The 46,632-nt window shown below is 38.9% G+C and carries 43 protein-coding genes and 1 other RNA gene; 37 read left to right on the top strand and 7 right to left on the bottom strand.

Going from position 1 to position 46,632, the window contains the following annotated elements:
- Nucleotides 1-745 precede the first annotated feature (745 nt).
- The gene (locus ACEN4L_RS10770; protein ID WP_407097342.1) at nt 746-880 is read right to left on the bottom strand and encodes a hypothetical protein; all 135 of its coding nucleotides are present in this window, start codon (nt 878-880) and stop codon (nt 746-748) included.
- Nucleotides 881-1,059: 179 nt separating this feature from the next.
- Nucleotides 1,060-1,464 carry a hypothetical protein gene (locus ACEN4L_RS10775; protein ID WP_407097341.1) on the bottom strand — a complete coding sequence of 135 codons (405 nt, stop codon included), beginning with the start codon at nt 1,462-1,464 and terminating at the stop codon, nt 1,060-1,062.
- A gap of 168 nt (nt 1,465-1,632) precedes the next feature.
- Between ACEN4L_RS10775 and ACEN4L_RS10780 the strand changes: the two genes are divergently transcribed.
- The 8 genes from ACEN4L_RS10780 (at nt 1,633) to nth (ending at nt 10,503) form a co-directional block, all read left to right on the top strand.
- Nucleotides 1,633-1,977: a nucleotide pyrophosphohydrolase gene (locus tag ACEN4L_RS10780; RefSeq protein ID WP_407097340.1), complete on the top strand. Its 345-nt coding sequence runs from the start codon at nt 1,633-1,635 to the stop codon at nt 1,975-1,977.
- A 1-nt stretch (nt 1,978) separates the two neighbouring features.
- Nucleotides 1,979-2,770 (top strand): 4-hydroxy-tetrahydrodipicolinate reductase, encoded by a 792-nt coding sequence (gene dapB / locus ACEN4L_RS10785; protein ID WP_407097339.1) that lies wholly within the window; start codon nt 1,979-1,981, stop codon nt 2,768-2,770.
- A complete protein-coding gene (locus ACEN4L_RS10790; protein WP_407097338.1) occupies nt 2,713-3,984 on the top strand; it encodes a CCA tRNA nucleotidyltransferase in 1,272 nt (423 codons plus the stop codon). The genes dapB and ACEN4L_RS10790 overlap by 58 nt, the downstream gene beginning before the upstream one ends.
- 289 nt (nt 3,985-4,273) lie before the next feature.
- Nucleotides 4,274-7,075, top strand: coding sequence for an ATP-dependent DNA helicase DinG (dinG, locus tag ACEN4L_RS10795; RefSeq protein ID WP_407097337.1), 2,802 nt, complete (start codon nt 4,274-4,276; stop codon nt 7,073-7,075).
- An 80-nt stretch (nt 7,076-7,155) separates the two neighbouring features.
- Complete coding sequence (locus tag ACEN4L_RS10800) at nt 7,156-7,632, top strand: DUF5590 domain-containing protein (RefSeq protein ID WP_407097336.1); 477 nt, start codon at nt 7,156-7,158, stop codon at nt 7,630-7,632.
- A 97-nt stretch (nt 7,633-7,729) separates the two neighbouring features.
- Nucleotides 7,730-9,028 carry an asparagine--tRNA ligase gene (asnS, locus tag ACEN4L_RS10805; RefSeq protein ID WP_407097335.1) on the top strand — a complete coding sequence of 433 codons (1,299 nt, stop codon included), beginning with the start codon at nt 7,730-7,732 and terminating at the stop codon, nt 9,026-9,028.
- Between the two features lie 108 nt (nt 9,029-9,136).
- A complete protein-coding gene (locus ACEN4L_RS10810; protein ID WP_407097334.1) occupies nt 9,137-9,859 on the top strand; it encodes a DnaD domain protein in 723 nt (240 codons plus the stop codon).
- Nucleotides 9,860-9,870: 11 nt separating this feature from the next.
- Nucleotides 9,871-10,503 (top strand): endonuclease III, encoded by a 633-nt coding sequence (gene nth / locus ACEN4L_RS10815; RefSeq protein ID WP_407097333.1) that lies wholly within the window; start codon nt 9,871-9,873, stop codon nt 10,501-10,503.
- 142 nt (nt 10,504-10,645) lie between these two features.
- Here the strand turns inward: nth and ACEN4L_RS10820 are convergent, their stop codons facing one another.
- Both ACEN4L_RS10820 and recU read right to left on the bottom strand, forming a co-directional pair.
- Nucleotides 10,646-13,252 carry a PBP1A family penicillin-binding protein gene (locus ACEN4L_RS10820; RefSeq protein WP_407097332.1) on the bottom strand — a complete coding sequence of 869 codons (2,607 nt, stop codon included), beginning with the start codon at nt 13,250-13,252 and terminating at the stop codon, nt 10,646-10,648.
- A gap of 170 nt (nt 13,253-13,422) precedes the next feature.
- Nucleotides 13,423-14,046: a Holliday junction resolvase RecU gene (gene recU, locus ACEN4L_RS10825; protein WP_407097331.1), complete on the bottom strand. Its 624-nt coding sequence runs from the start codon at nt 14,044-14,046 to the stop codon at nt 13,423-13,425.
- 68 nt (nt 14,047-14,114) lie between these two features.
- On the opposite strand from recU, the gene ACEN4L_RS10830 reads away from it, so the two are divergent.
- The 4 genes from ACEN4L_RS10830 to ACEN4L_RS10845 all read left to right on the top strand — a co-directional run bounded on the left by ACEN4L_RS10830 (nt 14,115) and on the right by ACEN4L_RS10845 (nt 16,796).
- Nucleotides 14,115-14,657, top strand: a complete 543-nt coding sequence (locus tag ACEN4L_RS10830; protein WP_407097330.1) for a DUF1273 domain-containing protein — start codon at nt 14,115-14,117, stop codon at nt 14,655-14,657.
- A 137-nt stretch (nt 14,658-14,794) separates the two neighbouring features.
- Nucleotides 14,795-15,133 carry a cell division regulator GpsB gene (gene gpsB, locus ACEN4L_RS10835; protein WP_407097329.1) on the top strand — a complete coding sequence of 113 codons (339 nt, stop codon included), beginning with the start codon at nt 14,795-14,797 and terminating at the stop codon, nt 15,131-15,133.
- Between the two features lie 26 nt (nt 15,134-15,159).
- Nucleotides 15,160-15,534, top strand: an RNA gene (gene rnpB / locus ACEN4L_RS10840) — RNase P RNA component class B.
- Nucleotides 15,535-15,641: 107 nt separating this feature from the next.
- Nucleotides 15,642-16,796, top strand: coding sequence for a class I SAM-dependent RNA methyltransferase (locus ACEN4L_RS10845; protein ID WP_407097328.1), 1,155 nt, complete (start codon nt 15,642-15,644; stop codon nt 16,794-16,796).
- Nucleotides 16,797-16,958: 162 nt separating this feature from the next.
- On the opposite strand, the gene ACEN4L_RS10850 is transcribed toward ACEN4L_RS10845, so the two are convergent.
- Nucleotides 16,959-17,381 carry a ribonuclease HI family protein gene (locus ACEN4L_RS10850; protein WP_407097327.1) on the bottom strand — a complete coding sequence of 141 codons (423 nt, stop codon included), beginning with the start codon at nt 17,379-17,381 and terminating at the stop codon, nt 16,959-16,961.
- A 119-nt stretch (nt 17,382-17,500) separates the two neighbouring features.
- Between ACEN4L_RS10850 and ACEN4L_RS10855 the strand changes: the two genes are divergently transcribed.
- Nucleotides 17,501-17,941, top strand: coding sequence for an EbsA family protein (locus ACEN4L_RS10855; protein WP_407097326.1), 441 nt, complete (start codon nt 17,501-17,503; stop codon nt 17,939-17,941).
- A gap of 147 nt (nt 17,942-18,088) precedes the next feature.
- Here the strand turns inward: ACEN4L_RS10855 and ACEN4L_RS10860 are convergent, their stop codons facing one another.
- Nucleotides 18,089-18,292: a cold-shock protein gene (locus ACEN4L_RS10860; RefSeq protein WP_079650851.1), complete on the bottom strand. Its 204-nt coding sequence runs from the start codon at nt 18,290-18,292 to the stop codon at nt 18,089-18,091.
- 255 nt (nt 18,293-18,547) lie between these two features.
- On the opposite strand from ACEN4L_RS10860, the gene ACEN4L_RS10865 reads away from it, so the two are divergent.
- The 21 genes from ACEN4L_RS10865 to ACEN4L_RS10965 all read left to right on the top strand — a co-directional run bounded on the left by ACEN4L_RS10865 (nt 18,548) and on the right by ACEN4L_RS10965 (nt 40,051).
- Complete coding sequence (locus ACEN4L_RS10865) at nt 18,548-20,218, top strand: formate--tetrahydrofolate ligase (protein ID WP_407097325.1); 1,671 nt, start codon at nt 18,548-18,550, stop codon at nt 20,216-20,218.
- A gap of 200 nt (nt 20,219-20,418) precedes the next feature.
- Nucleotides 20,419-22,311, top strand: coding sequence for an ABC-F family ATP-binding cassette domain-containing protein (locus tag ACEN4L_RS10870; protein ID WP_407097324.1), 1,893 nt, complete (start codon nt 20,419-20,421; stop codon nt 22,309-22,311).
- Between the two features lie 56 nt (nt 22,312-22,367).
- Nucleotides 22,368-23,315 (top strand): thymidylate synthase, encoded by a 948-nt coding sequence (locus ACEN4L_RS10875; protein WP_407097323.1) that lies wholly within the window; start codon nt 22,368-22,370, stop codon nt 23,313-23,315.
- A gap of 27 nt (nt 23,316-23,342) precedes the next feature.
- Nucleotides 23,343-23,843, top strand: coding sequence for a dihydrofolate reductase (locus ACEN4L_RS10880; protein ID WP_407097322.1), 501 nt, complete (start codon nt 23,343-23,345; stop codon nt 23,841-23,843).
- A gap of 163 nt (nt 23,844-24,006) precedes the next feature.
- Nucleotides 24,007-24,840 (top strand): GDSL-type esterase/lipase family protein, encoded by an 834-nt coding sequence (locus tag ACEN4L_RS10885; RefSeq protein WP_407097321.1) that lies wholly within the window; start codon nt 24,007-24,009, stop codon nt 24,838-24,840.
- Nucleotides 24,841-24,878: 38 nt separating this feature from the next.
- Nucleotides 24,879-25,499 (top strand): YpmS family protein, encoded by a 621-nt coding sequence (locus ACEN4L_RS10890; protein WP_407097320.1) that lies wholly within the window; start codon nt 24,879-24,881, stop codon nt 25,497-25,499.
- Between the two features lie 20 nt (nt 25,500-25,519).
- Nucleotides 25,520-26,044 carry a peptide-methionine (S)-S-oxide reductase MsrA gene (gene msrA / locus ACEN4L_RS10895; RefSeq protein WP_407097319.1) on the top strand — a complete coding sequence of 175 codons (525 nt, stop codon included), beginning with the start codon at nt 25,520-25,522 and terminating at the stop codon, nt 26,042-26,044.
- Nucleotides 26,041-26,262 (top strand): YozE family protein, encoded by a 222-nt coding sequence (locus tag ACEN4L_RS10900; RefSeq protein WP_407097318.1) that lies wholly within the window; start codon nt 26,041-26,043, stop codon nt 26,260-26,262. The genes msrA and ACEN4L_RS10900 overlap by 4 nt, the downstream gene beginning before the upstream one ends.
- Before the next feature lie 30 nt (nt 26,263-26,292).
- Nucleotides 26,293-27,006: a purine-nucleoside phosphorylase gene (gene deoD, locus ACEN4L_RS10905; protein WP_407097317.1), complete on the top strand. Its 714-nt coding sequence runs from the start codon at nt 26,293-26,295 to the stop codon at nt 27,004-27,006.
- A 78-nt stretch (nt 27,007-27,084) separates the two neighbouring features.
- A complete protein-coding gene (locus tag ACEN4L_RS10910; RefSeq protein ID WP_407097316.1) occupies nt 27,085-28,584 on the top strand; it encodes a S41 family peptidase in 1,500 nt (499 codons plus the stop codon).
- A 118-nt stretch (nt 28,585-28,702) separates the two neighbouring features.
- On the top strand, nt 28,703-29,245 hold the full coding sequence (gene lepB, locus ACEN4L_RS10915) for a signal peptidase I (RefSeq protein ID WP_407097315.1): 543 nt from the start codon (nt 28,703-28,705) through the stop codon (nt 29,243-29,245).
- A 22-nt stretch (nt 29,246-29,267) separates the two neighbouring features.
- On the top strand, nt 29,268-29,936 hold the full coding sequence (gene lepB / locus ACEN4L_RS10920) for a signal peptidase I (protein WP_407097314.1): 669 nt from the start codon (nt 29,268-29,270) through the stop codon (nt 29,934-29,936).
- 121 nt (nt 29,937-30,057) lie between these two features.
- Nucleotides 30,058-30,930 carry a ribosome biogenesis GTPase YlqF gene (gene ylqF / locus ACEN4L_RS10925; protein WP_407097313.1) on the top strand — a complete coding sequence of 291 codons (873 nt, stop codon included), beginning with the start codon at nt 30,058-30,060 and terminating at the stop codon, nt 30,928-30,930.
- Complete coding sequence (locus ACEN4L_RS10930; RefSeq protein ID WP_407097312.1) at nt 30,923-31,723, top strand: ribonuclease HII; 801 nt, start codon at nt 30,923-30,925, stop codon at nt 31,721-31,723. The genes ylqF and ACEN4L_RS10930 overlap by 8 nt, the downstream gene beginning before the upstream one ends.
- Before the next feature lie 120 nt (nt 31,724-31,843).
- Entirely contained in the window at nt 31,844-32,716 is an 873-nt protein-coding gene (dprA, locus tag ACEN4L_RS10935) for a DNA-processing protein DprA (RefSeq protein WP_407097311.1), read from the top strand.
- 252 nt (nt 32,717-32,968) lie between these two features.
- A complete protein-coding gene (topA, locus tag ACEN4L_RS10940) occupies nt 32,969-35,047 on the top strand; it encodes a type I DNA topoisomerase (protein ID WP_407097310.1) in 2,079 nt (692 codons plus the stop codon).
- A 228-nt stretch (nt 35,048-35,275) separates the two neighbouring features.
- On the top strand, nt 35,276-36,175 hold the full coding sequence (xerC, locus tag ACEN4L_RS10945) for a tyrosine recombinase XerC (protein WP_407097309.1): 900 nt from the start codon (nt 35,276-35,278) through the stop codon (nt 36,173-36,175).
- A 34-nt stretch (nt 36,176-36,209) separates the two neighbouring features.
- The gene (hslV, locus tag ACEN4L_RS10950) at nt 36,210-36,752 is read left to right on the top strand and encodes an ATP-dependent protease subunit HslV (RefSeq protein WP_407097308.1); all 543 of its coding nucleotides are present in this window, start codon (nt 36,210-36,212) and stop codon (nt 36,750-36,752) included.
- A gap of 53 nt (nt 36,753-36,805) precedes the next feature.
- Nucleotides 36,806-38,230: an ATP-dependent protease ATPase subunit HslU gene (gene hslU / locus ACEN4L_RS10955; RefSeq protein ID WP_407097307.1), complete on the top strand. Its 1,425-nt coding sequence runs from the start codon at nt 36,806-36,808 to the stop codon at nt 38,228-38,230.
- A gap of 18 nt (nt 38,231-38,248) precedes the next feature.
- Nucleotides 38,249-39,046 carry a GTP-sensing pleiotropic transcriptional regulator CodY gene (gene codY / locus ACEN4L_RS10960; RefSeq protein ID WP_407097306.1) on the top strand — a complete coding sequence of 266 codons (798 nt, stop codon included), beginning with the start codon at nt 38,249-38,251 and terminating at the stop codon, nt 39,044-39,046.
- Nucleotides 39,047-39,172: 126 nt separating this feature from the next.
- Nucleotides 39,173-40,051, top strand: a complete 879-nt coding sequence (locus tag ACEN4L_RS10965) for an aldose 1-epimerase family protein (RefSeq protein WP_407097305.1) — start codon at nt 39,173-39,175, stop codon at nt 40,049-40,051.
- A 245-nt stretch (nt 40,052-40,296) separates the two neighbouring features.
- Here ACEN4L_RS10965 and plsY read toward each other — a convergent pair whose 3' ends face one another.
- A complete protein-coding gene (plsY, locus tag ACEN4L_RS10970) occupies nt 40,297-40,899 on the bottom strand; it encodes a glycerol-3-phosphate 1-O-acyltransferase PlsY (RefSeq protein ID WP_407097304.1) in 603 nt (200 codons plus the stop codon).
- A 412-nt stretch (nt 40,900-41,311) separates the two neighbouring features.
- On the opposite strand from plsY, the gene parE reads away from it, so the two are divergent.
- From parE to ACEN4L_RS10985, 3 genes are all read left to right on the top strand, one after another.
- Nucleotides 41,312-43,306 (top strand): DNA topoisomerase IV subunit B, encoded by a 1,995-nt coding sequence (gene parE / locus ACEN4L_RS10975; protein WP_407097303.1) that lies wholly within the window; start codon nt 41,312-41,314, stop codon nt 43,304-43,306.
- Nucleotides 43,296-45,770: a DNA topoisomerase IV subunit A gene (gene parC / locus ACEN4L_RS10980; RefSeq protein ID WP_407097302.1), complete on the top strand. Its 2,475-nt coding sequence runs from the start codon at nt 43,296-43,298 to the stop codon at nt 45,768-45,770. The genes parE and parC overlap by 11 nt, the downstream gene beginning before the upstream one ends.
- 176 nt (nt 45,771-45,946) lie before the next feature.
- Nucleotides 45,947-46,489 (top strand): cysteine hydrolase family protein, encoded by a 543-nt coding sequence (locus ACEN4L_RS10985; protein WP_407097301.1) that lies wholly within the window; start codon nt 45,947-45,949, stop codon nt 46,487-46,489.
- Nucleotides 46,490-46,632: the final 143 nt, after the last annotated feature.

Genomic DNA, 46,632 nt, shown 5'->3' on the forward strand with positions numbered 1-46,632 from the left:
TATTCGGCCTGCGGGTTAAAAAGCCCAAAAAAACGTTTTTTCATCTTATATAGCACAAAAACAGAACAAAAAAGGCAAATCAACGTATAATTGTTTGGAAAAATGGAATAATTTCTCTTTGAACTTTAAAAAAAATTTTTACCGAGAAAATATTGACACTAACTCTTGAAGAGTATCTGTCAACTATTTATCGGTCGAGTTAGTAAGACAGGAAAGCAACTTGTGTTTACGGCACTTTTTTTATATTCCCTCCATAGACCCATTTCTGAAACCAAAATACATTTTTTTGTCTCAGCCCTTTACTGGAGGTGAAGTATCCTCCGGAATGCTTTGTTTGCTTTTGTAGCCATGGTACCGCCTGAAGCCTGTAGTCTCCAGACTTTCAAGCTTCAAACTAAGCGTCAGCGCTTCAGCGCTGACGCTTAGTAATTCACATTTCATACTTTTCACGGCTACAAACAAACACGCTTCCTCGGGATTTTCAAGTTTGCGGATTAAAATACTGCAATGACACTAGAATTGATTCGTTCAGTTGTATGAGATCAGAGAAAAGTTTCAGCCTTAGCTGACTAGAAAAACTGTTTCTTTCAATACTTCAGCTTCTTACTTCGTTGGTTCTTTTTGAGCTTTACCTGCTTCTTGCATCAGATCGTTCAAAAAATAAGCTGTGTCTTAAAAAGTCATTTTAGGAGCTATTTCTGCGCTTTTGTAAGTGACATAGTCACTATATTTTTTCCTTTTCCCGTTAATTTCCCACCCTGTACTTCATCCAATGGATACTGCGGTTTGCTTTTAAGCCATACATCATTGTCCGGTTGACTGGTACTGAACCAAAACCATTTCGACCTCTATTTTCTGTTGTTGGTTTAGTTGTTGACATACGGGTATTTTCCTTCTTTTTTATCTCTTTTCAATCACCTCGATAAATATTATAAGCATACTCTTGAAGGATCTGAAGATAAGTTGAACTCGTCAAAAAAAGAAGCCGGAAAAGAATTTCGACTTCTTTGATGTAAGAAAGAAGAGCTAGTAATAAGGTAAACTATCCAATCTTTCAGATTAAAAATGCAGTTTTTCTATGATACGTTTAACATTCTCACCTTGCCATTTATAGCCGGCAATTTTTTTATTGACTTGATACTTGTCTTTTTTTCTTTTTAGCGGATCCTGGAACTTGATGACCATATTGTAAAAAATGAGCTTATTTTTAAATTCCAGCTTATCAATGTCTGAAAAAGGAATGACATAAATCTCTTCTGGCAATAATTTCCCCGTAAAAGATAACGGCAATACGACAATCTCCTGTTGGTTGTTAAAATTCAACAACTGAACTTTAACTTTTGCGGCGTTCATGTTTGGAGTCAATACGCTCCCTTTGTGTTCTAAATTTCCCATAATAGTTTGCCCTAATTCTGCTAGATAACCGTTCTTTTGCAGAACTGAAATCACTTCTTGTTCTTCCATATCGATTCCTCCAAAAAAAAAGTTGTTTTCTGTAATAAGTATAGAAATTATAGACATCAGAAGCTACTTTTTTGCTTTTGATCCCTTAAAGAATTCAATTTTAATGAAGAGATGCAAGTTCCCTTCTTGATTTTTGACCGGATAAAAGAGAAAATAGACGAGAACTAAATGGAATTTGGGGTGATATTTTTGGAAAAGAGTCTTTCATCAATACAACAAGAAGTAGATGATTACATCCAACAATTCAAGACGGGTTATTTTTCTCCCTTAGGTCAACTTGCTCGGCTTACGGAAGAAGTGGGTGAATTGGCAAGGGAAATCAACCACCATCATGGTGAAAAGCAGAAGAAAGCTTCTGAAGGCACCAAAGAATTAAAGGAAGAGTTGGGGGACACCTTATTTGTCCTCATTTCATTAGCCAATTCATTAGAGATCGATTTGACGGAATCTTTTGACTTAACGATGAAAAAATTCAATGAACGAGATGCGAATCGTTTTGAAAGGAAAGAATAAGATGATAAAAATCGTAGTAGCAGGTTTCAAAGGGAAAATGGGCAGTACAGCAACCAAGATGGTATTGAAGCATCAAGAATTTATACTAGTGGGTGTTTTAGATCCATACGCTGAGGAAAGCAAGTTAAGTGAATTAGCGGATTATCCTTCGGTCGATGTGCCAGTCTTTACTGATAAGCAAAAGTTGATTGATAGTGTGAAAGCGGATGTGTGGATCGATTTTACTGTACCAGAAGTAGCTTTGGAAAATACACAATTTGCTTTACGCCACAGTATCCGTCCAGTTGTAGGTACTACAGGCCTTAATGAAGACGATGTGGCGGATTTACAGAAGATGGCAGAAGAAAGCCGTACAGGTGGCTTAATTGCTCCTAATTTCGCTATTGGAGCTGTGCTGATGATGCAATTTGCTGCTCAAGCTGCAAAATATTTCCCGGATGTTGAGATTATAGAGTTGCACCATGATCATAAATTGGATGCACCAAGCGGAACAGCGATTAAGACTGCAGAAATGATTGCAGCAGAACGTGGATTCCATCAACAAGGCCATCCAGAAGAGAAAGAAAGTATTAAAGGAGCTCGAGGAGCAGATTACCAAGGAATGAAAATCCACAGTGTACGTTTGCCTGGCTTAGTGGCCCATCAACAAGTTCAATTTGGAAGTAATGGGGAAGGCTTGACGATCCGTCATGATTCGTATGATCGTTCGTCCTTTATGACTGGCGTAGCTCTCGGATGTACGAAAGTGATGGAAAAAACGGAATTGGTTTACGGATTGGAAAATTTATTATGATAGAGCTTGACCACACTTTTAAAGAAGCTTTGCCGATAATTGAAAAAATTGAAAAAGCAGGTTTTGAAGCTTATTTTGTAGGCGGAAGCGTCCGAGATGCTTTGTTGAAAAAAGAAATCAATGATGTAGATATTGCCACCAGCGCCTTTCCTGCAGAAATCAAACAGATCTTTCATAAAACCATTGATGTAGGAATCGAGCATGGGACAGTTATGGTCTTGTGGGGAGGAGATTCTTATGAGATCACCACTTTTAGAACTGAATCTGCGTACCAAGACTTCAGACGTCCAGATAAAGTAGAATTTGTGCGCTCTTTAGAAGAGGATCTAAAACGACGGGATTTTACAGTCAATGCTTTAGCGATGGATAAAAACGGTCATATCATGGATTATTTTGAAGGACAAAAAGATTTAAACAATCATGTCATTAAAGCTGTGGGGTCACCGCAAGAACGGTTCCATGAAGATGCTTTACGAATGATGAGAGCTGTTCGTTTTGTAAGTCAATTAGGCTTTACGATGGAGACAAACACTCAAAAAGCAATCGCTGACCACCATGCGTTGCTGGGGAAAATTTCAATTGAACGTATTTCCGTAGAGTTCATGAAATTGATGCAAGGAAAAAGTCGATCAAAAGGGCTTGAATTGTTTATTCATACGGAATTGTATGCCTATTGTCCTGGATTAGAGCAGCATAAGGATAAATTAGAGAAATTTGCCCGATTTGAAGGAAGTCTATCTACTCGCTCAGCGGCTTGGACGATGCTGATTCACTTTTTAGAGATTCCAACTGCTGAAGTGACAAAATTTTTGAAATTATGGAAATGCTCGAATAAAGAAATGCATGAAGTACAGTTGGAAGTGAAAACATTGCGATCCAGACTAACGCACCCTTATACAGCTGTTGACTTATACCAATCAGGCTTGACGATTGCTTTAGAAGTGGAACATATCTTGGAACAAATGCATTTTCCAGCCAATATAGAGCTAGTGGTTGAGCAGTATGAAAATCTCCCAATTAAAGAGAAAAAGGATGTCCAAATCAGCGGGAATGAGATTTTAGCAGCATTGAAAATAAAACCTGGAAAATGGTTGGGGCAGCTGCTGGAAGACATCGAAATGTTGATCGTTATCGGGCAATTAGCAAATGATTCTGAAGCTATTCTATCTTGGGTGAAAAATCAATCAGAGATAGGAGACCGTTCTGTGAACTGATACTAGAACAGCATGAAAAATCCATTTTTTCTTTTCAATTCAAAGCATTGATGGATGGTCAGATGATTGCTTTTGGAATTCATAAGCGAGCATGCGTACACAGAAAGTTTTCTCCAAAAAATACAACACTAGAATCTGCCCCGCCGTTTTCAATGTCCATCTGAAAGCGGCAGGGTTTCTTTTGTTTGTGCTGGATATTTATCTGCAAACGCAGGAAGAATCTCCATACACAGTTAAAATATGGTATGATGTAATGGATGTAAATTGAGAAAAGAATTAGGTGACAAGAATGGATGAAATGACCACATATGCTGTTGTGGATATTGAAACAACAGGAGGAAATGTTCAAAGTGGAGATCGAATCATTCAATTTGGCTGCGCATTGATTGAAAATGATCAAATCGTACACCAATTTGCAACTGATGTGAATCCGCTGAGAAGCATTCCCAAAGAAATTGAACATTTGACTGGAATCTCAAACCAATCTATTGCGCATGCTCCTTATTTTGAGGATGTCGCGGCAACCATTTATAATTTATTAGATGGATGTATCTTTGTTGCGCACAATATTCAGTTTGACTACCATTTTCTTTCAGAAGAATTTGTTCGTTGCGGTTTGCCGCCGCTTACTTTAAAAGGAATTGATACAGTCGAGTTAGCGCAAATTTTATTGCCTACTGAACCGAGTTTTACATTGAATGATTTGATGAATTCTCAAAATATTGTGCACAAAAACCCGCATCAGGCAGACAGTGATGCTTATGCGACTGCAGAGTTGTTCTTGTTACTTAAACAAACATTAAAAAGCCTTCCATTAGTGACTGTAGAAAAACTAGCTGCTATAGCCCCTAACTGTACAATGGATACAGAAATTTTTATCCGTAGTAATCTGAAAGAAATGAAGCAACAAATCACCGACTTGCCAGAAGGATTAATGATCAAAAAAGGATTAGCCATTCGTCAAAAAGAGGTTTCTTTTGAACAACACGTTCATCGCGAGATCAAAGAGTATCCGCAAGGGCAGCAAGAAAAGGCGAACTTGTTTCAACCGCGTTTTGAACTGCGGAAAACGCAGATCGAAATGATGGATGCTGTCCAGCAGTCGTTTGTTTCATATAAAAAAGAGCACATGATTATTGAAGCCCCAACTGGGATCGGAAAAACATTTGGTTATTTATTGCCAGCGGTCTACAACGCTTCTAGTGAAGATCCAATCGTCATCAGCACTTTTACGACATTGCTGCAGCAACAGCTGTTCCACAAAGATTTAGCACAGCTGCAAGAAATGATCTCATTTCCGATACAAGCTGCTATTTTAAAAAGCAAAAGCCATTATATTCATTTGTCTAAATTCGAAAGTTTGTTGAAAGAACCGATAATGCAAAAGTTAGAAGCCATTTACCAGATGCGGATCTTAGTGTGGTTGACTCAAACTGAAACAGGAGATCTGGATGAACTGAATTTGACCAATTACAATCAACCTTTTTGGAGTAAAATACGCCATCGGGGCTGGTTGGGAAATGAAACAGAAGATGACTGGTATGAAGAAGACTTTTTCCTTCATGCTCAAAAGCTGGTACAGCATGCTGGAATTATTGTAACGAATCATGCTTATCTATGCCATGATTTGCAAAAAGAAGACAAGAGACTGAAGAATTTTCAGCGATTGATCGTTGATGAAGCTCATCATTTAAGTGAAGTCGCCCAACAATCGACCAGTCAAATTTTTCGTTATTATTATTTGCAAAAGTTGTTCAAATGGTTGGGTAAAAAAGAAGATAAAAGCAGCCTGATCGGACAACTGATGATATTAGCAGATAAAACAACTGCATCGATCACCCATCAATTAGAGAATATTGAAATGAGTGTGTACTTTTTAACCGAGGCACTGTCAGCATTCGTTGATGAATTGCTTCAGTTTTGTTGGGAACACATTCCTCAGAATGATTACAAAGATCGATACGACATTCTTTACGATAGAGAAGAGCATGCTGTCAGGTTCAAAAGAACCACTAAAAAGATTTTGTCTTTGATGAATGAAGTCAGTTATTTAGGGTTTGAAGCAGTTGCTGCATTGTTCAACGAAAGAGAACGATTCACTCAAACTGAATTGCATGTAATCACTGACTTTTATGATTGCTTGAACGATTTGAAAACTCAACAAGATATTTTTGATGCCGTTTTTCAGCAGTCTGATGAGCAGGAAGTAACGTGGTTTTCTTTTGCAGAAAAATCGCCTAAAAATAGTTTCGCTGCACAACAATCTTATGTGTTCAACTCCCATTTTTTAAAAGAGCAGCTGGTGGATAAGGTTCCGACCATTATTTATACCGGTGCTACGTTAGAAGTAGACGGCAGCTTTGCCTATTTCCAAAATCAGATTGGTGAAACAAATGTCCATACGTTAAAATTAGATTCTCCGTATGATTATGGAAAACAAGTTAAATTTTGGGTTCCAGAAGGAGTCAAGCCGGTCAAAAGTATGACGAAAAAAAGGTATGCTCAAATGATCGTCCAGTATTTAAGTACGATTTGTAAAAATTCAGATGAAAATGTCTTGGTGCTGTTTACTGCTTTTGAACCGTTGCATGATGTTTATGAACAATTGCAAAGAAAATCGGATTTTTTTGGAAGAGAGATATTGGCACAAGGACTATCAGGCAGCAGAGAGAGGATTCTCAAACGCTTTTTCAGATCACAGGGGGGCATTTTACTAGGAGCAGACAGCTTTTGGGAAGGTATCGATTTACCGGGTAAAGCGCTCAGCGTTCTCGTAGTGACTCGATTGCCTTTTGAATCACCAGAACGGCCTTATGTAAAAGCCAAGCATTACTGGATGAAGAAGAATCACTTAAATCCCTTTTACGTTGATACCTTGCCTAAAGCTACTTTACGGTTAAAACAAGGACTGGGGCGTTTAGTAAGGTCTCCATCAGACAAGGGTGTTTTTATCGTATTGGACGAAAGACTGTTGTATTCCAATTTTGGCAAATTGATGCAGCGTTCGTTGCCCCAAGGGATGAAGATCGAAGAAATTGCTGAAGAGAAAATGGAATCAGAACTAAGTAAATTCTTAACAGATGACCTGTAGAAAAGAGCTTTTATTTCTGCTATACTAATCTAATTAGAGAGACTATTTTTGATAAAGAAAAGACGGGATTGTTTGAAAAAATGAAAAAAAACATTTTTATTGTTTCTATCGTTGTGATGATAGCGGTGATTGCTTTTTCTATTTCAGTGTATCAAACTGCCAGCAGTCCTTTACATAAAGCTGAGGATGAGGCATTTGCTGTGGCGAAAAGCAGTGCCGGCTTAACTAAAGTAGACGATTTCTATTGGTACAATGGAACCAAGACGTACTTTACTGTCACTGGTACAAATCAGGAAGGCGAAGCAGTTATTGCAATCGTTGCTCAAGATGGAGGAGCTGCTACAGTATATAACCAAGCTGATATCATTACTGAAGCAGAAGCTGTTCAGCTGACCAAACAAGCAACAACGCCAAAAAAAATTCTTGAAGCTAGAATCGGGATGGAAAATGGAACGGCCATTTGGGAAGTTGCCTACAAGCAGGAGAATGGCCGTTTGGGTTATTACGTCATGTCTTTAGAATCAGGAGAATGGATAAAAGGAATCGAGAATATTTAAAATTCCTTTTTCAAATGCTTTTCCTGTAGTACAATGAATGAGGTAAAGTACTATGAAACGTTAAGAAAAATTCAAATGCAAAAAGGAGATTACTAAGTTGAATCGTATTAGAATTATTGACTCTAAAAACCATGTGGGTGAAGAAGTGGAAATCGACGCTTGGATCGCTAACAAACGTTCAAGTGGAAAAATAGCTTTTCTGGAATTAAGAGATGGCTCTGCCTTCTTTCAAGGGGTTATTGTAAAGAATGATGTTGAAGAAGAAACGTTCCAATTAGCAAAAAGCATCTCACAAGAATCTTCTGTTGTGATCAGAGGAATCATCCAAGAAGACACTCGCTCGAAATTCGGTTATGAAATTTTAGTGAAAGATATTCAATTGATTGGCGAGAGTCATGATTATCCAATCACGCCTAAAGAACATGGAATTGAATTCTTAATGGATCACCGTCATTTATGGTTGCGTTCTTCTAAACAACACGCCATCATGCAAGTTCGGAATGAAATCATTCGCGCAACCTATGAGTTTTTCAACAAAGAAGGATTTATCAAAATCGATCCGCCGATTTTAACAGGTAGTGCAGCTGAAGATTCAACAGAACTTTTCCATACAGAGTACTTTGATCAAGATGCTTACTTATCTCAAAGTGGCCAATTGTATATGGAAGCTGCAGCTATGGCTTTTGGAAAAGTATTTTCATTTGGGCCAACATTTAGAGCAGAGAAATCAAAAACTAGAAGACATTTGATCGAGTTCTGGATGATGGAACCTGAAATGGCCTTTACCTCTCATGAAGAAAGCTTAGTTGTTCAAGAAAACTATGTTGCTTATATCGTTCAACAAGTTATCGACAACTGCGAACAAGCTCTTCATACTTTAGATAGAGACGTAGAAACGTTGCGCAAATATACACAACTGCCTTATCCAAGAATCAGCTATGATGATGCTGTTACATTACTGCAAGAGAATGGATTTGAAGACCTTGAATGGGGAATCGATTTTGGTTCTCCGCATGAAACCTTTATTGCTAGCCAATACGACAAACCCGTGTTTATCGTAAATTATCCAAAAGCAATCAAAGCGTTTTATATGAAACAACACCCAGAAAGAACAGATGTCGTTTTATGTGCTGATATGATTGCACCTGAAGGTTATGGAGAAATTATTGGAGGCAGCGAACGTGAAGAAAACTTAGATCTTCTAAAAGCCCGTCTTCACGAATTCGGTCTGAAAGAAGAAGACTACGATTGGTATTTAGATTTGCGTAAATACGGTAGTGTCCCTCATTCAGGATTTGGTTTAGGTCTGGAAAGAACCGTTGCTTGGATCACTGGAACTGAACACGTACGTGAAGCTATTCCTTTCCCACGCTTATTGAACCGTATCTACCCATAGAAAGAATCACACGAAACCCGAATGGGAGCTGGGATAATCATCCTGGCTCCTGTTTTTATTCATCTAATGAACCAGTGCAGTGAGAAGTAAAAGAAGGGAGTGGAGTTGATGAGTCTTTCACTCATTCAAAAATGGATAAAGTTGGGCGATACAACTATTTCGAATGTATTGTTGCAACACTATCGTCAACTAGGTATCACCAACAACCAATTGATTTTGATTATCCAATTGAAATCTCTCATGGATAGTGGGAGTGATTTTCCGGATATCGAGATCATTGCTCAACGGATGCAATTGCCAACGGCTAAAGTATTTACCGCTATCCATGACTTGATTCAGCAAAAATATTTGACTATTGAAACCAGTATAGATAAAGAAGGCAAATCAAAGGACAGCTACCAGCTGGATTTTCTTTGGGAGCGATTAGCGACTTTATTGGAGCAAGAAGAAAGAACGATCAAAAAAGAAGAGCAGCAATTGACTGAGAAGGACTTATTCAATCGCTTCGAATCTGAGTTTGGCCGTCCTTTGTCGCCAATGGAAATCCAAACTATCGGTATGTGGCTGGATGAAGATAAGTATGAAGTTGATTTGATCGAAATGGCTTTAAGAGAAGCAGTTTTGAGTCAAGTGTATAATTTGAAATATGTAGACCGGATCTTATTGAACTGGGAAAAGAAAAATATCAAAACAAAAACGCAAGTTGTTCAAGAGTCAAAGAGAAGACGCAATCACCAAACAAATATGCAACAACCTGCGCCTACTAATGAAACAACAGTTAAACCGAAAGTACCATTATACAATTGGTTAGAAAATCAGGATAATCATTAAGGAGGGGTTTCTTGCTTTCGAAAAAGAAAACCATTCAAGTCATTGAAGCTATGGGGCAGATTTTCCCAGAGGCTAAATGTGAATTGATTCACCGCAATGCGTTTGAGCTGCTGATATCGGTCATGATGAGTGCTCAGACAACAGACGCAGCTGTAAACCGTATTACTCCAAAGTTGTTTGAATCCTATCCGACACCTGAAGCGTTTGCTGATGCACCAGTGGAGGAAATTCAAGAACACATTAAAACGATCGGTTTGTACCGCAATAAAGCAAAATATATCAAAGGCTGCTGCGAGAAGTTGATTTCAGATTTTAATAGTAAAGTTCCGAGAACTAGAGAAGAACTGGAGACATTGCCTGGAGTAGGTAGAAAATCCGCCAATGTGGTATTAAGTGTCTCTTTTGATATTCCTGCAATAGCGGTAGACACTCACGTGGAACGAGTGACTAAACGCTTAAAGATCGTACCTCAAAAAGCCAGCGTCAGAGAAGTAGAAGAAGTCCTGATGAAGAAATTGCCTCCTGAGTTATGGGGCAAAGCGCATCATCGATTGATTTTCTTTGGCCGCTATCAATGTCCAGCTAGAAAACACGATCATGAAAAATGTATTGAACTGCTGGAAAACCATATGTCAGAAGAATAAGGTGAAAGATTGATCCGGAAGCGAATCAGTCTTTTTTATAGAACTTATTTCAAAATAAAAGCAAAAAAGAAAGCTGTTTGATCCAGATCCAATAGGATCAAACAGCTTTCTTTGGTTTATTTTAATCACAGAATAAGAAAAATTAATCTTCATCTGTTTGTGATTCTTGACTGCTCTGTGAGGAGCTGGCTTGAGAGCTTTCAGAAGCTTGAGAAGAAATAGAACTGCTTTCATCTGATTGGCTAGAGGAGCTTTCAGAACTTGACGACTCTGAAGAAGCACTTGATTCAGAAGAGCTTTCGCTTTCTTCACTTTCGGATTCTTCTTCACTCTCATCGCTTTCTTCCTCCTCACCGGAAGGAGGAACCACAACACTGACTGAAGCCGTTGGACCGGTCTTTCCATTAGCCCTTACAGCAACTGTGATGCCAACCGTACCTTCAGAAGGGTTTTGAACGACATACCCTAAATCTTTAGTTGTGGCTGTTTGGCCGCCCACAGTCAATTCATAAGTTGGTTCTTCATCTGAATGGCTTAAAGAATAAGCATCCCAGTTAATAATGATTTCATTTGCTTCAGCATCATAAGAAGCTTTTAGTCCGCTTGGTGCAGTCAATTCTTCTCCATAATTCGTTGATACTGAAGTAGGTTCTGTACCTCTAACAAATAGTTCTCTGACAATTTCTGAGCTAGGAGTATTGGGGCCTGGAAGAGCAGCCGGGTTAGATCCTTTTTCAACTGCCACTTCAACTACAGAACTCGGCTTAGTCCAATCTGAATTTTCAACAGATTCTGAAAGTTGGGCCATAACTTCACGATAAATTTTTCGCGGTATTTCTCGTGTACCGTCATCATCAGAAAGCCAGTGACCTTCTTCAAATATATTCGTGTATCCGCTCCAAACAGAAACAGAGTAATTTGTAGTATAACCTACATATGCAGAAGCAGGAACCGCTCCATTAGGAATATTGTGCTCTGCCATCTGATCAGAAGTATAATTTGCCGTCCCGGTTTTTCCAGCTTGTGGAACTCCTGGGATGCTGACTAAACGAGAAGTTGTTCCGACATCCACAACGTCTTTCAACATATCTGTAATCATATAAGCTGTAGAATCACTCATAGCTTTTGTTGTAGAAGGTGTTAAATCGATTTCTTCTCCATCAGCGGTAATCACTTTTGAAACTGTGTAAGGCTCAGTATATTCTCCGCCGTTTGCAAATGGTGCATAAGAAGCTGCCAAATCAATTGGTGATAACGAGCCACTAAAAGAATCTGCTTCATAAACGGTGTTATCTTTTGCTAAACTAGGGTAGTCAGAAAGGCCTACATTAGTTAAGAAATTTTTAACATTTTCTTGTCCAACATCTTTAAAAATCTTGTATGTCGGCACATTACGAGAATCCACTAAAGCGCGTCGCATGCTGATTTGTCCTTCATAGTCTCTGTCCCAGTTATTGATAGTTTGACCAGACTCATAAGTGGTCGGTTCATCTACTACTTGATGGTATGTTGAGTAGTCTAGATACTCGATTGCTGGACCGTAAGTTGTAAGAGGTTTAATGGTAGAACCGATTTGTTTTATTTCAGCAGCATGATTAAAGAGCATTTGACCTTCTTGTTTACGCGATCCGCCGATAGCTTTCAACTGTCCTGTGTTGACATCTACGACTGTTACTGCTGACTGCATGTCGTCGTTAGGGAAGATGTTGTAGTCATCTGAATTTAAGACGTCATAAACTTGTTGTTGAGCATCCATATCTATATTGGTATAGATTTTCAATCCAGCAGTTTGAGGATCTAAGCCTGTTTTTTCTTTGACCTCTTCAATGACGGTGCTTAAGTAACTATCAATGACTTGAGTATCTGCTGAATTACCTTGGTTTTCTACCAATCCTTCAGTAATAGGCACATCTTGAGCCGCATTCATCTCTTCTTGAGAAATTTTTTCATTTTCATGCATCATATATAAAACGGTGTCTCTTCTTTGTTTAGCACGATCAGGATTCGTATAAGGATTGTAAGCATTCGGAGCTTGCGACATACCCGCTAATAAAGCAGCTTCATGCAATTCCAATTCGCTTACAGGCTTACCGAAGTAATACTCACTAGCGGTGCCCATCCCGTATTGGTTGTCAGACATATAAACTTTATTGATATAAAAAGTCAAGATCTGTTCTTTTGAATACTCTTGCTCTAATTTTACAGCTAACCAAGCTTCTTGAGCTTTACGCTTTATTGTTTGGTCTTCTTGTTTAGTAGAAAAAACAGACAGTTTGATCAATTGCTGGGTGATGGTACTTCCACCTTCAGCACCAAATCCATCGGTTACGTTGGCTAAAACAGCTCCTGCAATTCGGATGGGATCAACTCCGATATGATTATAAAAACGTTGGTCTTCAATAGATAAAACAGCGTCTACTAAAACTTGGGGAATTTCACCAGCTTCTACTAGAACTCGTTCTTGTCCGCTAGAATATAACTCATTACCTTCTGGGTCGTAAAAAGTAGTAGAAGGATTGTCTACTAGATCATCAAGTGTGATTTCTGGTGCGCTAGAAGCATAATAAGTGAACAATCCTACACCGCTTAGCAAAGCAATAATGACCAGTGCGACAAGAGCGATCAAAATCCGTTTAAACCAAGATTTATTAACTTTCTTTTTTTTCTTTTGTTGGTTCTTTTTTCGGTTTCCAGATTTTTTCTGGTTCTTTTTCTTGGAAACACGAGACATTTCATTATTTTCTGGCATATCTTAATTCTCCTTAACAAATATCCATGGATGTAAAAAAAGATCTCCATTTCTTATGTGCAATTTTTACTTGACCTGTGTATGGCTAGTCTTACTTTAGATACGTCAAATCTATGTAAGCCTAGCAAACTTTCCATACTGAATTTCCTTTGACAACGCAGTTCTATTTCCTATATGTTAGATAGAGAGTAGTCAATCAATTGATCCACCACGTCCAAATAGGGAATACGCGGCGAAAAACCATAATACATCTCATACCCGTTTTTTTCAAGTTCTGAAATGGGAATAGATTTGCGTCCATCTTTTTGATCGTCCCAGTAAGTGAGCAATAGCTTAGCTTCTAGGAGAAAAAGGCGATTTATTGACGAAAATCGTAAAATAACGAAACAAATTCCTTTTTGTTTCAAGCACTGATGCATATGGGTAATTTGATGCTGATGAAAGTTCTTTAAAGGAAACGATAATTTGTTTTTGGTTTCTTTAGCTTCAAAATCCAGATAAAAACCACGGTAAACTCCATTGTAATCGGTAGTAGACGCTTGTCTGAAATATGCTTCTTTAATGACAGCTGCACTTCGTTTAGGGTAGTCTACGTTGACGATTTGTATAGGTGTAGGTTTCTTATGAATCACCGCCCGTTCTTGTCTTAAATAACTGATATTGCTATCATTGATATCATCTTCTAAAGACATTCCTCGATTACTAAACGTAGTCAGTTTGTTTTTTTTCTTACGCGGTGTTGGCTTTGTTTCTGGTTTAGCATACTGCTTACCATTAGGATAATTTACTACCATTTGCATCACTTCCTAGTTTGCATTATACCAAATATGATACTTGAAAGAAAAGGAGATTCAAATAGTTTATGACAAACTTATATATTAGCGGCTATCGAACCTATGAACTAGGCGTTTTTTCAGAAAAAGACGCCAAAATTGATGTCATAAAAAAAGCTCTGAAAAATGAAATTACCAGCTTTATCGAAAATGGCGTCGATTGGATTTTAACTAGTGGTCAATTAGGTGTGGAGCAATGGACAGTAGAAGTAGTCGACGAATTGAAAATGGATTATCCTGAAATCCAACAAGCCATTATTTTTCCGTTTTTAGAGTTCGGTTCCAACTGGAAAGAAGATAAACAATTAAAATTGAGTGAACTGAAAGAATTAGCGGATTATATTGAATCGACTTCTCACCAACCATATAAAGATCCTTCCCAATTAAAAAATCACCAACATTTTTTATTGGAGCATACCAGTGCTGCCTTGTTAGTGTACGATAGAGAATTTGAAGGGAAAACGAAGTTTCTTTATGAAGAGATACAAAAGAAACAAGAACACAGCTCTTATGAATGTCGTTTAATCGATTTTGATCAATTGCAAAATACGATTCAAAATGAAAATGAGTAGTCCGATTTATTAAAAAAGTGAGAGAATCCATTTAAAATTCAGTTTGCTATTTTTTTTTAACCGTATCTTTGTTATAATGGTGAGGAAGAGAAGAGTTTCTAAAATATTGGAAAAGTTGAAACGAATGAGGTGCAATTATGGCGAATAGAACTTTAACGACTAAAGACATCCTACAAAAAGAATTCAAAACAGGTATGCGTGGATACAGTCCAGCAGAAGTCGATGAATACTTGGATGAGGTTATTCGTGATTATGAATCATACAATAAAGAAATCAGTCAGTTAAAAGCAGAGAACGAACGTTTACATAGTAAAGTAGACGAGCTGACTAAGCAAGCAGCATTGCAAAAACCAGGACAATCTGGTCAATCCAGCAATACAGTAACCAATTTTGATATTTTAAAAAGACTGTCAAACCTTGAAAGACATGTATTTGGTTCTAAATTAGATACAGATAATTCAAGTGACTTTGAATAGTCAGCATGGTTAAATAGATATTTGTAAATTTCGGGCAATCGCGGTCTAGCTAGACTAGGCTGAGGAAAGTCCATGCTCGCACAAGCTGAGATGCTTGTAGTGTTCGTGCTTAGCGAAATCATAAGCTAAGGCCTTTAGTGCAAACTAAAGTGACGGCAGAAAAAAAAGCTAAGGTGGCAACACTATGCTTGAGTATTCTTGAAAGTGCCACAGTGACGAAGCAATAGGGGAAACGCTATTGGTGGAACGGGTAAACCCCTCGAGCGAGCAACCCAAACTTTGGTAGGGGCACTCTTTCTATGGAAATGAACAGATGAGAGAGGCAATTCATTGCAGACAGATGATTGCCCCCAGATAATTTGTGCCTGAAAATTATCTGGGACAGAACATGGCTTATAGAAATTTACAATCAGGGAAACCCTCCTTTTTAAGGAGGGTTTTATACATATTTTTTGCTTTTCACCTAAAAAGCAGTTTAGTATAGTAGAAAAAGAATGGAGCATTCTACATGACAATAGAAAAATTTAAACTCGTTGCTACAGCAGCAAGCGGGATTGAAGCGTTAGTTGGAAAAGAATTACGCCAGCTTGGTTATGAATGCCAAGTTGAAAATGGAAAAGTTTATTTTGAAGGCGGATTAGAAGACATTGCACGGACAAATCTTTGGTTAAGAACAGCCGACCGCATCAAAATAGTGGTTGCGGAGTTTGAAGCTTATACATTTGATGAGTTGTTTGAAAAAACAAAAGCTGTTGCTTGGGAAGACTTGATTCCTATGGATGGAGAATTTCCAGTAGCGGGTAAATCGATCAAATCTAAATTGTATAGTGTGTCAGATTGCCAAGCGATCGTAAAAAAAGCAATTGTGAACCGTCTAAGTGACGTTTATCACCGCAGCAGCCGCTTGCCTGAAACCGGGGCTTTGTTTCCTTTAGAAGTGGCTTTGTTAAAAGACAAAGTAACCATTACTTTGGATACCACCGGATCAAGCTTATTCAAACGTGGGTACCGTACTGAAAAAGGGGGAGCACCTTTAAAAGAAAATATGGCTGCAGCTTTGATTCTGTTGACTACTTGGCGCAAAGATAAACCATTTCTTGATCCAATGTGCGGTTCTGGTACTATTCCTATTGAAGCTGCTTTGATCGGACACAATATTGCTCCTGGATTCAATCGCTCTTTTGTCAGTGAAGGATGGGACTGGTTTAATGAATCTGTGTGGGAAACAATCCGTGAACAAGCAGAACAAGAAGCTGATTACGATGTTGAATTGGATATTCAAGCTTCTGATATAGATGGATACATGATCGAAATAGCGAAACGCAATGCTACTGAAGCAGGTGTTTTAGATAGTATCTCCTTTAAACAAATGCAAGTAGCTGATTTCAAAACGGATAAAGAATATGGGGTGATAGTGGCGAACCCCCCTTATGGTCAACGTTTAGGCGAAGAAGAGTCGGTAAGAAAAGTTTATCGTGAAATGGGAACAGCCTTCCGTCCATTAGAAACATGGAGCAAATATATTCTGACCAGCGATTTAACGTTTGAAAAAGAATATGGTCAAAAGGCTACGAAAAAACGTAAATTATACAATGGTGCCTTGCGGACTGATCTGTTCCAATATTGGGGAAAACGGCCACCTCGTCAACCTAAAGAGCAATAAAACAGCCTTTTAAGTGTTTAGTTGTTTGGTACAACTAATAAAAAACGAATCTATATTTGTCATCTGCCCATTAGTTGCTGTAGACAACTGGTGGGCAGATTTTTGTTTTATCAGGAAAATAAAAGGATGCAGCTCTTTTGTTGTTGTAGAGACAAAAATAAGTTATGCTTTAGTGGAGTCGAAATTCTTGAGAGCCGTTCTTAGTGCTTGGCGAGCCAAGTTGTCTGCACCTTTGTTTTTTGCATCGGGGATCCATTCAATGAGGTACAATTCAAACTGATTTAAGAGGCTTTTTAATTGGTGCAAATGAGGTTTAAAGACTTCATTTTTCACATAGCTTTTTTGGATAGCCGAAACAACTATTTTGCTATCTGAAAAAATTTGAAGAACCTCTTTGTTCAGTTTATGATCTACGAGATAGGACAAGCCTGTAACTAAAGCGATAAACTCAGCTTCATGATTACTGTAGGTACCTTCAAGAGGTACGGCAGTTTGTTGATAGAGATCTTCGCCAACTAAAACAAAACCTATTCCGCTGGGACCGGGATTGCCTTTAGTTGCGGCATCTGTATAAATTTTTATCATTAGAAAAAACTCCTTAAAAAGTACCAATTTATTCAAACTTAACTGCTACTATTATAGTACTACATTTGAATAAAATTGTTTATGTATTAAGATACATAGGATGAATGTGAGGGAATTGTGTGAAACGGTCAAAAAAATCAAAAATCATTCTTTCGTTTGAACCGGCTTATCAAATAATCTATTGGTCGATCTGTTGGTTGACTTTTTTTATAGCTGTAATAGCTGCATTGGAGTACACAGCAATTAATTGGACAAGTATTGTCTTTGGTGTATTAACTATTGGGTTAGTTGCTTTGACTAGGACCATTCATTTGAAGATAGAAAAGGAGCAGCTGATTTTTTCGGGTTGTTTGAAACAAAAAAAGACGCTCTCTATTTCAGCTATTCATAAAATTGCTTTTTCTAAAATGAGAGTCATCATTTTATTGAACAGCAATGACTCTGAGCAATACCGTTTTTATTTAAACCAAAAAAACAAACAAATTTTTTTAGCTCACATGAAGGAACACTATCCTGCAATTATTTTAGAAGAACAACAAGCTGCTTCTAGTGAATATTAGTTGGAGCTGAAGTAACTCAAAAGCATTAAAAAAGAGCGGGAAATCCCGCTCTTTTTTAATGCTTTTGTTGACCAGATAGTGAGCAATGATTGTGTAAAAAATATTCTGATCCCCCTATGTGTAACGCATGGAAATAAAAGGGCAATGCTACTTTGCTATTCTTACTTTGGTCGCTTGTGGACCACGATTTCCTTCAGCGATATCAAACGTTACTTTTTGTCCTTCAGCCAAAGATTTGTATCCTTCTGCTTCGATGCCTGTAAAGTGTACAAAGATATCTTCAGCATCGTTGTATTCGATAAAGCCGTAACCTTTGTCATTGTTGAACCATTTAACAATACCATTTTCCATGATAGGTTTCCTCCTAATAAGGGGATTTTTCAATTGTAAGACGATAGAGATTAGAATGCTATGTCTTTCAATCATTATATGAATAAACAAATAATCCGTCAATGGAAATCTCCTTATAGAAAAACGCTTTCTGTTTGTGCAGGTATTTTTTCATTTGCAGACAAGAGAAAGTTTTTTTTCAGTTTGTGAATGCGGTATACTAGTTAAGAGAGAAAAGGTGTTTTCCATAATGGAAATTGAAAGGATGATGAATCAATGCTGACAGATATTCAAATTGCACAACAATCAAAGAAGAAAAAAATCAAAGAAATTGCGCACAAGATAGGTTTAAATGAAGAGGATCTTGAGCTGTACGGCAATTATAAAGCAAAAATTCAATTAGAAACGATTCAACAATTGAAAGATAAAGAAAACGGAAAGTTGGTACTAGTAACATCGATCAATCCCACACCTGCTGGAGAAGGAAAGTCCACGGTATCCGTTGGGTTGGCAGATGCATTGAATCGGGTAGGAGAATCCACTATTCTGGCTTTGCGCGAACCTTCTTTGGGTCCTACAATGGGAATCAAAGGTGGGGCTGCTGGAGGAGGTCACGCACAAGTTGTTCCTATGGAAGACATTAATTTGCATTTTACAGGAGATCTGCATGCTTTAACTTCTGCTAATAATGCATTATCGGCATTTATTGATAACCATATTTATCAAGGTAATGAATGCAACATCAATCCTACGACAATCAGTTGGAAACGGGCGGTTGATTTGAATGACCGAGCTTTAAGAAATGTGGTGGTTGGATTAGGCGGAAGATTGAATGGTGTACCTCGTGAAGACGGATTCGATATCACAGTGGCCAGCGAATTAATGGCCATCCTTTGTTTAACTACTGGTCTTCAAGATTTAAAAAATCGTTTAAAACAAATTGTGGTTGCTGAAACCTACGACAAACAACCTGTTACTGTAGCAGACTTGCATGTAGAAGGAGCTTTGGCATTATTGCTGAAAGACGCTATCAAACCAAATTTGGTTCAGACGCTGGAACATACGCCTGCTTTAGTGCATGGGGGGCCTTTTGCCAATATTGCTCATGGATGCAACAGTGTACTGGCTACCAGCACTGCAATGAAATTAGCGGACTATACGGTGACAGAATCGGGATTTGGAGCTGATTTAGGTGCCGAGAAGTTTTTAGACATCAAAGTTCCCAATTTGGAGAAAGCTCCTGATGTTGTCGTTATTGTAGCAACGATCCGGGCACTGAAGCTGCATGGCGGAGTGAAATTGGATCAGTTAGAAGAAGAAAATAGCAAAGCGATCACTAAAGGGTTTGCTAACTTAGAAAAACACATTGAAAATATCAAACGCTACAATTTACCCGTTGTAGTCGCTATTAATGAATTCAGTAAAGATACTCCAGCTGAAATCAATCATCTAGCTGCCTTATTGAACAAACAGCAAATCCCTGCTGCGAACACTTCCGTATGGGCAAATGGGTCGAAAGGCGGGATTGATTTGGCGAATAAAGTCATTTCCGCTGCCAACCAAGGACATGAAGACTTTCAACCTTTGTATGAAGACTCTAGCAAGGTCGTCGACAAAGTCCATAAAATCGTAACCGAGATTTATGGTGGACAAGAAGTGTACTTCACTAAAAAAGCCTTATCTCAAATGAAATTATTTGAACGACGTGGTTGGGACGAGTTGCCGATCTGTATGGCGAAAACTCAATATTCTCTTTCAGATGATCCTAAAAAATTAGGCAGACCAACTGGTTTCGCTGTTACCATTCGAGAATTTATTCCTAAACTAGGAGCGGGATTTATTGTGGCATTAACAGGAGACGTATTGACTATGCCAGGGTTGCCTAAAAAACCAGCAGCGTTAAATATGGACATCAAAGAAAATGGAGATATCACCGGCTTGTTCTAATCAGCCGATAAAATAAGCTGTTTCAACACCTTGACCAACGTTAAACGGGTCAAGGTGTTTTTTTCGTATGGTGTAAAATCCAGAGGAAGTTTTTTAAAATACCTGACGAGGGTTTCTATTTGATATAAAAATGGTAAAATAAGAAAGACCTCATGTAAAACGGAGTATGTATTAAATGAAATGAAAGAGTTGAACTCATTATGAAAGAATTAAAAGCAGAAAACTTAACGCGTACCTATGGAGAAAAAGTCCTATTAAACCAAGTGAATTTTTCTATTATGGAAGGCGATCGTATAGGTTTGATCGGTGTAAACGGTTCTGGCAAGACTAGTTTATTGAACACTTTGACGGGAAGAGACAAAGCCGAACAAGGATCGATTCAAACACCAAAGGAATATCGTATTGGGTATTTAATGCAAGACCCAGATCTGGATACAGAAAAAACGGTCTTTGATGCGGTATTTCAAGGGGAAACACCGATTCTAAAAGCCGTTCGCGAGTATGAACAAGCTTTGGAGAAATTGAACGAAGATACACTGAATTCAGCTTATCAAGAACGTTTTTCTAAAGCAGAACAGTGGATGACTCAGGAAGATGCTTGGATCGCAGATACGAATGCAAAGATCATATTGACTCAATTAGGCGTTTTCGATTTGAATCAACGTGTGTCGACTTTATCGGGAGGGCAAAAAAAACGTGTCGGTTTAGCTCAAGTGCTCATTCAATCTCCAGATTTATTGATTTTAGATGAGCCCACCAACCATTTGGATTTTGAAACCATCAATTGGCTGGAAACTTACTTGAGTCAGTATAAAGGGGCTTTGTTATTGGTAACCCACGATCGTTATTTCCTAGATCGGGTAGTGAATCGAATCATCGAATTGTCTCATGGCGATTTGTACTTCTATAACGGAAATTACATGCAATACGTGGAAGAACGCGCTGTCCGTCAAGAAGCGGCTATTCAAGCTGAACACAAGCGGAATCAATTGTATAAAAAAGAATTGGCTTGGATGAGAACAGGGGCTAAAGCCAGAACAACTAAACAACAAGCTCGGATCGACCGATTCCAAGATTTAGAAGACAATTTGAATCAAGTCAAAACGGATGGACAAGTGGAAGTCAATCTGGAAGGTTCTCGTTTAGGGAAACGTGTCTATGAATTAAAAGAGGCTACACTAACGATCGACCATAAACTAATTTTGAAGGAGTTTAACTTACTGGTACAAACAAAAGATCGAATCGGCATCACAGGTAAAAATGGGACTGGTAAATCTTCTTTATTAAATGTACTGGCTGGTAGAATAACCTTAGATTCCGGTGTTTATACTGTCGGAGAAACAGTCCGAATGGCTTATTATACACAAGAAATCGAAGACATGGATCCTACGAAACGAGTGATCGCCTATTTGCAAGAAGTGGGAGAAGAAGTCTCTACAAGTGCGGGTGAAAAGATTAGTGTCACTAACTTGTTGGAACAGTTTTTATTTGAACGCCATACTCACGGGACTCAAATCGGAAAATTATCTGGTGGTGAGAAGAAACGGTTATACTTGCTGAAATTATTGATGCAGCAGCCAAATGTTCTGCTGCTGGATGAACCTACAAATGATCTGGATATTGCTACATTAACCGTTTTGGAAGACTATATTGAAACCTTCCCGGGTGCTGTGTTAGCTGTTTCGCATGATCGTTATTTCTTAGATAAAATGGCAGAAAAAATGTTGATTTTTAAAGGAAATGGAGAGATTATCACCCATTACGGCAATAGCAGTTCTTACATGGAACAAGAAAAAGAAGATGAACAAGCTGCTAAACCTGGAAATACCAAAACTCCAACAGAGTCAGTTGTAGAGGATAAACCAAAAGAAAAAGTGAAATTGACTTACATGGAGAAAAGAGAATGGGAAACAATCGAAGACGACATCGCTGAGATAGAAAAATCGATTGAAGCTATCAAAGAAGAAATGATTGGAAAAGGGAATGATTTTGCGAAGTTGCAAGAATTGCAAGAAAATCTGACTGCACAAGAAAATCATTTGGAAGAAAAAATGGAGCGCTGGGAATATTTAGCTTCGTTTTCTGAAATGTAACAGCATTTGCAGGACCGATAACAGCAGAAATGAGAGTTAAAAGCGGAGGGATACTAGTGGAAGAAGCTTATTTATCATTAGCGAGAAAAATTTTAGCAGAAGGAACAGATAAAAGTGATCGTACGGGGACTGGAACAAAAAGTATTTTCGGTCACCAAATGCGTTTTGATCTGCAAGAAGGTTTCCCTTTATTGACTACGAAACGTGTTCCTTTTGGATTGATCAAAAGTGAATTGTTGTGGTTTATTAAAGGAGACACCAACATTCGCTACTTACTTGAACACAATAATCACATTTGGGATGAATGGGCGTTTGAACGCTATGTGGCGAGCCCAGAATACGCCGGCCCTGACATGATTGATTTCGGTAGACGTTCATTAGCAGACGCTGCTTTTAAAGAAGTGTACCAACTAGAAATGAAAAAATTTACGGAACGTATTTTAAACGATACTGCATTTGCTGAACAGTACGGAGAATTAGGGAACGTCTATGGTTCACAATGGCGACAGTGGAAAACGACTCAAGGGGAAACCATTGACCAGTTAAAAGATGTTATTGAAATGATTCGTACAAATCCGGATTCTAGACGCTTGATTGTCTCCGCATGGAATCCAGAAGATGTGCCTAATATGGCATTGCCGCCTTGTCATACGTTGTTTCAATTTTATGTAGCAGAAGGTAAGTTGAATTGTCAGTTGTATCAACGTAGTGCGGATGTCTTTTTAGGAGTACCGTTCAATATTGCCAGCTATGCTTTATTGACGCATTTGATTGCTCACGAAACAAATTTAGAAGTTGGAGAATTTGTGCACACTTTTGGAGATGCACATTTATACAGCAATCATGTCGATCAAATCCAAGAGCAATTGTCTCGTGAACCTAGATCCTTTCCAAAGCTGGTATTGAACCAAGAAAAAAGCAGTATGTTTGATTTTGAAATGGAAGATATCTGCATCGAAGGATACGATCCGCACCCGAGAATAAAAGCTCCAATAGCGGTATAATAAGTATAAAGTAGGAAGTGGTAATAGATGATAGCTTTTTTATGGGCAGAAGATAAAAACGGTCTGATTGGAAAAGGCGGAACATTGCCTTGGTATCTGCCGAATGACCTGAAATTTTTTAAACAAATGACGATAAATCAAGCCATTGTAATGGGGAGAAAAACATTTGAAGGAATGGGGAAACGCCCTCTTCCAAATCGCATCAACATTATTTTAACGTCAGACTCCTCGTATCAAGCCGATGGCGTGGAAGTCATGTCTAGTCGTGAAGAAGTATTGGCTTTCGCAAAAGCTTATGAGAAAGATACCTTGATCACTGGAGGCGCTGGTGTCTTTCAGCATTTTCTAGAGGATGTCGATATCTTGCATCGGACAGTCATTGATGGAGAATTTGAAGGGGATACCTATATGGTTCCTATCAATTGGGACGACTGGACATTAACACATGTGGAAGAGGGCGTGAGAGACGAAAAAAATGTTTATGCGCATCGTTTTGAGACCTATCGCCGAAAAAACAGCTCCAAATAAAGAAGATAAAAGCTTTGCTGCAGATTTTATGCGGTAAAGCTTTTCGTCCCTGAAAAAAATAAAAAAGAATCGAGGAATAGGCGATCTAGTACTTATTTTTTGTGAGATAAAATGGTAAAATGAACCAACGTAAAAAAATGGAAAGGAACAGAGTGCATTTGATATGAAAAAAGTACGTTCATCACTGCTCAGTTTACTGTTCCTATTAATAGGCAGTTTATTGGTGGTATTGTTGCTCAATGCTTTCTTTAATACACCTGGAGAGGAACAGACAACTCCTGAGAGCATACCTGAATCGGTCGAACTTGTGGCTATTGGTGATTCATTGACAGAAGGTGTCGGTGATAGTCTATCCAGTGGCGGTTATGTTTCTCGGGTCGCTGATTTGTTAGAAGAAAAGAAAGAAGTTGCTGAAGTTACCACACAAAATTTTGGGGTCAGTGGAAACCGCAGTGACCAAGTGCTTTCCCGAATGGAATCCGATTCTGAAATAAAGACAGCTGTTAAGTCAGCTGATATGGTAGTATTTACGGTAGGTGGAAATGATGTTATCCGTATTTTTAAAGACGAGCTGCTCAATGTTCAGTTGGACAGTTTTATCCAACCGCTGCAAGTATATCAAGAGAATTTAACAAAAATGATTCAACTGGTCCATGAATGGAATTCAGAAACAGACATTTATATTTTTGGCATCTACAATCCGTACGCCATTTATTTTTCAGAAATCGAAGAAATGCAGCGGATCGTTGATGAGTGGAATCAAGCCACTCAAGATACTGTTGCCGCATTTGAGTATACCCATTATATTCCAATAGATTCAGCTTTTACGGTTGAAGATCCAGATGCCTTGGCACAAACGAAAGCAACGAATGAAGTGATTGAAAATCCGTATCTTTACGAAGAAGATTTATTCCACCCCAATGATGCTGGTTACAGCAGAATGGCCGCTTTATTGCTGACAGAAATGGAAAAAACGGAAGCCTTTTTGGAAGAATAAACAGGCAGCTGCTATAATGCAACTTAAAAGGAGGTACTATGGACGAAAAAAGAATGGATAAAGAAAGAAAAGAACCGCTAAATATATGGAAATGGGCATTCTTGACCTTAGCAGCTATTCTTATAGGAACAGGAATCTGGTTTGTTCAACAACTGCAACCGGTCAGATATGGAGAAGTCAATGAAAGACCCGTAAATACAGAAGATGTCATGACCTTTAGCGTAGCTGCTCAGAAAGAAGAAGTCACACAATTGATGAACCAATACATTGATGAGGAAGTAACAGGAAGCAATGTAAATTATGAGGTCTTGCTGGATGAGAATTTTCAACTTGCAGGAAGTTTTGAAGTATTTGGCTTTGAGGTGCCGTTTAATTTGTATATGGATCCATTTGTAACCGATAATGGAAATATACAACTAAAAGCAGACCAGTTGTCTTTAGGGCAATTGAATCTGCCGATTTCATTTGTAATGAATCAACTGGGTAATCAGTTATCGATTCCCGAATGGGTAGTGATCGATGGGGAAACAGAAACGATTACCTTGAATTTAAATGATTTCCAATTAGATAGCGGTATTTTCTTCTCCGCCGAACGAATCGATTTAGTAGAAAACGAACTATTGGTGAATGTCCATATCCCGGATTCAACCACTGAATAAAAGAAATGAGGTTAATGAATATGACAGAAACAGCTATTTTTGCTGGTGGATGCTTTTGGTGTATGGTATCCCCTTTCGATCAACAACCCGGTATTGAATCGGTGATTTCCGGCTATACTGGCGGTCAAACTGTTGATCCTACTTATGAAGAGGTAAAGTCGCAACTGACTGGACATACAGAAGCCGTTAGAATTACTTTCGATCCTGAGATAATCTCTTATGCGGATTTAGTCGAGATTTACTGGCAGCAGACAGATCCTACAGATGTTATGGGACAATTTATGGACCGCGGCAGCAGTTATCGGCCAGTGATTTTTGTGCAAAATGAAGCTCAGCGAACAGCTGCTGAAGCTTCTAAACAGGCACTGCAAGACAGCGGGAAATATTCTAACCCGATTTTAACGACCATTGAAGACAGCTGTCCTTTTTATGAGGCCGAAGAAGAACATCAAGAATTTTACCGCAAAAATCCTGAACGCTACCAACAAGAAAAAGTGGAGCGCGAGGCATATGCGAATAAACAACAAATGGGGCAAGCACAATGATACGCACATTCTACCAATATCTGATGACTGAAAGAGATGCAGATATGAAAGATCCGGTGACAATTTTTGCAAATTCAGCTTTTCGAGACTCAGGTTTTCCAAAGCAATCCAAGGATTACCATGAACTGTGTCACTATTTAGAAATGAACGGTTCGTATTTGGAAACGATGACCATATTTGATGAAGCATGGGAACGGTATTTGGCTACTAAAAAATAACAAACTGAAGACTAAATGGAGGGATTAGATATGAGTGTACATATCGAAGCAAAAGAAGGACAAGTTGCAGAAACGATTTTATTGCCAGGAGATCCATTGAGAGCAAAATACATCGCGGAAACTTTTTTAGAAGATGTAGAGCAGTACAATTCGGTTAGAAATATGTTTGGTTACACAGGAACATATAAAGGGGAACGTATTTCTGTACAAGGTACAGGGATGGGGCTTCCTTCTATGATGATCTATGCAGAAGAATTGATGACGCAATACAATGTACAGAACTTGATTCGGGTAGGGACTGCTGGAGGAATGAAGGCTGACATCAAAGTTCGCGATGTGGTTTTAGCCCAAGCAGCAACTACCGATTCAAGCGCAGTAATGAATACATTCAATGGACAAGTTCAATTTGCACCGATCGCTGACTTTGATTTGCTGAAAGCAGCTTATGAGATCGGAACTGAAAAAGGATTGAAAATGCGTGCTGGCAATGTATTGTCTGCAGATCGTTTTTATAATGAAGAACTAGATAAGAAAAAATTGGCAGACTATGGCGTAATGGCTGTAGAAATGGAAGCTGCTGGACTGTACACATTGGCTGCCAAATACAATCGCAGAGCCTTGACGATTTTAACCATCAGTGACCATTTGATCACAGGAGAAGAAACGACAGCTGAAGAGCGTCAAACCACTTTTAACGATATGATTGTTATTGCCTTAGATGCTGCTTTAAAAATCAAAGAATAGTCATTTTTTTAGGTAAGTGGTACAATTTTTTCAAGCAACTAAATCAAGCGACTATTATCAAGCAGAAAGGAGCTATCTATGAATAATGAACCGAACAAGAAAAAAAGAACGCGTATTCATCCAGTAGCGTATGTGGTGTCTCTAATTGTGGTAGCATTGCTTTCTGTAGGGTTTACTCTTTTAGCAACACATGCTTCTATCTCTGCACCAATGGAACCCGAATCATCTAATGCAGTTTCATCTAGTCAATCTGAAACTGCAGTTACCAGTACAAGCGGGATCGATTATACAAAGTTTGAACAGGTTTACAACACGTTGATGACACAGTATTTTCAAGAAGTGAGTAGTGAAGACTTAATGGAAGGCGCCCTTTCTGGTATGACAAATGCTGTAGGAGATCCTTATACGCAATATTTAGATTTATCTGATTCTGCTGTTTTGAATGAGAGCATTGATGCTTCTTTTGAAGGCATTGGCGCTGAGGTCCAAAAACAGGGGGATTACATTATGATCGTGTCTCCAATCGCTGGTTCTCCGGCAGAAAAAACTGGTTTGATGCCGAATGACATCATTTTAAAAGCAGATGACCAAGAATTGAGCGGCCTTTCTCTAAACGAGGCAGTGTCTTACATTCGTGGAGAAAAGGGATCTGAAGTCGTCTTGACGATTCAACGAGGTGACAATACGTTTGAAGTTACGCTCACGCGAGATACGATTCCTGTAGAAACGGTGGTCTACAATTTAGATGAATCAGACCCGACAGTCGGTTATGTCGGCATCACAAGTTTTTCTACACCGACCTATACCGAGTTGGTCGCCGCAGTGGAAGATTTGAGGGCTCAAGGAGCTACCTCATTTGTCTTTGATGTCCGCCAGAACCCAGGGGGGTTATTGGATGCAGCCATTAATATTTCCAATATGTTTTTAGAAGATGGTGAGACGATTGTCCAAACCCAAGAGCGTAATCAAGAACCAGTTCCCGTTGTTGCGGATGATGCTTCGATGGGAGAGTTTCAAGTGACAGAGCCGGCTGTTCTATTAGTCGATGAAGGAAGTGCCAGTGCATCAGAGATTTTAGCCGGTGCTTTGCAGGAATCTGCTGATATCACTGTTATGGGATCGACCACATTTGGAAAAGGAACGGTACAATCTGTGGTTCCTTTTGCAGATGAGAGCGAGTTGAAATTAACGATTGCCAAATGGCTGACACCAAGTGGGAATTGGATCCATGATAAAGGTATTAAGCCGGATGTTGCTGTGGAATTGCCTGAATATGCTTATCTTTTAATGATCAATTCTTCGGCCACCTATCAGGAAGGTGACACATCTGAAGAAGTGGCAAATTTAGAAAAAGTGATCGATGCTTTGAGTTATGATGTAGGTGAAGTGGATGGACATTTTGATGAAGCCACTGCTGAAGCAGTTGAAACGTTCCAAGCTGATCAAGAGTTGACGGTTGATGGTGTCGTGACAGAAGAAACGGCTATTATGCTGATTACAGAATTGCGCAATTTGATTGATTCAAATGACACGCAGTATGAGGAAGCTTTGAACCACTTGCAACAATCAGGTGAATAGAGAAAGGAAGAAGATGGAGGTAGTTCTGTCTTCTTTTTTTCGGAGCGGCAACAAAAATATAGTTATTTCAGTACTTTTTTAGTATGATAAAGATAAATAAAGTTTGGAGCGAAATGATATGAAGAAATATTGGAAGGAAAATGGCAAAGGATGGTTGAAAGCAGTGCTCTTTGCAGCAATTGCCGTATCGATTATCAAGTATTTTATTTTTCTTCCAGTTTCCATTGACGGCTCTTCGATGTTTCCTACATTTCAACAAAACGATCAAATTATCGTTGAAACTATTCATCAAATCAACCGATTTGATGTGATCGTTTTTCGTGATTCTTCAAATCGGACATTTGTAAAACGAGTGATAGGTCTTCCTGGAGAAAGTATCCGGTATGAAAATGATCAGTTGTTTATTGATGGCGAACCGATCAATGAGCAGTTTTTGGAGAACGATTATGTCAAAAAAGCGGGTGGCGTTTGGACTTCAAATTTTACTCTTGAGAATCTGACGGGAGAAGCATTGGTTCCAGAGGGACATTATTTTGTATTGGGAGATAATCGGCGTTTGAGCCATGATAGTCGTTATTATGGACCTATACCAGCGGAAATGATCATAGGGGAAGCGGTTATGGTATACTATCCATTTGAACGTATATCTATCGTAAATTAAAAGATGAAGGTAGGAGATAGCAGTGAACAATAATCATGATGCAGAACAAGGACAAATGAATCAGTCCTACGAACCTCGAAGAGATAAATACCCTTCAAAAAAAAGAAAGACTGCCCCAACGGAAAATACGCCTTCCAATAAATGGAAAGAATTTTTTAGTACCCTACTGTATATTGTGGTCGCTTTAGTGATTTTTATGCTGATACGCCACTTTTTGTTTGCTGCAGTAAGTGTTGAGGGCGATTCAATGGTTCCGACGTTACACGATAATGATCGATTGATCCTAAACAAGGTAGCAGATATCGATCGATTTGATATTGTTGTATTTGATGCGCCTGATGATCCCGAGAAACAATACATTAAACGGGTGATTGGAGTACCTGGAGACACGATAGAAGTACGAGATGATGTTTTATTCGTTAATGGGGAAGAAGTACCAGAAGAGTATTTGGCAGCTGAGTATTTTACCTTAGATGAATCAGACAACTTTACGGATGACTTTAATTTGTCTATCTTGACTGGAATAGAAAAAGTCCCTGAAGGACAATACTTTTTATTAGGCGATAACCGAATCAACTCAAAAGATAGCCGTTACTTTGGGTTTGTGGAAGAAAGTGCGATTGTTGGTACAACTGATTTAAGAATTTGGCCGTTAAGCGATATTGGAGATATGAATCCAGCAAATGAGTAGCACACAACACTGTACAATAGGCTAAAACTAATCAAGAGATTCTAACCAGAAACTTTTTGGTGGAATGGAAAGATTAGTTTTTCTTTTTGGAACAATAATTGAAATAAAGGACGTGAATGGTATGAAAGTAATACAATGGTATCCAGGTCATATGGCCAAAGCCAAAAGAGAAGTATCCGAAAAAATAAAATTAGTAGATGTGGTTTTTGAGCTGGTAGATGCAAGACTGCCGATTTCCAGTCGAAATCCGGTGTTGGATGAAATCATTCAACACAAACCACGCATCATAATCTTAAACAAAAGTGATTTGGCCGATAAAAAAGCTACGCAGCAATGGGTCAACTACTTCGAAAATCAAGGCATTCCTGCTATTCCGATCGTAGCTCAAGAAGGCAAAGGGGTTAAAGAGATTACTGCCAGAGCTAAACAATTGATGCAGCCTAAATTTGATCGTATGGCTGAAAAAGGTATGAAACCCCGTCCGATTCGAGCGATGAGTATCGGAATCCCCAATGTTGGTAAATCGACCCTGATCAATCGTTTAGTGAAAAAAAACGTAGCAAAAACTGGGAACAGACCAGGTATAACAAAAGCCCAACAATGGCTTAAATTGGGAAAAGAAATTGAATTGTTGGACACTCCCGGAATTTTATGGCCGAAGTTTGAAGATCCTGAAATAGGGAAAAAACTGGCTTTGACGGGAGCTATCAAAGATACGCTGTTGAATATAGATGACATTGTATTATATGGAATAGGGTTTTTGAAAGAAAATCATCCTGCCGCTTTAGCCAAACGCTACAATTTGACAACAGAAGAATTAACCCTTGATAATCCAGAGTTATTGATATTGATCAGTGAAAAACGTGGCTTTAGAGATGATTACAATCGAGCTGCAGAAATGGTCTTATACGAGATTCGAGATGGAAAAATAAGTCCATTTACTTTAGATGTTGTACCTGTACAAGAATCTGAAGGAGAAGAAACGAATGACTGATGCCAATAAACCACTTAGTATCGCAGAAATAAAAAAGGTTTTACAGACGATCACGGATCCGTCAGATGAGCGTTTAGATGCATTTCGATTAGATTCTCGCAAGGGTGCCCTGACCGCCTTAAACAGTTGGGAACGAAAAATAGAGAAACAACAGTTGAAAGAAATGAAGCTTCAAGAGATGTTGGTTTACGAAAAACGAGCGTGGTCTCACGGAAAAAAATTAGTTGCCGGGATAGATGAAGTGGGCCGCGGGCCTTTGGCAGGGCCTGTTGTATCTGCTGCTGTTATTTTACCAGAGGATTTTAATATCATCGGTATAAATGATTCTAAGCAATTGTCTTTAGCTAAAAGAGAAGAACTCTTTGAGGTGATTCAATCTGAGGCGTTGGCCATTGGTATTGGAATCAAGGACTCATCGATCATTGATCAAGTGAATATTTATGAAGCTTCTAAACTGGCTATGATCGAAGCTGTGGAACAATTAGAGGTTCAACCAGATCATTTATTGATAGATGCTATGAAATTGCCTCTTTTATTTTCTCAAGAAAGCATTATTAAAGGGGATTCCAAGAGCGTTTCAATCGCAGCGGCTAGTATTATTGCCAAAGTAATCAGAGACCGTATGATGGAAGAGTATGATTCCATTTATCCAGGTTACGGATTTTTAAAAAATGCAGGGTATGGGACTAAGGAACATTTGAATGGTTTAGATCAATTAGGTGTTACTCCTATTCATCGCCACAGCTTTGCGCCTGTACGAGAAGCTTATCGGCAACAACAATCTTCATTATAATAAGTAGAAACAGAAACTAGGACCAGTGTCCTAGTTTTCTTTGCGTGGTCAAAAATATTCCAAGGATTAAAAAAATTTCTCTGTTTCTACGTATGTTTAATTAAAGGGAGGGACAGAGAGATGTTGAACATTGAACAGTTAAATTTAATTATGCTCCATTTATCCTTGTGCAGAGGAGTGGATTCCAGCCAACGTATCATGATGATCGTGGCCATTATGGAAAATCCGGATTGTACATTAGCAGAACTGGCTGACAGTGCAGGTCTTGTAGAACAGAAAAGAACTCTTTTTTACGACAGTTACCAGTCTATTCCGTTAGCAGAAGTAGTCCAAGAACACCAAAAAAAGAATATTCATTGGGTATCCATTTTCGATCCTCGTTTTCCGGAATACCTAAGACATATTTATGATCCGCCTGCTTTATTATTCTATAAAGGCGATATCGGCCTGGTAAAAGAAAATTTGCTGTCTGTGGTCGGTTCAAGGAACCATAGCCCATACACTACAGAGGTGTTGAAGCAATTTGTACCAACTTTGATCGAGAAAAAGTTGGTACTTGTCAGCGGGTTAGCTAAAGGGGTAGACACCCAAACACATCAATTAGCTCTTCATCATTCAGGTAAAACGATCGCTGTTATTGGTTGCGGTTTGGATTGTTACTACCCTAAAGAAAACCAAGAACTGCAAGATGAGATAGCTGATAATCATCTGCTGTTGTCTGAATACCCTATAGGAACCAAGCCATTGAAACATCATTTTCCTATGCGGAATCGAATCATTGCTGGTCTCAGTTCAGGAACGTTAGTCATTGAAGCCAAATACCGCAGCGGCAGCTTAATAACGGCTAATTTAGCCTTGCGTGAAGGGCGGGAAGTATTTGCTGTGCCGGGAGCTATTACAAATCCTTTTTGTGCGGGGACCAATGACTTGATTGTACAAGGTGCTACTTGTGTATTGAATGGAGAAATGCTGACACAAAACTATCGTTTATAAAAAAAACTTTTCTTTTTTTATTTTTCTCGAAAGATAAATCTAAAAAAACAAAACAAAAGACTGCTGCTTCAGCTTTTAGCTGTCTTTTTTGAGTCCCTCTTTTTTAGACGTCATTTCTAGAAAAATTAAAAAGCTTTCATTTGAATAGTTGACAAATACCACTTGAATAGCATAAGATGATTTACGATTTCAGTTAGTTATTCAAACCAGTGATAAATACAACGAATACGTTCAATTGAAAGGAGTATTTTATTGGCCTATAAATATTTGGTGATCGTGGAATCACCTGCTAAAGCAAAAACAATTGAAAAATATTTAGGAAGAAATTATAAAGTAGTGGCCAGTTTAGGTCACATACGTGATTTACCTAAGAGCCGCATGGCGATCGATACGGAAAATCATTACCAACCAGAATACATTTCCATTCGAGGCAAAGGACCTTTGATCAAAGAATTGAAAAAATACGCAAAAAAAGCTGAAAAAGTTTTTCTCGCAGCTGACCCGGATAGAGAAGGGGAAGCTATCGCTTGGCACTTGTGTTATCTGTTGGGCTTAGATATAGAAGATAAAAATCGTGTAGTTTTTAATGAGATTACGAAAGACGCTGTAAAAGGGGCTTTTAAAGAACCTCGTTCCATTAATTTAGACCTCGTCGATTCTCAACAAGCCAGACGTGTATTAGACCGTTTAGTAGGGTATACGATTAGTCCTATTCTATGGAAAAAAGTCAAAAAAGGGTTGAGTGCAGGTCGTGTCCAATCAGTCGCATTAAAATTGATCTGTGATCGTGAAGAAGAAATTGCCGCCTTCGAACCTGAAGAATACTGGTCAATTGATGGAAATTTCAAAAAAGGAACTAAAAAATTCAAAGCAGCTTTTTATGGAGTAAACGGTAAAAAGACAAAGTTGACGAATGCGGAAGAAACCCAAAAAGTGATTCAGCTAATTGATGGCGATGAATTTGAAATAACAAACGTGGTTAAAAAAGAACGTAAACGGAATCCATCGCTGCCATTTACCACCAGCAGTATGCAACAAGACGCGGCCCGTAAAATCAATTTTAAAACCCGTAAAACCATGATGACCGCGCAACAGTTGTATGAAGGAATCGCTCTTGGACGTGGTGGAACAGTAGGCTTGATCACTTATATGCGCACCGACTCTACACGGATCTCGGATACTGCTAAAGGCGAAGTTCATGACTTTATTAATGAAAATTATGGTCCGGAATATGCCAATGCGAAACCTCGTGTGGGAAAAAAATCAGAAGGCTCCCAAGACGCCCATGAAGCAATCCGTCCTTCCAGTGTGAAACGGACGCCGGAAGAAATCCAAAAATATTTGTCCAAAGACCAGTATAAATTGTATAACTTAATTTGGTCTCGTTTTGTAGCCAGCCAAATGAAACCAGCTGTTTTCGATACGATGACAGTAGATTTGGAGCGAAATGATGTATTATTCAGAGCAAATGGACAAAAAATGAAGTTTCCGGGGTACCAAAAAGTGTACATTGAGTCCAGTGAAAGCGGCAAAACAGAAAAAGACAACATTTTACCACCTATGGAAGAAGGCGAGACGGCTAAGACAGTTGATATTGAACCTAAGCAACATTTCACTCAACCGCCAGCTCGTTTCTCTGAAGCAACGTTGATCAAAACGTTGGAAGAAAATGGTGTTGGACGTCCGTCTACCTATGCCCCTACATTGGAAACGATCCAACGAAGATATTATGTTAAATTAGCTGCCAAACGATTTGAACCTACAGAATTGGGAACAATCGTCAACGGACTGATTGCAGAGTACTTCCCTCAAATCGTAGATGTTCACTTTACCGCTCAAATGGAAAAAGATTTAGACCAAGTTGAAGACGGAAAAGAAGAATGGGTCAATGTCATCGATCGCTTCTATCAACCATTTGAAAAAACGGTTGAGATTGCTGAAGAGCAAATGGAAAAGGTCCAAATCAAAGATGAACCAGCCGGATTTGATTGTGAGGTTTGTGGTCATCCGATGGTCATTAAAATGGGAAGATACGGAAAATTCTATGCTTGCAGCAATTTTCCGGAATGTCGTAACACGAAAGCCATTGTTAAAGACATCGGCGTTACTTGTCCAACTTGTGGAGAAGGCCATGTTATTGAACGCAAATCGAAAAAGAACCGCATTTTTTACGGATGTGATCGTTATCCTGATTGTGAGTTTGTTTCTTGGAACAAGCCGATCGGTCGAAATTGTCCTAAGTGCGAGCATTATCTAGTAGAGAAAAAAGTTGCTAAAGGCAAACAAGTTATCTGCAGCCACTGTGACTACGAAGAAGAATTGCAAAAATAATCTATTGATAAAACAAGGATCAAGCAGGACCTTTTCAATTTTATGGAATGAAAAAATTGCTTCACGAGTTTTATCAAACGCCACAGCTTGAAGTGGTTTAGATTCATTTAATCGGTCAAAGAACTATGATTTTTATCGGATTAAGTTTCGTTTAAAGAGTTCACAATCGATTGTAATCCCTTTGCTGGTATGATAAAGTTACTTTGTCGTACGAGTGGAGGGATTTTTGTGAACAATCAAAAATTGATCGAGCTTTTTTTAAATTATTTGATTTCAGAGCGGGATTATTCCGTTCTCACAAAAAAAGCTTATCAAGAAGATATTGAACAATTTAATGCATTTTTAAATCAAACGGGAGAATCGGCGTTTAATACAGTCTCCATCCAAGATGTCAGGATTTTCTTGGGAGAATTAAATGAAAAAAAATTAAGTCGAAATAGTGTTTCTCGAAAAATATCGAGTCTGCGAGCATTTTATCAATTTTTATTGCGCAATGAACTCGTGACAGACAATCCTTTCTCTTATGTTCACTTAAAAAAGAAAAATTTGAGATTGCCAAGATTTTTTTATGAGAAAGAAATGGATGTCCTTTTTCAAACCGTTCAAGGAGATGGGCCATTAGACATGCGCAATGAAGCTATCTTGGAAGTTCTCTACGGTACAGGTATTCGTGTCAGCGAGTGTGCCGGTATTCAGTTACAAGATATTGATTTCGAGTTAAATGTATTATTGGTCCATGGAAAAGGCAATAAAGAACGCTATGTTCCATTTGGACATTATGCGGCAGTTGCGATGCAGCATTACTTGGAAAAAGGACGTAAACCGTTGATGCAGAAGCACCATAAAGAACACAAGACGTTATTTGTGAATCACCATGGAGATGGGATCACACCTACAGGAATTGAATACGTGTTGAATCAAGTCATCAAAAAAAGCAGTCTTACATCAGACATTCATCCGCATATGCTCCGACATACCTTTGCGACACATTTGTTGAACAACGGTGCAGACATGCGTACTGTTCAAGAACTCCTTGGACATTCAAGCTTATCATCGACCCAAATTTATGCTCATGTAACAAAAGAAAGCTTACAAAAAAATTATCGTCAATTTCATCCTAGAGCTTAAGAGAGCCTGGGTGTAGTTAAATGGAGGAATTAATATGACAGAGTTTCATTCTACAACTATTTTTGCCATTCAACATAATGGTAAAAGCGCGATGGCTGGTGACGGTCAAGTAACAATGGGCGAACAAGTCATCATGAAAGGCACTGCCCGTAAAGTAAGACGCTTATACAACGATGAGGTAATTACAGGATTTGCCGGCAGTGTGGCAGACGCTTTTACACTGGAAGAAAGGTTTGAAAACAAACTAAATGAATATAAAGGCAATCTGACCCGTGCAGCTGTTGAATTGGCTCAAGAGTGGCGTACAGATCGCGCGTTGCAAAAATTAGAAGCTTTATTGATTGTCATGAATAAAGATGAAATGCTATTAGTTTCAGGTAATGGAGAAGTGATTCAACCCGATGACGGTATTTTAGCGATCGGGTCCGGCGGGAATTTTGCATTAGCTGCAGGAAGAGCGCTAAAAAAACATGGATCAGACCTTTCTGCTGCTGAAATCGCACGTGAAGCACTGGAAACAGCTGCAGATATTTGTGTCTTTACCAATCACAATATCATCGTGGAAGAATTCAACTAAACCTTAAAACTTTCAAATAAGATAGAAAAAAAGATACAAGGACGTGAAGGATAATGAACGAACTAGATAATATTACTCCAAGACAAGTAGTCACAGAATTAGATAAATATATCATCGGACAAGACAAAGCAAAAAAATCAGTGGCTGTTGCCTTGCGCAATCGCTACCGTCGTTTACACTTAAGCGAAGAAATGCAACAAGAGATCACTCCTAAAAATATCTTGATGATCGGAGCAACGGGTGTAGGTAAAACAGAAATTGCCAGACGATTAGCTTATATTGTCAAAGCGCCATTTGTCAAAGTTGAAGCTACTAAGTTTACTGAAGTGGGCTACATTGGACGCGACGTAGAATCAATGGTTCGGGATTTAGTGGAATCAGCGGTCCAAATTGTGAAGAAACAACAATATTCCAGAGTATACGTTCAAGCTGAAAAAAGAGCGATTGAACGTGTGGCTAAAATTTTAGTGCCCGGCATCAAAAAAGAACAGCGACAAGCAAATAATGCGAACAATCCTTTCGGAGCAATGTTTCAAAATATGGGCATCAATCCAAATCAGTTTGATCCGATGGAAGAAGAATCAGAAGAAGTCACTCCTGAGATTTCTACCAATCGCGCGAATATCCAACAACAAATTCGTGATGGGATTTTAGACAACCGCGAGATCACAATTAAAGTAGACGAACAAAAGAAAACGATGAATTCGCCAATGAATGCCGGTTTGGAGCAAATGGGTATCGATCTTTCTGATACATTAGGCGCATTGTCTCCTAAGAAAAAAGTGGAACGAAAAGTAACGGTTAAAGAAGCGCTAGAAATCTTTGTTCAAGAAGAATCTGAAAAACTGGTTAATGCGGAAGATATCCATGCGGAAGCCGTTAAATTGGCTGAAAATTCCGGGATCATTTTTATTGATGAAATCGATAAAATCACTTCTAAAGGAAAAAATGATGGCCAAGTTTCTCGTGAAGGAGTTCAAAGAGATATATTGCCTATCGTAGAAGGGTCTACTGTCAGCACAAAATATGGAACTGTCCAAACAGATCACGTACTGTTTATCGCTTCAGGTGCTTTCCACGTGTCTAAACCAAGTGACTTGATTCCCGAGTTGCAAGGACGTTTCCCGATTCGCGTAGAATTAGATGATTTGACGAAAGATGACTTTGTTAAGATTTTAACAGAGCCTAACAATGCCTTGGTCAAACAATACCGAGAATTGCTCAAAACAGAAAATATCACCGTCACCTTCACGTATGAATCCATTGAACGAATGGCGGATATTGCGTACCAAGTGAATACGGAAACGGATAACATTGGTGCCCGCAGATTGCATACCATTTTAGAAAAAGTATTGGAAGACTTATTGTTTGAAGCTCCTGATATGCAAATGGGTGAAATCACAATTACGGAAAATTACATTGATGATAAACTGCAACATATTGTTGCCGATAAAGATTTGAGTCGTTATATTCTGTAACTTGGTGGTGGATGAAAAATGGAAGAACTACTAGAAAAAATGCGCAACATGAATCGCCTCCTTCAAACAGTTGGAGGAATCGTTGATTCAGGAAATAAAGATACCGATCAACTGCCTTTTACGAATTTAACTAAAAATTTAGGCGATATTTTGAAAGTCAATACGTATTTGATTGATGAAAAAGGAAATTTGTTAGGATTCTTTGAAAAACACGCGATCAACAATGATCGCGTCAAACAAATGTTGATCGAAAAGAAATTTCCGAAAGAATATGCAGACAGCATGTTGGAAATCACTCTCACTACGGCAAACATCGGTATTGAGAGTGATTATACGGTTTTCCCTATAGAATCGCGGGAAAAAGTTACGTCAGGGCTGACCACGGTTATTCCTATTTTTGCCAGCGGAGAACGCCTGGGAACGCTGATTTTAGCGCGTGAAACACCTGAGTTTGACAACAGCGACCTGATTCTTGGAGAACATGCCGCCATTATTGTAGGGATTGAAGTCTTGAACATCAAGAAACAAGAAGTGGAAAAAGATGCTCGAGACGATGCTACGGTTCAACTGGCTTTAAATACGTTGTCTTACAGCGAATCAAAAGCTGTAAAAGCTATTTTCAAACAATTAGATGGATTGGAAGGACGTTTAACGGCAGCCAATGTGGCTGATGAAGTGGGCGTTACCAGGTCTGTGATTGTCAATGCCTTAAGAAAATTAGAATCTGGCGGAATCATTGAGTCTAGATCGCTTGGTATGAAAGGGACTTACATTCGTATCAAGAACGAAAAGTTAGTGCACATGCTTGAAAAATGATGACCGGGCTGCAGTGAGCAGCTCGATCAACTAGAAAAAAGCCTCCATGTTCGGATGTGAGGTTATTTTTTTTATTCTAAAGCAAGCGCTTAGTCAACAATTAGAGAATTATAGGAGATGATGTAGATGACCGTCAGCATAAAAAACAACTACTTAACTGTAGAGATTGCTTCAAAAGGGGCAGAACTGCAAAGTATCCGGAGCAACGGAACGGAAATAGAGTACTTATGGCAAGGAGATAAAGAGTATTGGAATAGAAAGTCTCCGGTGTTGTTTCCGATAGTAGGCCGATTAAAAGAAGATTCCTACACCTATAGAGGCCAGACTTATTCTATGACACAACATGGATTTGCTCGAGACGAAGACTTTGAATTGGTGGAACAAGAAGAGCAAAAAGTCGTTTTCCAATTGACTTCCAGCGAAAAAAGCAAACAACTGTATCCGTTCGATTTTGCTCTCCTTATAGCTTATGAAGTTATCGAAAATACAGTACAAGTATCCTATTCAGTTAAAAATACAGCTGACAGTGAACAGATGTACTTCTCTATAGGCGGACATCCTGGATTTAATGTACCTTTGACTGAGTCTACTAAGTTCGAAGATTATTACTTGAGCTTTTTGCCGAGACGATCTCGAAAACAAATTCCGCTGCAGGGTCCTTATGCAGATACCGCTCATACAACTTTAGCTCAAACAAACACTACATTGCGTTTGGATAGAGAATTGTTTGATAACGATGCGTTAGTATTTGAAGTGAAAAACAGCAATACTTTTAGCATACAATCTGATAAAACGCCTCATTCTGTAGAGGTTACATTTGAAAATCACCCTTATGTTGGGGTATGGTCTGTTCCTGGGAAAAAAGCTCCTTTTGTATGTATTGAACCGTGGCATGGAATAGCCGATACCGTTGATGCTTCAGGTAAGCTGGAAGATAAACTAGGCATTCAAACGCTGCCCGCTCAAGAGACATTCCAAACGAAATATTCCATCCAAGTTAATTAACGACTGGTTTCCGGTCGTTTTAAAAAGCAGGAAAAGGGGCTCTTCATATGCTGGCGATGGTAAAGAAATTGTTGGGGATGAGTTTCTAAAAGGTTCAGCTGAAAAGGAAACTATTTTTTATTTGCCAACGTCAAATAGTGTAGAAAAAGGCTGTCTCAATTTTGAGACAGCCTTTTTTGCGTCTTTGACTTTGAAAACAAAAGAGAAGCTGCCTGCTTCGCTGGTTTTTATAAGAACAAGACAGATCAGTTTTCATTTTTATAACGAAACCCAAATGGAACTTTGCTTTCAGTCCCATTCTTGATACGGGTGATATTATCTCGGTGACGATATGTAATAAATATTGTCAGGATAAAGGCAATGATTGTTAACACCCAGTCGTGTATGAACAAAGTGGAAAAAGTAATGAGAACTAAGGCCGTCATACTGCTTAAGCTCACCATGCGTGTAAAGTACAATAATATACCAAACAATGCAATACAATAGATAAAGAATGGTGGATTATAGGCCAGCAATACCCCTGCACTGGTCGCAACTGCTTTACCGCCTTTAAACTGGGCAAATAAAGGATAAGTGTGTCCCAAAATAGCTGCAAGCCCCACTACCATAGGGTTTAAATCAGAATGAAAAAAATAAGGCAGACTAGCGCCTAATGTCCCTTTAAGAACATCTGCTGCTAAAACGGTTATTCCTGCCTTTACTCCAAGCACTCGAAAGGTATTGGTAGTCCCTGTGTTGCCGCTTCCATATTCACGGATATCTGTATTGTAAAACTTTTTCCCGATCCATACGCCTGAGGGAATCGATCCTAAAAGGTACGATAGAACAAACATGAGTATTGTTATCATCGATCAATTTCTCTCCTTACCAACTTGATTTGCTGCGTACGACTCATTTTACCATTTATTCTTTTAAAATACTACACAGGATAAAAGAGAAAAAGGATTGTTTTCGGGAAAGAAAGTGGTTTCGAAAAAGCTGATTTGAAGGAAAACTGCCATTTTAGAGAAATTTTTGGTATAATAAACCGAACACCTATTCGGTTTAGTTTGGTTGACGGAAATAGAAAAGAGTCTGTTCCTCGACTAGTTGACTAAGATTCATAAAATAGGTATGATTTGAATGTTCTTTTTAAATGCTCTGTAAACGGTATAAGTATGTTAAAATGACTTGATACATGATGTAAAGTTCATTCAAAAAAATAATCAAAGCAATACATGTAAGAAAAGAATTTGTATGGTGTAGGGAGTTTTGAAAGATATGGCAAAAGACAAATATGAATATAATGACTCTTCCATCCAGGTATTAGAAGGATTGGAAGCCGTCCGCAAAAGACCAGGTATGTACATCGGGTCTACGGACACCAGAGGATTGCATCACTTAGTTTATGAGATCGTAGATAATTCAGTGGATGAGGTCCTTTCAGGTTTTGGGAATGAAATCAAAGTGACTTTGCACAAAGACGATAGTGTGACGGTAAGAGACAATGGTCGTGGCATGCCTATAGGAATGCACTCTTCGGGGATTCCAACGATCCAAGTTATTTTTACCGTTTTACATGCAGGTGGAAAATTTGGTCAAGGCGGCTATAAAACATCTGGTGGTTTACACGGTGTAGGGGCCAGTGTGGTCAATGCACTTTCAGAAAGACTTTCCGTAACGGTGTATCGTGATGGTTCACAATACACGCAAGAATTTATCAATGGCGGTAAAGCTAAAGGAAATATGATAAAAAAGGCTACTCGAGAGAAAAATGGGACGACTGTCCACTTCAAACCGGATCCGTCTATTTTTTCTACGACGACTTTTTCTTACGATGTTTTGTCTGAGCGCTTAAGAGAATCGGCCTTTCTACTGAAAAATGTCCGCATTGAATTGATCGACGAACGCAATGATCAATCAGATGTTTTCCATTATGAAGAAGGCATCAAAGAGTTTGTGGATTATTTAAATGAAGACAAAGATACATTAACACCTGTAGCGTATTTTGCTGGGGACAGCAATGGTATCGAAGTCGAGTTTTCTTTCCAGTACAACGATGGCTACTCAGAAAACATCTTATCATTCGTTAACAACGTACGGACAAAAGACGGCGGTACTCATGAAGCTGGAATGAAAACTTCTTTGACCAAAACCTTTAATGAATACGCCCGTAAAGTGAATCTGTTGAAAGAAAAAGACAAAAATCTTGAAGGCAGTGATGTTCGTGAAGGATTAGCTGCTGTTATCTCGGTTCGGATCCCTGAAGACCTGTTGCAGTTCGAAGGGCAGACTAAAAGCAAATTAGGAACCCCTCAAGCCCGTTCAGCAATCGATTCAGTCATCAGTGACCAAATGAACTATTACCTCACAGAGAACGGCGAATTAAGCCAACAGCTCGTTCGTAAAGCGATCAGAGCTAGAGAAGCGCGTGATGCTGCTCGTAAAGCGCGTGACGATTCCAGAACAGGGAAAAAACGCAAAAAGAATGACGGCTTGCTTTCTGGTAAATTGACACCGGCACAAGGTAAAAATGCGAAGAAAAACGAATTGTATTTGGTGGAGGGAGATTCGGCTGGCGGTTCAGCGAAACAAGGTCGAGATCGTAAATTCCAAGCTATTCTGCCCTTGCGCGGAAAAGTCGTCAACACTGAAAGAGCCAGCATTCAAGATATTCTGAAAAATGAAGAGATCAACACGATGATCTATACGATTGGTGCTGGAGTAGGTCCAGAATTTGATATTGAGGACTGCAATTACGATAAAGTCATTATCATGACCGATGCGGATACGGATGGAGCGCACATCCAAGTATTGCTGTTGACGTTCTTCTACCGTTACATGAAACCATTAATCGAAGCTGGAAAAGTTTACTTGGCATTGCCTCCATTGTATAAGTTATCCAAAGGGTTCGGCAAAAAAGAAAAAGTCGCTTATGCTTGGACAGATGATGAATTGGTCGACGTAACGAAAGACTTTGGGAAAAATTATGTCTTGCAACGGTACAAAGGGTTAGGGGAAATGAATGCGGACCAACTATGGGACACCACAATGAACCCAGAAACCAGAACCTTGATTCGGGTGCGCATTGATGACGTGGCTCAAGCTGAAAAACGGGTTTCCGTATTAATGGGCAATAAAGTGGAACCAAGAAGAAAATGGATCGAATCCCATGTAGAATTTTCTCTTGAAGAAGGCGGAAGTATTTTGGAAAATTCACAAATCATGAACGACAATGAATCAGAGAACGAAGGAAGTGCGCTAGATGGAGAATAAAAACGAGGTTCAAGAGCTTACATTAGAAGAAGTCATGGGAGATCGCTTTGGACGGTATTCCAAATACATTATTCAAGAACGTGCCTTGCCGGATATCCGTGACGGCTTAAAACCCGTCCAAAGACGGATTCTTTTTTCCATGAATGTGGAAGGAAATACTTCTGAAAAAGGTTTTCGGAAATCTGCTAAAACAGTGGGTAACGTTATCGGGAATTACCACCCTCATGGGGACTCCAGTGTATACGAAGCGATGGTACGTTTGAGTCAAGATTGGAAGCAACGTCAAGTGCTGATCGAGATGCACGGGAATAACGGTAGTATGGACGGAGACCCTCCAGCGGCTATGCGGTATACGGAAGCACGCTTGTCTTCTATTTCGGATGAATTATTACGGGACATTGATAAAGACACCGTAGAGTTTATGCTGAACTTTGACGATACTACAGAGGAACCGACTGTACTGCCTGCTCGTTACCCTAATTTATTGGTCAATGGGGCGACAGGTATTTCTGCAGGTTATGCAACGGATATCCCGCCGCATAACCTTAGCGAAGTCATTGATGCCACTATCTATTATGAGGATCATCCAAATGCCACCACCGAAAAATTGATGGATTACATCAAAGCCCCTGATTTTCCTACAGGAGGCATTATCCAAGGAATCGACGGCATTCGTAAAGCCTATGAAACCGGTAAAGGTAAAATAATCGTCCGTTCAAAAACGGAGATCGAGGAACTGCGTGGTGGTAAACAGCAAATTACCATTTCGGAAATCCCTTATGAAGTGAACAAGGCTAACTTGGTCCGTAAAATGGACGAGATTCGTCTGAACAAACGGATTGAAGGCATAGCCGAAGTACGGGATGAAACAGATAGAGAAGGACTTCGTATCGTTGTTGAGTTGAGAAAAGAAGCCAATGCGGAAGGTATTTTAACGTATTTATTGAAAAATACCGACTTGCAAGTCAATTACAACTTCAATATGGTGGCTATCGACAATAAACGTCCTATGCAGGTGGGCATTGCTCGCATGTTGGGAGCTTATTTGGAACATAAAGAAGAAGTCATCACTAAACGGACGCATTACACATTGCGTAAAGCAGAACATCGACAACACATTGTGACTGGATTGATCAAAGCTGTTTCTATCATGGATCAATTGATCGCGACGATTCGTAAGAGTACCGATAAAAAGAATGCTAAAGAAAACATCATGGCTCAATTCGGGTTTACGGAGATCCAAGCGGAAGCTATTGTCTCCTTACAGTTGTACCGCTTGTCCAATACAGACGTTACGGCGCTAGAAAAAGAAGCCAAAGAACTGCATCAAGCTATTGAAAGCTACCAAAAAATCTTAAACAGCCCTGCCGAAATGAAACGTGTGATCAAGGCAGAATTGAGAGAGATCAAAAAGAAATATGCTACACCGCGCTTGACTCAACTGGAAGATAAAATTGAAGAATTGAAAATCAATAAAGAAGTGTTGATTCCAGAAGAAGACGTTGTAGTGGTCGTCACTAATGAAGGATATATCAAACGAACCAGCCTGCGTTCTTATACAGCTTCACCTGCGGAAGATGTGGGAATGAAAGAAGGAGACTACCCGATCTTTATAGACAAATTGACTACATTGGAACACCTCTTGATTTTCACGACCAAAGGTAATGTCATTTACCGGTCCGTACATGAACTAAGCGATTTAAAATGGAAAGAAATGGGAGACCATCTATCTCAATACATTAGTTTAGAGCCGGATGAAAAGGTCTTGAAAGTTTTTGGCTTCAATGATTTTGTTGCTGGACCAACTTTTACGTTGATGTCAAAAGAAGGGTATATCAAACAAGTAGAAGCGAATGTGTTTAAACCATGGAGAAGTTATAAGACGAAATCGACTAAAGCAATGAAGTTGAAAACAGAGACCGATCGTGTGGTCAATGTTGAAATAACCGAAAATGCATTGATGCATGACGTCTTTTTGGTAACCCATCTTGGTTTTGGATTGCGTTATTCGCTGAGTGAAGTTCCTGTCATAGGAGCAAAAGCTACTGGTGTACGTTCAATCAATTTGAAAGAGACAGATTATGTTGTTGACGGCGTATTGATGGACGTAGAGGCGCCGAAGACGGACGTTATGGTCATTTCTCAAAGAGGAGCCGTTAAGAAAATGGATCTGGCAGACTTTTCTGTTCTAGGAAGAGCGAAACGTGGATTAATGGTCTTTAGAGAACTGAAAAAAAACCCACATCGGATTGCGTTGTTGACAAAAGTAACAGGAGAAGACAATGAACTGTATTCGATTGTCACGACGAAAGACAAATTGATCGAGATGAAACCTGAAAATTATGTAGTCAGTGATCGATACAGCAATGGTTCCTTTATCTTGGATCAAGTTGCTGATGGCGAGCCAAAAGCGATTAAAGAAAATAATATTGTGTACCTTAAAGAAGACGAACCAACAAACTAGAGAGTCATTTAAACCAAGCTGTATTACGGGCTTGGTTTTTTTGTACTTGAAATGGAAGTGAATAAGCATTAGATAAATTGTAATCAGGCTTTCAATTTAGTAAAATGAATGAACACAAATGTGAGCTTTTTTATTCTTTAATTCAAATCATTGTCAAAATTTTAGGAGGGATTTACATGCCAAAAGAAGCTTTATTAATCGTTGACATGAGTAATGATTTTGTTGCTGATAATGGAACTTTAACAGTGGGGAGACCTGCACAGGAAATCAGCCCCTATATCCAGGAACTAGCCACTGAATTTTTAGCAGGTGGTCATACAGTTGTCGTTGCAATGGATGCCCATCAACCAGATGACCCACATTTTGAATTATGGCCGCCTCATAATGTTGTAGGAACGAATGGGCAGCTCTTATACGGAGAATTAAACGATTGGTTTCAGAAACATCAAGGCCATGAAAATCTTCTCTATCAACCAAAAACCAACTATAATGCTTTTTTCCAAACTGGTCTAGCGGATACATTGAGAACCTCAGGAGTAGGTAAAATCCATGTAGTAGGTGTAACAACAGATATTTGCGATTTTCTAACTGTGGCAGGAGCTGATGCGGAAGGGTTCAAAACTGCCCTTCATAGACGAGGGGTAGCGACATTTACGGATCTTGGAGAGACTATGATCGAGCATATGGTACGTTGTTTCCATACAGAAGTAATTAATTGATTAAATGCTTTTCGAGGTATGTGTAAAATAGTTCTCGAGAGCCAATAATTTTACTGGAAAAAAGAAAGAAGGCACTTTATCATAAATGTATGCTTTGCAGGGCAAATACATAAATGAAAGAGGCCTTCTTATGGATAAGATTA

It is taken from the genome of Desemzia sp. FAM 23988 (genome assembly GCF_045528365.1).
Classification (GTDB): Bacteria; Bacillota; Bacilli; order Lactobacillales; family Carnobacteriaceae; genus Desemzia.

Coding starts and splice junctions, on each gene's coding strand:
- hslV (WP_407097308.1), top strand. CDS start 36,210: ATGACAGAGTTTCATTCTACAACTATTTTTGCCATTCAACATAATGGT.
- lepB (WP_407097315.1), top strand. CDS start 28,703: ATGAAGAAATATTGGAAGGAAAATGGCAAAGGATGGTTGAAAGCAGTG.
- ACEN4L_RS10790 (WP_407097338.1), top strand. CDS start 2,713: ATGTACGAAAGTGATGGAAAAAACGGAATTGGTTTACGGATTGGAAAA.
- codY (WP_407097306.1), top strand. CDS start 38,249: ATGGAAGAACTACTAGAAAAAATGCGCAACATGAATCGCCTCCTTCAA.
- ACEN4L_RS10870 (WP_407097324.1), top strand. CDS start 20,419: ATGAAAGAATTAAAAGCAGAAAACTTAACGCGTACCTATGGAGAAAAA.
- ACEN4L_RS10770 (WP_407097342.1), bottom strand. CDS start 880: ATGTCAACAACTAAACCAACAACAGAAAATAGAGGTCGAAATGGTTTT.
- gpsB (WP_407097329.1), top strand. CDS start 14,795: ATGGCGAATAGAACTTTAACGACTAAAGACATCCTACAAAAAGAATTC.
- msrA (WP_407097319.1), top strand. CDS start 25,520: ATGACAGAAACAGCTATTTTTGCTGGTGGATGCTTTTGGTGTATGGTA.
- ACEN4L_RS10780 (WP_407097340.1), top strand. CDS start 1,633: ATGGAATTTGGGGTGATATTTTTGGAAAAGAGTCTTTCATCAATACAA.
- ACEN4L_RS10880 (WP_407097322.1), top strand. CDS start 23,343: ATGATAGCTTTTTTATGGGCAGAAGATAAAAACGGTCTGATTGGAAAA.
- ACEN4L_RS10900 (WP_407097318.1), top strand. CDS start 26,041: ATGATACGCACATTCTACCAATATCTGATGACTGAAAGAGATGCAGAT.
- ACEN4L_RS10885 (WP_407097321.1), top strand. CDS start 24,007: ATGAAAAAAGTACGTTCATCACTGCTCAGTTTACTGTTCCTATTAATA.
- ACEN4L_RS10965 (WP_407097305.1), top strand. CDS start 39,173: ATGACCGTCAGCATAAAAAACAACTACTTAACTGTAGAGATTGCTTCA.
- ylqF (WP_407097313.1), top strand. CDS start 30,058: ATGAAAGTAATACAATGGTATCCAGGTCATATGGCCAAAGCCAAAAGA.
- parC (WP_407097302.1), top strand. CDS start 43,296: ATGGAGAATAAAAACGAGGTTCAAGAGCTTACATTAGAAGAAGTCATG.
- ACEN4L_RS10810 (WP_407097334.1), top strand. CDS start 9,137: ATGAGTCTTTCACTCATTCAAAAATGGATAAAGTTGGGCGATACAACT.
- ACEN4L_RS10800 (WP_407097336.1), top strand. CDS start 7,156: ATGAAAAAAAACATTTTTATTGTTTCTATCGTTGTGATGATAGCGGTG.
- ACEN4L_RS10890 (WP_407097320.1), top strand. CDS start 24,879: ATGGACGAAAAAAGAATGGATAAAGAAAGAAAAGAACCGCTAAATATA.
- dinG (WP_407097337.1), top strand. CDS start 4,274: ATGGATGAAATGACCACATATGCTGTTGTGGATATTGAAACAACAGGA.
- ACEN4L_RS10910 (WP_407097316.1), top strand. CDS start 27,085: ATGAATAATGAACCGAACAAGAAAAAAAGAACGCGTATTCATCCAGTA.
- dapB (WP_407097339.1), top strand. CDS start 1,979: ATGATAAAAATCGTAGTAGCAGGTTTCAAAGGGAAAATGGGCAGTACA.
- plsY (WP_407097304.1), bottom strand. CDS start 40,899: ATGATAACAATACTCATGTTTGTTCTATCGTACCTTTTAGGATCGATT.
- recU (WP_407097331.1), bottom strand. CDS start 14,046: ATGGTAGTAAATTATCCTAATGGTAAGCAGTATGCTAAACCAGAAACA.
- ACEN4L_RS10860 (WP_079650851.1), bottom strand. CDS start 18,292: ATGGAAAATGGTATTGTTAAATGGTTCAACAATGACAAAGGTTACGGC.
- parE (WP_407097303.1), top strand. CDS start 41,312: ATGGCAAAAGACAAATATGAATATAATGACTCTTCCATCCAGGTATTA.
- ACEN4L_RS10985 (WP_407097301.1), top strand. CDS start 45,947: ATGCCAAAAGAAGCTTTATTAATCGTTGACATGAGTAATGATTTTGTT.
- hslU (WP_407097307.1), top strand. CDS start 36,806: ATGAACGAACTAGATAATATTACTCCAAGACAAGTAGTCACAGAATTA.
- ACEN4L_RS10830 (WP_407097330.1), top strand. CDS start 14,115: ATGACAAACTTATATATTAGCGGCTATCGAACCTATGAACTAGGCGTT.
- ACEN4L_RS10845 (WP_407097328.1), top strand. CDS start 15,642: ATGACAATAGAAAAATTTAAACTCGTTGCTACAGCAGCAAGCGGGATT.
- ACEN4L_RS10820 (WP_407097332.1), bottom strand. CDS start 13,252: ATGCCAGAAAATAATGAAATGTCTCGTGTTTCCAAGAAAAAGAACCAG.
- ACEN4L_RS10850 (WP_407097327.1), bottom strand. CDS start 17,381: ATGATAAAAATTTATACAGATGCCGCAACTAAAGGCAATCCCGGTCCC.
- ACEN4L_RS10775 (WP_407097341.1), bottom strand. CDS start 1,464: ATGGAAGAACAAGAAGTGATTTCAGTTCTGCAAAAGAACGGTTATCTA.
- dprA (WP_407097311.1), top strand. CDS start 31,844: ATGTTGAACATTGAACAGTTAAATTTAATTATGCTCCATTTATCCTTG.
- ACEN4L_RS10930 (WP_407097312.1), top strand. CDS start 30,923: ATGACTGATGCCAATAAACCACTTAGTATCGCAGAAATAAAAAAGGTT.
- deoD (WP_407097317.1), top strand. CDS start 26,293: ATGAGTGTACATATCGAAGCAAAAGAAGGACAAGTTGCAGAAACGATT.
- ACEN4L_RS10865 (WP_407097325.1), top strand. CDS start 18,548: ATGCTGACAGATATTCAAATTGCACAACAATCAAAGAAGAAAAAAATC.